The 57,671-nt window shown below is 44.8% G+C and carries 56 protein-coding genes (2 of these 56 cut by a window edge); 47 read left to right on the top strand and 9 right to left on the bottom strand.

What is annotated here, in order from left to right; all coding sequences use genetic code 11:
* The 9 genes in view from purC to purD are tightly spaced (at most 57 nt apart) and all read left to right on the top strand, a layout consistent with a single transcriptional unit that may run on beyond the window.
* A protein-coding gene (gene purC / locus ACFOJ8_RS08630) for a phosphoribosylaminoimidazolesuccinocarboxamide synthase (protein WP_380655296.1) crosses the window boundary here: on the top strand, positions 1-614 show its 3' portion. It extends 91 nt beyond the left edge of the window; the window shows 614 of its 705 coding nt (coding positions 92-705); its start codon lies off the left edge, out of view; its stop codon occupies positions 612-614.
* Complete coding sequence (gene purS, locus ACFOJ8_RS08625) at positions 614-871, top strand: phosphoribosylformylglycinamidine synthase subunit PurS (RefSeq protein ID WP_380655294.1); 258 nt, start codon at positions 614-616, stop codon at positions 869-871. The genes purC and purS overlap by 1 nt, the downstream gene beginning before the upstream one ends.
* Positions 871-1,548 carry a phosphoribosylformylglycinamidine synthase subunit PurQ gene (gene purQ, locus ACFOJ8_RS08620; protein WP_380655291.1) on the top strand — a complete coding sequence of 226 codons (678 nt, stop codon included), beginning with the start codon at positions 871-873 and terminating at the stop codon, positions 1,546-1,548. Before purS ends, purQ begins: the two co-directional genes overlap by 1 nt.
* Complete coding sequence (gene purL, locus ACFOJ8_RS08615) at positions 1,532-3,709, top strand: phosphoribosylformylglycinamidine synthase subunit PurL (RefSeq protein ID WP_380655288.1); 2,178 nt, start codon at positions 1,532-1,534, stop codon at positions 3,707-3,709. The genes purQ and purL overlap by 17 nt, the downstream gene beginning before the upstream one ends.
* Positions 3,688-5,106 (top strand): amidophosphoribosyltransferase, encoded by a 1,419-nt coding sequence (gene purF / locus ACFOJ8_RS08610; protein WP_380655285.1) that lies wholly within the window; start codon positions 3,688-3,690, stop codon positions 5,104-5,106. Before purL ends, purF begins: the two co-directional genes overlap by 22 nt.
* Before the next feature lies 1 nt (position 5,107).
* Entirely contained in the window at positions 5,108-6,130 is a 1,023-nt protein-coding gene (gene purM, locus ACFOJ8_RS08605) for a phosphoribosylformylglycinamidine cyclo-ligase (protein WP_380655282.1), read from the top strand.
* Positions 6,120-6,707, top strand: coding sequence for a phosphoribosylglycinamide formyltransferase (gene purN, locus ACFOJ8_RS08600; RefSeq protein ID WP_380655279.1), 588 nt, complete (start codon positions 6,120-6,122; stop codon positions 6,705-6,707). The genes purM and purN overlap by 11 nt, the downstream gene beginning before the upstream one ends.
* Positions 6,688-8,166 carry a bifunctional phosphoribosylaminoimidazolecarboxamide formyltransferase/IMP cyclohydrolase gene (gene purH / locus ACFOJ8_RS08595; RefSeq protein WP_380655276.1) on the top strand — a complete coding sequence of 493 codons (1,479 nt, stop codon included), beginning with the start codon at positions 6,688-6,690 and terminating at the stop codon, positions 8,164-8,166. The genes purN and purH overlap by 20 nt, the downstream gene beginning before the upstream one ends.
* A 57-nt stretch (positions 8,167-8,223) precedes the next feature.
* Positions 8,224-9,474, top strand: coding sequence for a phosphoribosylamine--glycine ligase (purD, locus tag ACFOJ8_RS08590; RefSeq protein WP_380655273.1), 1,251 nt, complete (start codon positions 8,224-8,226; stop codon positions 9,472-9,474).
* Positions 9,475-9,526: 52 nt separating this feature from the next.
* Here the strand turns inward: purD and ACFOJ8_RS08585 are convergent, their stop codons facing one another.
* The gene (locus tag ACFOJ8_RS08585) at positions 9,527-9,817 is read right to left on the bottom strand and encodes a hypothetical protein (RefSeq protein WP_380655270.1); all 291 of its coding nucleotides are present in this window, start codon (positions 9,815-9,817) and stop codon (positions 9,527-9,529) included.
* 184 nt (positions 9,818-10,001) lie between these two features.
* Here ACFOJ8_RS08585 and auxA point away from each other — a divergent pair, with 184 nt between their 5' ends.
* The 10 genes from auxA (at position 10,002) to ACFOJ8_RS08535 (ending at position 20,636) form a co-directional block, all read left to right on the top strand.
* Positions 10,002-11,222, top strand: coding sequence for a lipoteichoic acid stability factor AuxA (gene auxA, locus ACFOJ8_RS08580; RefSeq protein WP_380655267.1), 1,221 nt, complete (start codon positions 10,002-10,004; stop codon positions 11,220-11,222).
* Positions 11,219-12,124 (top strand): formimidoylglutamase, encoded by a 906-nt coding sequence (hutG, locus tag ACFOJ8_RS08575; protein ID WP_380655264.1) that lies wholly within the window; start codon positions 11,219-11,221, stop codon positions 12,122-12,124. Before auxA ends, hutG begins: the two co-directional genes overlap by 4 nt.
* On the top strand, positions 12,121-13,299 hold the full coding sequence (locus tag ACFOJ8_RS08570) for a class I SAM-dependent rRNA methyltransferase (protein WP_380655261.1): 1,179 nt from the start codon (positions 12,121-12,123) through the stop codon (positions 13,297-13,299). The genes hutG and ACFOJ8_RS08570 overlap by 4 nt, the downstream gene beginning before the upstream one ends.
* A 78-nt stretch (positions 13,300-13,377) precedes the next feature.
* Complete coding sequence (locus tag ACFOJ8_RS08565) at positions 13,378-13,830, top strand: hypothetical protein (RefSeq protein ID WP_380655258.1); 453 nt, start codon at positions 13,378-13,380, stop codon at positions 13,828-13,830.
* A gap of 225 nt (positions 13,831-14,055) precedes the next feature.
* On the top strand, positions 14,056-14,322 hold the full coding sequence (locus tag ACFOJ8_RS08560; RefSeq protein WP_145284977.1) for a phosphocarrier protein HPr: 267 nt from the start codon (positions 14,056-14,058) through the stop codon (positions 14,320-14,322).
* A complete protein-coding gene (ptsP, locus tag ACFOJ8_RS08555) occupies positions 14,322-16,049 on the top strand; it encodes a phosphoenolpyruvate--protein phosphotransferase (protein WP_380655255.1) in 1,728 nt (575 codons plus the stop codon). Before ACFOJ8_RS08560 ends, ptsP begins: the two co-directional genes overlap by 1 nt.
* A gap of 78 nt (positions 16,050-16,127) precedes the next feature.
* Positions 16,128-17,414: an MFS transporter gene (locus ACFOJ8_RS08550; protein WP_380655253.1), complete on the top strand. Its 1,287-nt coding sequence runs from the start codon at positions 16,128-16,130 to the stop codon at positions 17,412-17,414.
* 151 nt (positions 17,415-17,565) lie between these two features.
* Positions 17,566-18,927, top strand: a complete 1,362-nt coding sequence (locus ACFOJ8_RS08545) for a cytochrome ubiquinol oxidase subunit I (RefSeq protein WP_380655250.1) — start codon at positions 17,566-17,568, stop codon at positions 18,925-18,927.
* A complete protein-coding gene (locus ACFOJ8_RS08540) occupies positions 18,924-19,949 on the top strand; it encodes a cytochrome d ubiquinol oxidase subunit II (RefSeq protein ID WP_380655247.1) in 1,026 nt (341 codons plus the stop codon). The genes ACFOJ8_RS08545 and ACFOJ8_RS08540 overlap by 4 nt, the downstream gene beginning before the upstream one ends.
* A 24-nt stretch (positions 19,950-19,973) precedes the next feature.
* Positions 19,974-20,636, top strand: coding sequence for a potassium channel family protein (locus ACFOJ8_RS08535; RefSeq protein ID WP_380655244.1), 663 nt, complete (start codon positions 19,974-19,976; stop codon positions 20,634-20,636).
* Between the two features lie 33 nt (positions 20,637-20,669).
* On the opposite strand, the gene rnjA is transcribed toward ACFOJ8_RS08535, so the two are convergent.
* Complete coding sequence (gene rnjA / locus ACFOJ8_RS08530; protein ID WP_380655240.1) at positions 20,670-22,364, bottom strand: ribonuclease J1; 1,695 nt, start codon at positions 22,362-22,364, stop codon at positions 20,670-20,672.
* On the bottom strand, positions 22,364-22,579 hold the full coding sequence (locus ACFOJ8_RS08525) for a DNA-dependent RNA polymerase subunit epsilon (RefSeq protein ID WP_380655238.1): 216 nt from the start codon (positions 22,577-22,579) through the stop codon (positions 22,364-22,366). Before ACFOJ8_RS08525 ends, rnjA begins: the two co-directional genes overlap by 1 nt.
* Before the next feature lie 281 nt (positions 22,580-22,860).
* Here ACFOJ8_RS08525 and ACFOJ8_RS08520 point away from each other — a divergent pair, with 281 nt between their 5' ends.
* On the top strand, positions 22,861-23,124 hold the full coding sequence (locus ACFOJ8_RS08520; protein WP_380655236.1) for a hypothetical protein: 264 nt from the start codon (positions 22,861-22,863) through the stop codon (positions 23,122-23,124).
* 52 nt (positions 23,125-23,176) lie between these two features.
* Here the strand turns inward: ACFOJ8_RS08520 and def are convergent, their stop codons facing one another.
* On the bottom strand, positions 23,177-23,728 hold the full coding sequence (def, locus tag ACFOJ8_RS08515) for a peptide deformylase (RefSeq protein WP_380655233.1): 552 nt from the start codon (positions 23,726-23,728) through the stop codon (positions 23,177-23,179).
* A gap of 112 nt (positions 23,729-23,840) precedes the next feature.
* Between def and ACFOJ8_RS08510 the strand changes: the two genes are divergently transcribed.
* The 21 genes from ACFOJ8_RS08510 (at position 23,841) to ilvA (ending at position 47,531) form a co-directional block, all read left to right on the top strand.
* On the top strand, positions 23,841-24,467 hold the full coding sequence (locus ACFOJ8_RS08510) for a YkyA family protein (RefSeq protein WP_380655230.1): 627 nt from the start codon (positions 23,841-23,843) through the stop codon (positions 24,465-24,467).
* Between the two features lie 170 nt (positions 24,468-24,637).
* Positions 24,638-25,747: a pyruvate dehydrogenase (acetyl-transferring) E1 component subunit alpha gene (gene pdhA, locus ACFOJ8_RS08505; protein ID WP_380655228.1), complete on the top strand. Its 1,110-nt coding sequence runs from the start codon at positions 24,638-24,640 to the stop codon at positions 25,745-25,747.
* Positions 25,748-25,750: 3 nt separating this feature from the next.
* Entirely contained in the window at positions 25,751-26,728 is a 978-nt protein-coding gene (locus ACFOJ8_RS08500) for an alpha-ketoacid dehydrogenase subunit beta (RefSeq protein WP_380655225.1), read from the top strand.
* A gap of 21 nt (positions 26,729-26,749) precedes the next feature.
* The gene (locus ACFOJ8_RS08495; RefSeq protein ID WP_380655222.1) at positions 26,750-28,063 is read left to right on the top strand and encodes a dihydrolipoamide acetyltransferase family protein; all 1,314 of its coding nucleotides are present in this window, start codon (positions 26,750-26,752) and stop codon (positions 28,061-28,063) included.
* A 4-nt stretch (positions 28,064-28,067) separates the two neighbouring features.
* Entirely contained in the window at positions 28,068-29,474 is a 1,407-nt protein-coding gene (gene lpdA, locus ACFOJ8_RS08490; protein ID WP_380655220.1) for a dihydrolipoyl dehydrogenase, read from the top strand.
* 66 nt (positions 29,475-29,540) lie between these two features.
* On the top strand, positions 29,541-29,813 hold the full coding sequence (locus tag ACFOJ8_RS08485) for a UPF0223 family protein (RefSeq protein ID WP_380655217.1): 273 nt from the start codon (positions 29,541-29,543) through the stop codon (positions 29,811-29,813).
* Positions 29,814-30,050: 237 nt separating this feature from the next.
* The gene (locus tag ACFOJ8_RS08480; RefSeq protein WP_380655215.1) at positions 30,051-31,139 is read left to right on the top strand and encodes an ABC transporter ATP-binding protein; all 1,089 of its coding nucleotides are present in this window, start codon (positions 30,051-30,053) and stop codon (positions 31,137-31,139) included.
* Positions 31,136-31,945: an ABC transporter permease gene (locus ACFOJ8_RS08475; RefSeq protein ID WP_380655213.1), complete on the top strand. Its 810-nt coding sequence runs from the start codon at positions 31,136-31,138 to the stop codon at positions 31,943-31,945. The genes ACFOJ8_RS08480 and ACFOJ8_RS08475 overlap by 4 nt, the downstream gene beginning before the upstream one ends.
* Positions 31,942-32,730 (top strand): ABC transporter permease, encoded by a 789-nt coding sequence (locus ACFOJ8_RS08470; protein ID WP_380655210.1) that lies wholly within the window; start codon positions 31,942-31,944, stop codon positions 32,728-32,730. Before ACFOJ8_RS08475 ends, ACFOJ8_RS08470 begins: the two co-directional genes overlap by 4 nt.
* On the top strand, positions 32,727-33,797 hold the full coding sequence (locus ACFOJ8_RS08465) for an ABC transporter substrate-binding protein (protein ID WP_380655208.1): 1,071 nt from the start codon (positions 32,727-32,729) through the stop codon (positions 33,795-33,797). The genes ACFOJ8_RS08470 and ACFOJ8_RS08465 overlap by 4 nt, the downstream gene beginning before the upstream one ends.
* Before the next feature lie 101 nt (positions 33,798-33,898).
* Positions 33,899-34,942, top strand: a complete 1,044-nt coding sequence (locus ACFOJ8_RS08460) for a DUF4064 domain-containing protein (RefSeq protein ID WP_380655205.1) — start codon at positions 33,899-33,901, stop codon at positions 34,940-34,942.
* 222 nt (positions 34,943-35,164) lie between these two features.
* The gene (locus tag ACFOJ8_RS08455; RefSeq protein WP_380655202.1) at positions 35,165-36,136 is read left to right on the top strand and encodes a bile acid:sodium symporter family protein; all 972 of its coding nucleotides are present in this window, start codon (positions 35,165-35,167) and stop codon (positions 36,134-36,136) included.
* A 28-nt stretch (positions 36,137-36,164) separates the two neighbouring features.
* Positions 36,165-37,868, top strand: a complete 1,704-nt coding sequence (gene ilvD, locus ACFOJ8_RS08450; RefSeq protein ID WP_380655200.1) for a dihydroxy-acid dehydratase — start codon at positions 36,165-36,167, stop codon at positions 37,866-37,868.
* 584 nt (positions 37,869-38,452) lie between these two features.
* Positions 38,453-40,186: a biosynthetic-type acetolactate synthase large subunit gene (gene ilvB, locus ACFOJ8_RS08445; protein WP_380655197.1), complete on the top strand. Its 1,734-nt coding sequence runs from the start codon at positions 38,453-38,455 to the stop codon at positions 40,184-40,186.
* Positions 40,174-40,689 (top strand): acetolactate synthase small subunit, encoded by a 516-nt coding sequence (gene ilvN / locus ACFOJ8_RS08440; RefSeq protein ID WP_380655194.1) that lies wholly within the window; start codon positions 40,174-40,176, stop codon positions 40,687-40,689. The genes ilvB and ilvN overlap by 13 nt, the downstream gene beginning before the upstream one ends.
* 43 nt (positions 40,690-40,732) lie before the next feature.
* Positions 40,733-41,767, top strand: coding sequence for a ketol-acid reductoisomerase (gene ilvC, locus ACFOJ8_RS08435; protein WP_380655191.1), 1,035 nt, complete (start codon positions 40,733-40,735; stop codon positions 41,765-41,767).
* Positions 41,754-43,298: a 2-isopropylmalate synthase gene (locus tag ACFOJ8_RS08430; protein ID WP_380655188.1), complete on the top strand. Its 1,545-nt coding sequence runs from the start codon at positions 41,754-41,756 to the stop codon at positions 43,296-43,298. The genes ilvC and ACFOJ8_RS08430 overlap by 14 nt, the downstream gene beginning before the upstream one ends.
* Before the next feature lie 19 nt (positions 43,299-43,317).
* Entirely contained in the window at positions 43,318-44,424 is a 1,107-nt protein-coding gene (gene leuB, locus ACFOJ8_RS08425; RefSeq protein WP_380655185.1) for a 3-isopropylmalate dehydrogenase, read from the top strand.
* A gap of 18 nt (positions 44,425-44,442) precedes the next feature.
* Complete coding sequence (leuC, locus tag ACFOJ8_RS08420; RefSeq protein WP_380655182.1) at positions 44,443-45,852, top strand: 3-isopropylmalate dehydratase large subunit; 1,410 nt, start codon at positions 44,443-44,445, stop codon at positions 45,850-45,852.
* A gap of 11 nt (positions 45,853-45,863) precedes the next feature.
* The gene (leuD, locus tag ACFOJ8_RS08415) at positions 45,864-46,454 is read left to right on the top strand and encodes a 3-isopropylmalate dehydratase small subunit (RefSeq protein ID WP_380655179.1); all 591 of its coding nucleotides are present in this window, start codon (positions 45,864-45,866) and stop codon (positions 46,452-46,454) included.
* Positions 46,455-46,538: 84 nt separating this feature from the next.
* Positions 46,539-47,531 carry a threonine ammonia-lyase gene (gene ilvA, locus ACFOJ8_RS08410; protein WP_380655176.1) on the top strand — a complete coding sequence of 331 codons (993 nt, stop codon included), beginning with the start codon at positions 46,539-46,541 and terminating at the stop codon, positions 47,529-47,531.
* Between the two features lie 114 nt (positions 47,532-47,645).
* On the opposite strand, the gene ACFOJ8_RS08405 is transcribed toward ilvA, so the two are convergent.
* Positions 47,646-48,254: a YktB family protein gene (locus ACFOJ8_RS08405; RefSeq protein WP_380655173.1), complete on the bottom strand. Its 609-nt coding sequence runs from the start codon at positions 48,252-48,254 to the stop codon at positions 47,646-47,648.
* A gap of 76 nt (positions 48,255-48,330) precedes the next feature.
* Here ACFOJ8_RS08405 and ACFOJ8_RS08400 point away from each other — a divergent pair, with 76 nt between their 5' ends.
* Positions 48,331-49,149, top strand: a complete 819-nt coding sequence (locus ACFOJ8_RS08400) for an inositol monophosphatase family protein (RefSeq protein ID WP_380655170.1) — start codon at positions 48,331-48,333, stop codon at positions 49,147-49,149.
* Here the strand turns inward: ACFOJ8_RS08400 and ACFOJ8_RS08395 are convergent.
* The 3 genes from ACFOJ8_RS08395 to ACFOJ8_RS08385 all read right to left on the bottom strand — a co-directional run bounded on the left by ACFOJ8_RS08395 (position 49,131) and on the right by ACFOJ8_RS08385 (position 50,375).
* Entirely contained in the window at positions 49,131-49,442 is a 312-nt protein-coding gene (locus ACFOJ8_RS08395) for a hypothetical protein (protein ID WP_380655168.1), read from the bottom strand. The genes ACFOJ8_RS08400 and ACFOJ8_RS08395 overlap by 19 nt on opposite strands.
* Positions 49,443-49,456: 14 nt before the next feature.
* On the bottom strand, positions 49,457-50,014 hold the full coding sequence (locus ACFOJ8_RS08390) for a hypothetical protein (RefSeq protein WP_380655165.1): 558 nt from the start codon (positions 50,012-50,014) through the stop codon (positions 49,457-49,459).
* A 169-nt stretch (positions 50,015-50,183) separates the two neighbouring features.
* Complete coding sequence (locus ACFOJ8_RS08385) at positions 50,184-50,375, bottom strand: DUF5325 family protein (protein WP_380655163.1); 192 nt, start codon at positions 50,373-50,375, stop codon at positions 50,184-50,186.
* A 156-nt stretch (positions 50,376-50,531) separates the two neighbouring features.
* On the opposite strand from ACFOJ8_RS08385, the gene typA reads away from it, so the two are divergent.
* Positions 50,532-52,373, top strand: coding sequence for a translational GTPase TypA (gene typA, locus ACFOJ8_RS08380; RefSeq protein WP_380655160.1), 1,842 nt, complete (start codon positions 50,532-50,534; stop codon positions 52,371-52,373).
* A 23-nt stretch (positions 52,374-52,396) separates the two neighbouring features.
* The gene (locus ACFOJ8_RS08375) at positions 52,397-52,726 is read left to right on the top strand and encodes a YlaH-like family protein (RefSeq protein ID WP_380655158.1); all 330 of its coding nucleotides are present in this window, start codon (positions 52,397-52,399) and stop codon (positions 52,724-52,726) included.
* 44 nt (positions 52,727-52,770) lie between these two features.
* Here the strand turns inward: ACFOJ8_RS08375 and ACFOJ8_RS08370 are convergent, their stop codons facing one another.
* Positions 52,771-53,253, bottom strand: coding sequence for a hypothetical protein (locus ACFOJ8_RS08370; RefSeq protein WP_380655155.1), 483 nt, complete (start codon positions 53,251-53,253; stop codon positions 52,771-52,773).
* A 147-nt stretch (positions 53,254-53,400) separates the two neighbouring features.
* Here ACFOJ8_RS08370 and ACFOJ8_RS08365 point away from each other — a divergent pair, with 147 nt between their 5' ends.
* The 3 genes from ACFOJ8_RS08365 to ACFOJ8_RS08355 all read left to right on the top strand — a co-directional run.
* Positions 53,401-53,700, top strand: coding sequence for a DUF1507 family protein (locus ACFOJ8_RS08365; RefSeq protein WP_380655152.1), 300 nt, complete (start codon positions 53,401-53,403; stop codon positions 53,698-53,700).
* 31 nt (positions 53,701-53,731) lie between these two features.
* On the top strand, positions 53,732-54,910 hold the full coding sequence (locus ACFOJ8_RS08360; protein WP_380655149.1) for an FtsW/RodA/SpoVE family cell cycle protein: 1,179 nt from the start codon (positions 53,732-53,734) through the stop codon (positions 54,908-54,910).
* Between the two features lie 150 nt (positions 54,911-55,060).
* Positions 55,061-57,671 carry the 5' portion of a pyruvate carboxylase gene (locus ACFOJ8_RS08355; protein ID WP_380655146.1) on the top strand. The gene runs 827 nt beyond the window's last position, so the window shows 2,611 of its 3,438 coding nt (coding positions 1-2,611); its start codon is at positions 55,061-55,063; the stop codon falls past the right edge of the window.

Here is a 57,671-nt window from a genome sequence, read left to right as displayed (position 1 = left end):
CAGGCAATGGGGAAAAACATGATTTTCTCACTGGTAAAGGGAGACTCAATAATCTGATCTCCTCTGATATTTTCCAGTACATGGCAACCCACGGCATCGATTCGCATTTCATTGAACGCATCAGTGAAACGGAACAGTTGGTGCGTTCAGTCGAAATCATCCCAATCGAAGTGGTCGTTCGCAACTTTGCATCGGGTAGCATCGTCAAACGCCTCGGATTGGAACCCTACCAGCCGATGACGCCGCCACTCGTTGAATTCTACTACAAGCAGGATGCCTTGAACGATCCTATACTAACGGACGCCCACGTCGAGATGCTCGGCCTCGCGACTGCCGAAGAAATCGATGCGTTAAAAACAGCTGCACTGAAAATAAACGCAGTGCTCCGAGAGATGATGGAGAAAATGGAGCTATCGCTCATCGACTTCAAGATCGAGTTTGGCAGGGATAAAGGGGGCACCATTGTCCTCGCGGATGAAATATCACCCGATACATGCCGCATTGTCGATATGAAAACGAAGGAGAACTTCGATAAAGATGTGTACCGCAACAACACCGGTTCGCTGCTTGATACTTACAATGAATTCTATAATAAGATGGAGGCTATAAAATAATGAAAAAAGTAGAGCTGATCGTGACATTGAAACCACAAGTACTGGATACGCAAGGGGAAGCACTGAATCGTGCGGTACATGAACTGGATCATAATGAAATCAACAACATCCGGGTCGGTAAAGTGCTTTATTTCGACATTGATGAAACGGATGACGCTAAAATTGATGAAAGCGTACGTCAGTTATCCGAGAAGCTCTTCACCAACACGGTCATTGAAACATACACATATAAAGTGCTTGAAGAGGTGTCCCAGTAATGAAGTTCGCAGTCATCAGGTTTCCAGGTTCCAACTGTGACAGAGATATGCTAAACGCAATCAAAAAGGCTGGCGGCGAAGCGGAGTATGTCGACTACCGTGAGACATCCCTCTCTAATTTTGATGGGGTACTGATACCGGGGGGATTTTCTTTCGGTGACTACTTAAGAAGCGGTGCAATGGCGAGTGTCGCCCCGATTACTGCTGCGATCAAAGAAGCGGCCTTAGAAAACAAGCCAGTCCTTGGTGTCTGCAACGGTTTCCAGATACTGACGGAGATCGGACTGTTGCCAGGCGCGCTTATCTTCAATGATACACACACTTTCATCTCCCGTGATGAAACACTTACCATCACAAACAATGAAACGGCATTTACGAATGGTTACGAAAATGGTGAAACGGTTGTCTACCCGGTGGCCCATGGCGAAGGCCATTATTACTGTGATGATGAAACCTATGATGCGCTCAATAGAAATAATCAGATCGTCCTGACATACACGGATAATCCGAATGGCTCAAGAAATGACATCGCCGGCATCATCAACGAGAATGGCAATGTCCTCGGCATGATGCCGCATCCAGAACGTGCACTTGAGGCTTTGCTTGGTAGTGACGACGGAATGAAACTTTTCGAAAGAATGACTAAGTGGGAGGCAGAACATGATTACATTCACTGAGCCGAATGAACAGGCCATAAAGGAAAACGGACTATACGCGGATATGGGGCTTTCAGACCAAGAGTACGACAAGGTTGTAGAAATCCTTGGTAGGCAGCCGAACTATACAGAAACCGGCATCTTCTCGGTGATGTGGAGTGAGCACTGCTCCTACAAGCATTCCAAGCCGTTCTTAACACAATTCCCGACGAGTGGCCCACATGTGTTGATGGGACCAGGCGAGGGTGCAGGCGTTGTAGATATTGGCGATAACCAAGCGGTCGTTTTCAAAGTCGAATCCCACAATCATCCGTCCGCTGTTGAACCTTATCAGGGAGCAGCGACTGGTGTTGGTGGTATCATCCGTGACATCGTCTCCATCGGTGCACGTCCGATTGGTCTTTTAAACTCGCTGCGTTTCGGTGAATTGTCTGAACCGAACAATCGTCGCCTGTTGCGGGGCGTTGTGGCGGGTATCGGCGGTTACGGCAACTGCATTGGCATCCCGACTGTGTCAGGAGAAGTTGAATTCGACCGATCCTACGACGGTAATCCACTGGTCAATGCCATGTGTGTCGGTATCATCGATCATGATCAAATACAAAAAGGGACTGCCAAAGGAATCGGCAATAAAGTCATCTACGTTGGATTGAAGACTGGGCGTGATGGCATCCACGGTGCAACGTTCGCATCAGAGGAACTGACCGAGGAATCTGAATCGAAGCGGCCGTCTGTACAGATCGGTGATCCATTCACCGGCAAAAAGCTGATGGAAGCGACCCTTGACGCAATCAGGCAGCCGGAGCTGGTCGGCATTCAGGATATGGGTGCAGCAGGGTTGACATCCTCAAGTGCCGAAATGGCTGCCAAAGGAGAATCCGGTATTGCCCTTTACTTGGATCAGGTCCCAGTGCGTGAAGCGGGCATCACTCCATATGAAATGATGTTGTCTGAAACCCAGGAACGTATGCTACTTGTTGTGGAAGCGGGGACTGAAGATAAATTCCTTTCCATGTTTGAAGACTACGAACTCGACTCTGCAGTCATCGGTGAAGTGACTGATACGGATCGTCTTGAACTTTTCTTCCATGGCGAAAAATACGCGGATATTCCAGTTCAGCCACTGTCCGATGAGGCGCCGGTCTATGTCTTGGAAGGTGCGGCCCCTGTACAGGATGATTCCACTCATCAATACGCGGATCACGATCTCAATGCGGTCTTCGATGCACTAATCGGGCATCCGACACATGGGTCGAAACGTTATATATATGAACAGTACGACAACCAAGTCGGCGCAAACACCGTTCAGAAATCAGGGTTTGGTTCTGGTATCGTCCGTGTCGAAGGAACCAACAAGGCAATAGCGATGGCCATCGACGGCAAAAGCCGCTACGTCTACGCCGATCCATTGAATGGTGGCAAAGAAGCAGTCGCTCAGACGTTCCGCAGCATCATTTCAACCGGTGCACTCCCACTGGCAATGACGGACTGTTTGAACTATGGCAGTCCAGAGAAGCCGGAAATCTATCATCAGCTGGGAGAATCGACCCGCGGTATGGCGGAAGCATGTGCGGCATTATCAACACCGGTCGTGTCCGGTAATGTCAGTCTTTACAACGAATCAAAAGGCACGATTCTGCCGACGCCGGTCATCGGCATGGTCGGACTTATCGAAGATGTCACGTTCATGACAGAACAAAAAATTGAATCCGGTGATGCGCTCTATATCATCGGGGATACTGAGAAGGCATTTGCTGGCAGTCAGATCGAAAAGCTGATCGATAAAGATATCAAAAAGCAAGCGCGTCATATCGATCTTGACTTGGAGTATGCACGCGGTATGGATTTACGCACGCGCCTTATCAATAAGGAAGTAAAGAAAATCGCACCCGTCGGCAGGGGTGGCATTGCCGTCAAACTGGCACAACTCGCAGCATTCCATCAGCTGGGCATCAATGCCACATTGGATCTAGACGGCGAAGATCTCTTCGCAGAAAATGCCTCACGCTACATCGTAATTGCACCTTCCGGGCAAAATATCACGGACGGCAAGGAAATCGGCACACTGACAGATCAAGGGTTCCACATTAATGCACGTAATCTGACAATCGACAGAAGCATCGAAACGATTTCAAGTATCTGGGAAGGGGCAATTCCACAATGTATGACATCCGGGGACTAAATGAAGAATGCGGTGTGTTTGGGATTTTCAATCATCCGCAAGCCAGTGAACTGACCTACATTGCGCTGCACAGCCTCCAGCACAGAGGACAAGAAGGCGCGGGCATTGTCTGTTCGAATGGAGAATTCCTATTCGGAGCACGCGGCATGGGTCTTTTGACAGAAGCGCTCACAAAAGAGCAACTCATGTCACTTGAAACTTTCCCGCATTCAATTGGGCATGTCCGCTATGCGACGACAGGGGGCAGTGAACTATCAAATGTTCAGCCATTCCTTTTCAAAAGCCATAAAGGCGACCTCGGTCTGGCCCATAACGGCAACCTTGTCAATGCATTGAGTATACGCGAAGCACTGGAAGACGATGGCGCGATCTTCCAGACATCTTCCGATTCTGAAGTCCTGGCACACCTGATCCGTAAAAATAAGAGTGCGGATAAAAAACAGCGTATCAAGACGGCACTCCGTCAGTTAAAAGGCGCTTTTGCCTTCGTCATCCTGGATGAGGACTCATTGACCATCGCTCTTGATGATCATGGCGTGCGCCCGCTGATGCTCGGCATGATCGATGATGCCTACTGTGTTGCCAGTGAGACGTGTGCGTTCACAGCGATCGGTGCCGAATACATTCGTGACATTGAACCCGGTGAATTGATTACACTGAATGAACAGGGCATCGAATTCGATCATTATACAGATGTGTCAAAACCGAATCTATGCTCGATGGAGTACATCTATTTTGCCCGCGCAGACTCAGAATTCCGCAACACATCAACGTACACCATCCGCAAATCCCTCGGTCAGCAACTGGCAAGGGAAATGGATGTGGATGCCGATATCGTCATCGGGGTTCCGGATTCCAGCTTAGCAGCGGCAAAAGGGTTTTCTGAAGCTTCCGGCATCCCCCAGGAGCAGGGGCTGATCAAGAACCGCTATGTCGGACGGACCTTCATTTCAAAGGGTCAAGAAGCAAGAGAACGCGCCGTACGTATGAAGCTCTCGCCGGTCCGTGATGTGGTCGAGGGAAAGCGCGTCATCGTCATCGATGATTCCATCGTACGCGGGACAACAAGCCGTTTCATCGTCAAAGCCCTCAAGAAAGCTGGTGCGAAGGAAGTACATATGGGTGTTTCCTCACCACCGCTTAAAAATCCATGCTTCTACGGTATAGATGTATCGACCCACGCAGAAATTATTGCGTCAACCAAGTCGACAGAAGAGATACGGGATGAAATCGGTGCAGATTCACTGAAATACCTATCCGTTGGTGCCATGCATAACGTCTATCATTCGTATGGTTCAAAAGGGCAGTGTGATGCGTGCTTTACAGGTAATTATCCAATTGAAATCATCGATCGCCTCCTCCCGCAGGAGAAAGATCTGAAAACGAAAGGGGTCTGACATGTCAGAACAATATAGAGATGCCGGTGTGGATATAGAAGCCGGATACCAGGCAGTTAATCAGATCAGAACACATGTCAAACGGACTATGCGCAAGGAAGTCATCGGCGGACTCGGTGGTTTCGGCGCTGCTTTCGATCTATCCAAGCTGAATATGAAGGCGCCGGTGCTTGTTTCCGGTACAGATGGCGTGGGGACGAAACTGAAACTGGCTATTGATCACGACCGTCATACGACCATCGGGATTGATGCTGTTGCGATGTGCGTCAACGATATTCTGACGACTGGCGCAGAACCGCTTTATTTCCTGGATTATATCGCAGTCAATAAAGTGGTCCCTAAGCATATCGCAGACATCGTCGAAGGTGTCGCGGCCGGCTGTGAAGCGGCAGGTTGTGCACTAATTGGTGGAGAAACTGCCGAGATGGGCGATATGTATGGTCAGGGTGAATATGATATTGCAGGCTTTAGTGTCGGCGCGGTGGAGAAGACCAAGTACATCGATGGTTCGTATGCCAAACCGGGTGACTGTATTATCGGTTTACCATCAAGTGGTATCCATTCCAATGGCTACAGCCTTGTTAGAAAGTGGCTCGATCAGTATTCCATCGATGTCAATGAAGAGCTGGATGGCACACCGATCATCGACTTGTTGATGGCACCGACACGTATCTATGTAAAAAGTGTCCTTGAAGTCATTAGACGCATCGACGTTAAGGCGATGAGCCATATTACAGGTGGCGGATTCATTGAAAATATTCCACGCGCCTTCCCGGAAGGTGTCGGTATCGACATTGATGTATCAGATATTAAGATCCCTAAAGTTATCGAATGGCTGACATCACTCGGTGAAATGGATATGAAAGAGGCTTACAATGTCTTTAACATGGGTGTTGGATTCATACTGTGCGTCGATGAAGCAGACGTTTCTGAGACGATGGAAATTTTAAAGTCAGCCGGGGAGTCCCCTGAACTCATCGGTACAGTTACCGAAGGAAGCGGTCTGAAAATCCATGGCTACTAGAGTCGCCGTACTCGCCTCAGGCGGCGGCACCAATTTTGAGAATCTGGCGCATCATGCTTCTGATATCGGCATGGAGATTGTGGTACTGATCTCGGACAAGCATGATGCTTTTGCCATTACGCGGGCACAGAAGCTGGGAATTCCGCACCACGTACATAGCCGCAGTGATTTCGACTCGAAAGCATCGCATGAAACGGCGATTCTTGATACACTCGAAGCCTACAGTGTCTCCTACGTGTTACTGGCGGGATTCATGCGCATCCTATCGCCAGACTTTATCGAGCGCTACAACCACCGCATCATCAATCTGCATCCCTCACTCTTGCCGAGCTTCAAAGGCCGTGATGGTATCAGGGACGCTTATGAATATGGGGTGAAGGTGACAGGTGTTACCATCCATTATGTCGATGCCGGCATCGATACTGGTGAAATTATTGCGCAAGTGCCGGTGATGATTGAACCAGGAGATACGCTTGAAGTACTTGAGGATAAAATTCATGGTGTGGAGTATGCACTCTACCCTAAAGCAGTCAAAAAAGTTTTGAAGGAGAGAGATGATGAAGAAAGCACTCATTAGCGTTTCCGATAAAAGAGGATTGGAACCGTTTGTCCGGGGTCTTGTACGCAATGACTTTGAAATCTATTCAACAGGTGGCACGTTGAAAGTCATCGAATCCTTTGGCGTAGAGGTCAAAAATGTCAGTGATCTGACGGGGTTTGAAGAAATATTGGATGGGCGTGTGAAGACGCTACATCCAGCAGTCCATGGGGGTATTTTGGCTGACCGGGACAACAAGGCACATATGCTGGCTCTGGATACACAAGGTATCTCTCCCATTGATCTTGTAGCGGTTAATCTGTATCCATTCAAAGAAACGGTTGCGAAGGAAGATGTTTCTGAATCGGAAGCGGTAGAGAATATTGACATTGGTGGACCAACCATGTTGCGTGCAGCTGCCAAAAACTTTAAGCATGTAACAACTATCGTCTCCCCTGAAGACTACGGCGAAATCATTCAGCGCATCGAATCAAATACGCTGGACGAGACGTATCGGCGTTCACTCATGGTTAAAGTGTTCCGTCATACTAACGACTATGATCAGGCAATCGTCAACCATTTCAGCCAGGCTGAAGAAACGCTGCGTTACGGTGAAAATCCACATCAGGCAGCTCGGCTCGTCCGGACGACTGAGGATCGCAATACAATATTGAATGCAGATGTGCTGCATGGCAAAGCACTATCCTACAACAATATCCGTGATGCAGACGCCGCTTTCCAGTTGGCTAAGAAATTCACGATGCCAGTCGCAGTAGCAGTAAAGCATATGAATCCGTGTGGTGTGGGTACGGGGGAAACCATCTCTGAAGCCTTCAAGAATGCACATGAAGCGGATAGCCAATCCATCTTTGGTGGCATCGTTGCGTTGAACAAAACAGTCGATCGCGAGACGGCTGAAGAACTACATACCATTTTCCTTGAAGTAATCATTGCACCGTCATACGACGAAGCAGCACTCGAGATTTTGACGCAGAAGAAGAATATTCGTCTGCTAGAAGCAGACTATCATGAAGATTCCCATGCAGAAGAATTCGTCAGTGTCTCCGGTGGCTACCTTGTCCAAACACAAGATACGGGTGCACTTGACGAAACGGACATAAAAGTGGTGACGGAAAACAAACCATCACGCGATCAGATGGCCGCGATGGCGTTGGCATGGGAAGTATCAAAACATGTGAAGAGTAACGCGATTGTGCTGGCAAATGAAAAGCAGACGGTAGGGATCGGCGCAGGGCAGATGAACCGAGTCGGTGCCCTTAAAATTGCTATCGATCGTGCACTTGAACTCGGCGATAATGTTGTTATGGCCAGTGACGGCTTCTTCCCGATGCCCGATAGTGTTGAACTTGCGCATGCAAATGGCATCCGTGCAGTCATCCAACCAGGTGGCTCAAAACGCGATCAGGAGTCTATCGACTTCTGTAATCAACATGGGATGTCTATGGTCTTTACAGGCATGAGACACTTCAAGCACTAAAAGGATGGGCCGGAGAGATCCGGCCATTTATTTTTTAAAATGAAGGGAGCAGTAAGGATGAATGTTGCAGTGATTGGTGGCGGGGGCAGGGAACATGCCCTAGTCAGGAAATTTTCGGCGTCGGACCGTGTAGAAACGGTCTATGCGATTCCCGGAAATGACGCCATGTGTGATGTTGCAGAAGTTATATCCAGCATTTCAGAAACTGACTTTGAGGCAATTGCAGAAATATGTACCAACAATCAGGTGGAATGGGTAGTTGTCGGACCGGAAGCGCCACTTAGTGAAGGTATTGCGGACTACTTAGAGGCACGAAACATCAAAGTATTCGGTCCGAGAAAAGAAGAAGCCAAAATTGAATCATCAAAAGCTTTCACCAAAAATATCATGGAAAAGTATGATATACCGACAGCTGCATACCAGACATTTACAGATTACGATGCTGCCTATGCCTACATAGAATCGGTCGGTGCGCCGATTGTTCTCAAAAAGGATGGATTGGCTGCCGGTAAAGGGGTCATTGTAGCGACTGATATGGACGAGGCGCTCAGTGGGCTTGATGAACTGATGCAGGATGCAGATAACCCAATTGTCATTGAAGAATTCCTTGAGGGAGAAGAGTTCTCTCTAATGGTGCTTGTTAACGGTAGCTATACACATGCATTTGAAATTGTAGCGCAAGATCATAAACGCGCATTCGACAACGATGAAGGACCGAACACCGGTGGAATGGGGGCCTATGCACCAGTAGTACATATCCCTGAAAGTATCAGGCAAGAAGCCGTGGAACGTATCATTGAGCCAATGGCCAAAGCGATGGTCGAGGAAGGCCTTGATTACTTTGGAGTGCTGTATTTGGGTGCCATCGTAACTGACAATGGGGTCAAAACTATCGAATTCAATGCGCGGTTCGGTGATCCGGAAGCCCAGGTTCTTCTTTCGCTTATGGAGGATGATCTCGTCGATGTGCTGGAGGATGTAGATAGGAAAGCGCCATTTACACTGACTTTCTCTCAAGGATTCAAAGTGGGTGTCATGCTCGCTAGCTCAGGATACCCAGGTGATTATACTAAAGGGAACCCTGTTGATTTTGATGCTGTGCGTGAAAAAAGCTTTGTCAGCGGTCTTAAGCGAGATGGCGATGAATGGGTCACGAGCGGGGGAAGGGTGCTGCTTGTCACCGGGGAAGGACAGACGATGGAAGCAGCAATTGATTCAGCATATGCACATGTCGAACAAGTGGAATTTGATGAAAAAGTATTATTTCACCGCGGTGACATCGGTCAGCATGCAATTAATAAACAGTAGAATGAAAAAAGCTCTGACGGAAAAATTTCCGCCAGAGCTTTTTAGTTGTACATTATTCAAAAGAATCTTGAACTTCTTCTTCAGTTTTCTTCGAACCGGATTCGTCTCGTTCCAAATCTTTGCCACGGTCGACTTTGCGATCAGCTTCCGTATCCATGTCATCTGCCGGATTTTCTTTGGAGCGCGCTTCCTTAGCAGCATCTTCAATATCTGACTTCTTATCTCCACTACTATTTTCAGAATCTCTATCTGCTTCTGTATCCATGCCTTCTGATGGATTTTCTTTTGTAGGTGCGGTCTGATCGTTAGTTTTTTCTTCTTGTTCTTTATTGTCGAAATTCATTTCTAACCACTCCTGTAGTACTATTTTGATACCATATAATATTATTTCTTATCTGTTAGTAGAGAGATACCCGCATCGTGGATCATTAAACAAAAAAAGGGATATTAATTCCCTTTACAGAGGATTCGGTGCATTCATTTATCAAATCCTCTATAATAAGAGGGAATATTGAGGTGAATTGAAAATGAAATGGTTGAAACAACAAAGTGAAATAATTATAAGCATTCTTCTTGGAGTGTTTTTTGTCATATTGGGATTATTTATCCTGTTCAATACGGGGGGGATCAGAGGAGAGGCGCTCGAGGTTGCTAGGGTTGAGACATTTTTCGATCTGTTCAATGCGTTCTTTGTAGAGGTCATTAATATCCTCGGTATCGTCATCGGTGAGTTCCCAATCATTGCCGGTCTCCTGCTTATCCTATTCGGTGCCGGTATGTTCTGGATTGCACGGCTCATAAGACGGACGACCGAATATGATACCAGTCTTTCGTTCTTTTTTATTAGTCTTTCTTTTGTGCTTTTTCTGGTGACAACATTATTGATGTTCCAGGTGTACAGTTGGTTTGCATTGTTCTTCATGCTCGCGTTTATTGTCCATATGCTTTACAGCGTATTTAATGAACATCTAGATCCGAGGCATCGTAAAGAGCACTACATGGTCATTTTATTCTTTTACGGCATCGCTTACTTCTTTACGCAGAACGCTGTATATTCCAATATCGAAAAAACATTGTCGCCAACAGATGTACTATCAATTGATATGTTCTTTGCGATTATCTGGATACTTTCACTAATGGCATTATGGGTAGGTGTGTTTCTTTCTAAATCAAAAAACCTCTTGAAAAAACCGAAGAAGGGCGATGCAGCGACACTCTCCAGACAGTCCAAACGACGCAGACTGCATCCCGACCAGTACCTCCGTTTTTCAAGGCAGCTCTACAATGTACGAAATGGACTTCTGCAGAAGGTGAAGCAGTTCATGGAAATCGAATTCCCAACATGGCTTAAGCCAAACTATATCGAATTGTTGGTCGGTACACTGGTATTGATTTTCATTTTAATTGAATTCAACAACCGTCAAGGCGTCTTTACAGAAGGCTATTTCAATCTGTCGGATATGCAGTATATATACGAGTGGGTCAATCTCTTTTTGTCTCTGGCACTTGCGGTGGCATATCTATTTACTACTTTCTTCAACATGACACAAAATAGGTATTATCACAGACAGATGATCTTCATCACCGCCCTATGGCTCAAAGTTACGGTCAGTCTGTACGTCACAGTATTTAGAGATGTTGAACTGTCGCTGTTCATATTGCCGTTCAATATCCTTCTCGTCCTGCTAACGACACCACTTCTGATCATCAGCATATTTAAAGAATTCGACAAGGGGAGACGAAAATGAATAAAATAGAACATCACGAATATACGGGCAGGATTGATAATCCTGATGTTAATGAACGGCTACACCAGATCATCCGTCGCTGGCATAGTAAAACCGATGCTGGCGCTCCAGTATTCATCGGATTCAGATCAGAAGAAGGTGTGAAGCGGAACCAAGGACGTCCGGGTGCTTTCGATGGCCCTGTTGTCGTCCGGCAAAAACTCGCGTCGATGCCCTACAAGACGCCCGTATTCGACTACGGGAGCATCATAGGGGATGAAGATCTTGAGACATCGCAGACTGCACTTGGCAAAAGTGTGGCAGAAGTACTTGCAAACAACCAATTTCCGCTTATTATCGGTGGCGGCCACGAAACATTGTATGGACACTATCTTGGAGTGAGACAGACATTTCCTAAAAAAAAGCTTGCCGTCATCAATTTTGATGCCCATTTCGATCTCAGAAACGAGCGGCCTTCTTCAGGAACAATGTTCCATCAGATACTGTCGCAAGACCAGGATGTCGACTATTATGTTTTGGGTATTCAGCCCTCAGGAAATACAGAAAGCCTATTTAAAAGGGCAGAGTACTTTAATGTAAATTATGCATTGATGAACGCAGTGCGGAACACAAATATCTATGCCGAAACACTTGAAAAACTAAAGGGGTATGATGCTGTATTCGCTACACTATGCATGGATTCCGTTCAGCAAAGTGTCGCACCTGGAACGAGTGCGCCTGCACAAAACGGCTATACGGCATGCGAAATTCATGATATGGTAGCACAACTTGCCAAACTTGAGAACCTGACAAGCTTCGACATTAGCGAAGTGGCACCTGCCCTTGATGTCGATAATCGTACAAGTAGTCTGGCAGCAAGCCTGTTCCATAGTTTCATGATAGAGAGGGAGACTTTCCAATGAATACAATACAACTAAAAAAAGGCCATGAACGACCATACGTCAATGGTCAGCTGAATGTCGATAGAGATGATTTGAGCGATGATACATTTTTAAAGGATGGGGAAATTGTTAAAGTTGAGGATCCATTCGGTAAACTGATCGGCATCGCCATGTTGAGCTTCGAGCAAAAGACACGTGGCTGGATACTGACTCATGATCCGCATGAGCCGATCGACGACAAGTTCATCGAAAAACGGATTAAAAACGCTATCGAGAAGCGTACGCCGCTTTATAACCAAGAAGATACGACGGCTTTTCGTCTATTCAATGAAATTGGTGATGGCATCGGTGGGTTTACCGTCGATAATTATGACGATCATTTGCTCATCACGTTCTATTCCCGTGGAATCTACAAGATTCGCGATCTCATTATCAAAACATTGATGGTTGAGCTCAATCCGAACTCGATTACAGAACAGACACGCTTTAGCGACCAGGGTAAACTTGAAGTGAAGAATCGCAGAATTACTGGTAGCGTAGAGTTTCCGATTACAGTACTGGAATCAGGGGTTAAGTACAGTGTCCATCTCGATGAAGGACCTATGACGAGGCTGTTCCTTGATCAACGAGAAACGAGAAAAGCACTCGTCCAAAACGCTTACAACGCTAAGTCATTTTTAAACATGTTTGCGTATAGCGGCACATTTTCTGTTGCTGCTAATGTGGGCGGGATGATGACGACAAGTGTGGATTTAGCGAAACGCAGCCGTGATCTCATCACGGAGAACTTCAATGTCGGCAATCTATCAATGGATGGACAGAACATATATATAATGGAAGCTTTTGAATATCTCAGCTATGTAGCGAGAAAAAAGCATCATTTTGATGCCATATTGATGGATCCGCCAAGCTTTGCCCGTTCTGGTAAGAAGGTATTCAAAGTGGAACGCGATTTTCCGAAGCTTATTAAGGAAGCGCTGAAAGTACTAAAGCCGAACGGGTACCTAATATTAAGTCAAAATTTAGAGAGTATGACACTAACCCAGTTTAAGAAGCAGATTGATCGTACGTTGGCTGAAACGGGCCAGGCCTATACGCTCATCGATGTTAAAGGATTGCCAAAAGACTTCCCAACAGTCAAGGGCTATAAGAATGGTAAGTATCTCAAAGTAGTCACTCTCCAGATTCACAGCTAGGGGTCTTGATTACTATAGAAGCAGAGAGGGTATACTCAAACGACAATACTCAAATTAAAATATAAAGGGGTTTTGACAATGGGTAGTCAACCACTCACTGAAAATGAGATACAAATCAAAGAACAAGAAGCAAGGGAAATGGTCAACAAGAAGGCACTCTACTCCTCAGTTGCTGCGATACTTCCGATTCCATTACTCGATATTGGTACAGACGTAAAGCTCATGAAGGACATTAAGAATGAGGCTGAGGAGATTTTCGAGCTTGATCACAAGCAAGTAAATGAACTCTCTGATGATCTAATGAACAGAGTCCTCGTAATGGGGACGAGCATGGCCAGTGAATTTGTCGGGCGCAATGCTTCGAAAGTTCTATTCAAACGAGCTGCAAAAAACTCCAAGCTGGCTAGATTTGGTGCCGTACCACTGGCCACCAACGCACTCGGAGCAGGCGTCAGCTACATGTTGATGAAGAAGCTCGGTCACGATTATGTAGACAAATGTGCAAAAGCAGCCAGAAACCAAACTGTATAATCGAGTAGTCCCCTCTTAGGAAAGTATCTTCATCTAAAAGGGGATATTTTTTCGATCCCTCCATATCGCAGAGTAAAATGTATCCGAGAGGGATCAGATGGTGAAAAAGTTTACGCTAGGTTTAGTGGTGGTATATTAGAATATCATTGGCATACGTGGTATAATGTTGCTAAACATGTGTGCTATCATGTAATCTTATAACGCATTCTAAAGGAGACCAACGCAATGGAACAAAAATCTTATCTCATTACAGACGAAACAGGAATTCACGCAAGACCAGCAACTATACTCGTACAGACAGCATCAAAATACGACGCTGATATCCAGTTGGAATACAACAGCAAGAAAGTAAACCTGAAGTCTATCATGGGTGTTATGTCCCTTGGTGTAGGCAAGGACTCTGAAGTAACAGTCTACGCTGAAGGCAAAGATGAAACTGAGGCTATCGAAGCGATTACTGAAACACTTTCCAAAGAGGGATTGACTGACTAATGTCGAATATTCTAAAGGGGATTGGTGCGAGTGACGGTGTAGCGATTGCACCCGTCTATTCTCTGGAAGAGCCGGATTTGTCTTTTGACAATAAAACTATCGACGCCGGTCAGGAAGAGGCTGAAGTTGAGCGTTTCAAGGCTGCTTTCAACCAATCCAAAGTGGAAATCACGAAAATCAGAAATCACGCGGAGGAATCCGTAGGTCCTGAGCATGCTGCTATCTTCGATGCACATCTACTTGTGCTTGATGATCCAGAGTTCTTGGGCCCGATTGAGTCCCACATCCGCAATGACCAGAAGAGTGCGCCTCAGGCACTTCTGGAAACGAGAGACCAATTCGTTGCCATTTTTGAAAATATGGACAACGAGTATATGAAAGAACGCGCAGCAGATATCAAGGATGTTTCAAAGCGTGTACTTGCACACATGCTTGGTAAAGAACTGCCTGACCCGAGTAAGATTGATACACCGGTTGTCATAGTGGCAGAAGATCTGACACCTTCAGATACAGCACAGCTTGATAAAAATTTTGTCAAAGGCTTTGTAACGAACGTTGGTGGACGTACTTCACACTCAGCAATCATGTCGCGCTCTCTTGAAATACCGGCAGTTGTTGGTACGAAGGAGATTACGGCGCTGGCAAACGTTGGCGATCATATCATCGTCGACGGTAGCGCGGGCGAAGTTATCGTTAATCCTACAGAAGAGGAAGTTCTCGTCTATAAGGATAAAGAAGCGAAAGTTCAGGAAGAAAAAGCAGAACTTCAGAAGCTTGTGGATGAACCGAGCAAAACAATGGATGGTACAGCTGTCGAGCTTGCTGCCAACATTGGTACACCGGACGATCTCGATGGCGTTAAGTCGAACGGTGCAGAAGGCATCGGACTTTATCGTACAGAATTCCTTTACATGGGTAGAAACGAACTACCTACAGAGGATGAGCAGTACGAGGCCTACAAAAAAGTTCTAAAGGACATGGGTGAAAAACCGGTTGTCGTACGCACAATCGATATCGGTGGCGATAAGGAACTACCTTATCTCGATCTTCCTAAAGAAATGAATCCTTTCCTCGGCTATCGCGCAATCCGTATGGCTTTGGATAATGAGGAGCTTTTCAGAACACAACTACGTGCCTTGCTTCGTGCAGGACAACATGGCAATCTGAAGATCATGTTCCCAATGATTGCGACAATCGACGAATTCAATCGTGCGAAAGCAATGCTCATTGAAGAGAAAGACAATCTTGTTGATGAAGGCGAGAAGGTCAAGGAAGATATTGAAGTTGGTATCATGATTGAAATTCCTTCGGCTGCGATCATTGCAGACCAGTTTGCGAAAGTCGTTGACTTCTTCTCAATCGGCACAAATGATCTAATCCAGTATACAATGGCTGCAGACCGCATGAACGAATCTGTTAGCTATCTCTATCAGCCACACCACCCAGCATTGCTCAGACTCATCAAAATGGTTATAGATGCAGCGCATAAAGAGGGTAAATGGGCTGGCATGTGTGGAGAAATGGCTGGAGATGAGCAAGCAGTACCGTTGCTTGTTGGTCTTGGCCTCGATGAATTCTCCATGAGTGCGTCTTCTATCTTAAAGGCACGCAGACAGATATCTGGACTTAAAAAGACCGATACGGAACGTCTAGCGCAGGCTGCCGTTGAGTGTAGTAGCACTGAAGAAGTCCTCGCACTTGTAGAGGAATATACCCAAAGAGCATAATTTTGAACACGTATGGTACACCACCATACGTGTTTTTCTTGTTATAATGACTGTAAAAAGAGCAGAGAGGAATTATCGATGAATCAGACTACACGCAGACCGATTGAACTTTACCTCACCGTGCCAATTCTTGCTTTTGGACTCTACGATTTTGCGAACACTATTTTTAGTGCCAATATCGTTACATTGTTTTTTCCACAATATATTACAGAAACTGTAGGGACAAATCCAAGACTTGAACAGATTGCTTCGACAATTATTGCGTATGCCAATGCAATGGCTGCTATTTTGCTCGTCGCTTTTGCGCCACTTTATGGTGTGACAATGGATCGGACCGGCAAGCGAAAGAAGTATGTCGTCATCTTTACATTACTGTGTGTCACTGCAGCTATTGGTATGGGCATATTTGGCGGCATGGATAATGCCCAGTGGTTTGGTCTACCGAACGGATTTGTGTTAGCAGTGCTTTTGTTTGTTTTTGCAAAGTTTGCATACAATTCCAGTAATGTTTTTTACGATGCAATGCTTTCTGGACTCGGTAATAAAAGAGAAATCCCACTGATTTCTGGGTATGGCGTGGCACTTGGATATATGGGCACACTTTTTGGCATATTTTCAGTACTACTATTAATTGGAGATCGAGCCGTCCATCATACTTTCTGGTTATCGGGTATTTTTTTCCTTCTCTTCTCACTGCCGCTTTTCTTCATAAATAAGGACAAACCTCAAGAAACAAAGCCTAAACAGCATTTTCTGAAAGGTTATAAAGATATCTACCAAACATTCTTAGAAGCACGGTTACATGCTTCCATTTTCTATTTTATGATTGCATATTTCTTCATCAATGATGCACTAGCAACAGCAATCGCCATGATGCAGCCTTATGCGACAACAGTCGTCGGCTTTGAACCCGGGATTTTTCTGGTTGTCTTTATGGTAGCAACGCTATTTAGCATCATCGGGGCCATAATATTCAGCTTTATAAATAGGAATGTCGGTTCCAAGAAGACATTTACTTTTGTGGCACTGCTCTTGGCAGTGGCTGTTGCGATTGCGGCGCTACCCCTACCAATGTGGACATTCTGGATTGCCGCTGCACTTTTTGGAATCGCAATGGGCTCTACTTGGGTAGTCAGCAGAACGATGATTATAGAATTGGCTCCTGAAGGAAAAGAAGGCCAGTTCTTTGGACTGTTTGCCTTTAGTGCCAAGATGAGTGCTATTGTCGGACCCTTTATTTATGGTTCAATCACCCTAGCTCTTGCCAATTATGGTGTGATCGCTTCCCGCTTGGCAATTACGAGTTTGCTTATCATGATCCTCATCGGTCTTGTCTTTCACCTCAAAGTAAAAGAGCATAAATAGCCGGTTTAATTCTTTGTAATTTAGGGCAAAATAGGTTAGAATGATAGAACGATATGATAATTATTTCACAAATTATCAAAAATACAGATGGATGTAGGCTCCGCAAATAAAAGTTTTTGTGGGGCAGAATTCATTTAGAAGAGGTGATTGAATGGATGATGTGATCATTGGTCGGTTGCTCACTGCATCGACTCTTGGATTTCATATTATCTTTGCAACAATAGGTGTCGGTATGCCACTCGTCTTTATGATCTTAGAGTTTCTAGGTCTGCGTAAGAAAGATGAAAGGTACTTGACTATGGCGCGCAGGATAGCTAAAGGCTATACGGTAACCGTAGCAGTAGGTGTTGTAACCGGTACAATAATCGGTCTACAACTCTCTCTTGTATGGCCGGATTTCATGAGATTCGGAGGACAGATCATAGCTCTGCCACTATTCATGGAAACATTCGCATTTTTCTTTGAAGCAATATTCCTTGGAATCTTTCTATATACGTGGGATCGATTCAAAAACCCTTGGCACCACTGGCTTTTAAACATCCCAATTGTGGTGGGTTCTACGCTATCTGCTGTATTTATCACTACTGTTAACTCCTTTATGAACACACCAGCAGGTTTTGATCTCGTAGAAGATGTCTTCGTGAACGTTGATCCGTTGGCAGCGATGTTTAATCCATCCAGTTACGTTAGGATATTTCACGTAGTCGTAACAGCGTATACGACAGCAGCTTTCATTATTGCGTCAATTGCTGCATACAAGCTGCTTCGTGCGAAGTATAAAGAGGATCGTGAGTATCATAAGAAGGCTCTCAGAGTCATGATGGTGATTGGCTTTATTGCGGCTGCAATGAGTGCTCTCGCTGGTGACCTTTCTGCAAAGTTCCTCCACGAAAACCAACCTGAAAAATTGGCTGCAATGGAGTGGCACTTTGAAACCGAGGATAACGCTGATCTAATACTCTTTGGTATCCTCGATGAAGAAACCCAAGAAGTGAGCTATGCACTAAGAGTACCAAGTGCACTTAGTTTCCTTGCGGGTAACTCTTTTGATACCGAAGTTACTGGATTGAATGATATACCTGAAGATGAACAGCCGCCGCTGATAATACACTACTTCTTTGATACAATGGTGTTTTTCGGTATGTTCGGTCTAAGTGTGGCGGTCATATACCATATAGCGAAGTTCACTAGATTCGACGAACATCATCCTGCACTTCTCTATGTCTATATATTAACAGGTCCGCTCTCAATGGCTGCCATTGAATCTGGCTGGTTCTTAGCAGAGATGGGCCGTCAGCCATGGATATTAAGAGGATATATGCGCGTATCTGAAGCTGTGACGAACGCAGAGGGACTTGGTGTCACTTTGGTCGCATTCGTCCTACTGTATATTGTACTCGGAGCAACATGTATATATGTGCTGCTTAAAATGTTCCAAAACAAGAGTGTACATTCGGATCATGTTGAAATCTATGGAGAGAAGGATAGAGATAGAGGAGGTCTACTACCGTGAACTATGAGCTAATTGGAATCACCGTGTTGTGGACATTCCTTTATGGATATATTATTGTGGCATCGATTGATTTCGGTGCCGGTTTCTTCAATTTCTATTCAAAGATTAGCGGTGACGATAATATAATTAGTCCGATTATACAACGTTATTTGAATCCTGTTTGGGAAGTGACAAATGTCTTCTTTGTTTTCTTCTTTGTTGGCATTATCGGATTTTATCCCGATACAGCTTACTATTACGGGACCGCGCTGCTCATTCCAGCAAGCATTGCTCTTATTCTGCTTGCCATTCGAGGTGCATACTACGCGTTTAACTCGTACAATAAGGTTCCGAAGATTTCTTGGACATTCCTCTACGGAGTAACCGGACTATTGATACCAGCTGCATTATCCATTGCTCTTGTCATCTCAGAAGGTGGCTATATTGTCGATGGAGAAAGCGGCATCCAACTTCAGCTTGAAGCGCTTCTCTTTAGCACTTATGGCTGGTCGGTTGTCTTTCTAGCAATCATTACAGTTCTCTACGTATCTAGTGGCTTCCTGACATTCTACGCCGCTCGTGCAGAGGATAATCAGGCACTTGAACTAGTACGTAAATGGTTCTTGATCTGGACGTTACCGATGCTGGTCATCACGCAGTTTGTTTTCCTAGGTCTTAGGGAACATAATTTTGAACACTTCCAACGTGCCCAAGATTACTGGTACATGTTTGGCTTGAGTCTTTTGAGCATGGGAGTGGCTGTATTTCTGATTTGGCGTAAGCGTTTCTTTGGTCTTGCATTTATCATGATCATGTTGCAGTTTGCCTTCGCCTTCTTCGGCTATGGCATCAGCAAACTTCCATATATTCTATATCCGTATATTGAAGTCAATACTGCTGTTGTAAATGAGAACATGGCTTTCAGTTTGACAATTGTGTTCATTTTAGGTTTACTATTATTGATTCCTAGTCTTGTCCTTCTGATGAGGCTATTCCTATTCGACAAGGAATATGTAAAAGGGAAGAGCAGTAATAAGTACTAACATTGAAGATGGACTGGTGATTATATGAATAAGGATTATGCAGTAATCGGGCTTGGCAGGTTTGGTGGCAGTATTGTTAAAGAGCTTATAGAACTCGAAATGGATGTACTGGCAGTTGATTTAGATGAAAATCGTGTCAACGAATATGTAGATATCGCAACCCAGGCCGTCATTGGCGATACGACTGAGGAAACGGTTTTGAAGGATTTAGGACTCGGTAACTTTGATAACGTCATTGTAGCAATTGGTGACAATATCCAGTCCAGTATACTAACAACGCTGCTACTCAAGGACCTCGGTGTCAAGCAGGTCAGTGTCAAAGCTCAGAATGACTATCACGCGAGGGTTCTTGAGAAGATTGGTGCGGACTATGTGATTCATCCTGAGCGAGATATGGGTCGTCGTATTGCACATAAACTGGCTTCAAGTTCAGTGCTCGACTATCTCGAATTGTCGGATGAACATTCGATTGTTGAGATTATGGCTCAAGAAAAACTGGCCAATAATTCCCTTCTAGACCTTGATATACGTGCAGAGTATGGTGTCAGTGTCATTGCCATCAAGCGAGGCAACGACATCATCGTCAGTCCAGATCCAACAGTTAATATAAAAGAGGATGATATTCTAATTGTTATCGGCAGTGATGATGATTTGACACGTTTTGAGAAATCATTAATAAAGAACTAAAAAACCAGGCCATTGGCCTGGTTTTTTAGTTCTTTATTCTTGTTCTTGTTGGCTTTCGCTATTTACCCTCATTATTGTTGGGAGGATCATCGGTTTTCTGTGTGTCTTGCGGTACAAGTGATTGCTTAGCTCTTCGATGATGAGCTGTTTCACATGGTACCATTCTACATTTTCTTTGCTGTTAAGAAGATTAATGACATCACCTTTGATTTTCTTCTCTGCGCTACGGATAAGTCCATAGGATTCACGCATGTATACGAAACCACGTGAAATGATATCCGGACCACTCAGTAAAGTCTTTGTATTGAAGTCGATGGAAACGACAACAATAGCAAGTCCTTCCTCTGATAGGTCTTTCCTATCTCGCAAAACGATATTGCCGATATCTCCTATGCCGATACCGTCTACAAATACCGTTCCTGCAGGTACACGGTGACTGTGTCGTGCATTATCTTTTTTGAGTGCTAGAACATCGCCAATTTCCATCAGGAAGATATTTTCAGGATCCATGCCCGTATTCACTGCTAGTTCTTTATGAAGATGGAGCATCCTGTATTCGCCGTGTATCGGCATGAAATACTTTGGACGCATCAATCTGAGCATAAGTTTCTGTTCTTCTTGGGATCCATGGCCAGAAGTGTGTATGTTCGACAACTTACCGTGGATAACATCTGCACCGGCCTTGTACAATGCGTTGATTGTACGATTGATGCTGAGAGTATTACCAGGAATCGGTGAAGAACTGAAGACGACTGTGTCATCAGGGATGATGCTGATCTGGCGGTGGGTACCGTTGGCAATTCTTGATAGAGCAGCCATCGGTTCACCTTGTGAACCTGTACAAAGCATCATGACCTTATGTTTCTCGATGCTATTAATCATTCTTGGTTCGATGAAGGTCTCAGGCGGCGCTTTGATATAACCAAGTTCGAGGCCGATCTTGATGTTATTTTCCATGCTACGACCGAAGATGCATATCCTGCGATCAAGTTTGATCGCAGCATCGATGGCCTGCTGGACACGATATATATTGGAAGCAAACGTTGCAAAAATGATTCGTCCAGTACATTTTCTGAAGATATCCTCTACATTCTGACCAACTTCCTTCTCACTAATGGTAAAGTTCGGTACCGTCGCATTAGTGGAATCAGACAGTAGACACAGTACGCCTTCTTCACCAAGACGCGCCATTTTTGCGATATTTGCAGGTTCACCTACAGGAGTAAAATCAAATTTAAAGTCACCTGTGTGAACGATAGTCCCTTCCGGTGTACGGACAATAACGCCGTACGCTTCCGGAATGGAGTGAGTCGTTAGATAGAACTCGATGGACATATGTTTAAACTTGAGCACTGTATCTTCCTGCACCGGATTGAGCTCCGTTGTGCGTAAGAGGTGGTGTTCCTCAAGTTTGTTGCGGATCAGACCGAGCGCGAGTGGGCCGGAGTAGATCGGTACATTGATTTCTTTAAGTAGAAATGGAATGCCGCCGATATGATCCTCGTGCCCGTGCGTGACGATGAGCGCACTGATACGCTCTTTATTTTCTTTCAGGTATGTGTAGTCCGGGATGACATAGTCAATGCCAAGTTGCTCATCATCTGGAAACTTTATACCTGCGTCGATCATGATGATTTCATCTTTATATTCGATACAATAGGTGTTCTTGCCAATCTCTCCAAGTCCCCCAAGGGCAAAGACGCCTACTTCTCCTTTTTCAAGTGTCATTAGGCGTTCTCGACCTTGAAATCTTCGTTGTTTGCTTTTTCGTACTCAAGGTGTGAGGGACTCAGTTCTTGTACGAACTCAATATTGTACGGATCATCATCAAGCATCTTACGGACTTCCGATTCGGACCCCGCTTCATAGTAGCGTGTGAGTGTATCCTCACGAATTATGCGGTTATCCAGGGTTTCCTGGAAAAAAACTTTAAAAACTGCCATTTGTATATTCTCCTTTTTGCTGGTTGTATCCAATTTATTGTGTTGTTATGAAATGTGTGCTGTAAGAAGCAACACGGAAAAGAAGGAGGGTCAGTCCTTCTTCATATACTCGTTATTGAGTAACCCTTTCCTACCGAGAATGCGTCCAAGCCTCTGTTTCAGCTTCTTCCTCAAACGTTTGAGCATTCAAGACCACATCCCTTTATCAGCTTATATTTATTTTACATTATAGACGAAGGACATGCAAAGACTTTATAATGGCCTTTAATGGAGGGATGCAGATGAAAGATAGGCGCATATTGGAAGCTGTACTGCTTGAGCGTGAGCGTCAGGATCGTAGTATGGTTATGTTAGAGTTCAATATTCATTCTGATATGGTTGTCATGAGCTATATTTATGATGACCATGATAATGGTGGCGATGTACATAGGAAGCGGCATGACCGTGATCCGGAAATATTCGATCGCCATACTTTCGAGGCATTAAAGCAGAAGCTTGGAGAACATTGTATTCCTTATAGGGAAAGGCGCGACGCCTTCATTTGAGATGTCCGAGCATAAAAAGAAAGAGCAGATCCAAAGGGGTCCGCTCTTTCTTTTATTCTACAGGTTTCGCTCCAACTTTTGGTTCCATCGGCATGTCTTGATCGATTCTATCATAGAACATGATTCCGTCTAGATGATCCAGTTCGTGCTGGATTACCACGGCAAGCATGCCTTTAGCTTTTACTTCAACAGGTTTGCCGTAAATATCGATGGCAGTAACCTTGATTCTGCTGTGACGATGGACAAGGCCCGGTCGCTCCTCATCAACACTTAGGCAACCCTCGCCACTCGGGAGATATGTCTCTGTAACGGAGTGGCTTTTGACTTTCGGATTGATGAGCATGTAGTCATGGAGTACCTCGCCTTCTTCACCTTCGATATATACAGCAATCATACGTTTGTCGATTCCAACTTGAGGCGCTGCTAGCCCGACACCGGGACGTAATCCATATTTCTCGGCCGTCTCTTCATTCTGCGAGTTGACCAGGTATTCGCGCATTTCTTTGAGTTGCAGGATTGTTTCCTCATCTACTTCTTTTACTTCCGCTGTCCTGATCCTGAGGAATGGATCTGGATCGCGTATTATGTCTTTCATTGTAAGCAAAATAAACCCTCCAGTTTCATCTATATCATTTTTATTATACTATAATACCCAGGAGCAGGTGGAAAGCACAAACACTTTTCCACAGGCAAACCAATAATCGGAGGTATTACTTATGAAGAAGCTATTTGGCAGCCTGCTGATTTTCTCAGTAGCGCTGGCAGGGTGTTCCTCAAGTGAGGATGAACTTAGAGATTTTTATAATGCGTTTCAAGAGACCGTCCAGGTGGAAAAGGGTATTGGGGATGCAACAGCAGAGTTTGAAGAATTGGAGGCTGAAAAAGCAGAGTTGCAAGCCTCTCTTGAAACAGCTACGAGAGAAGAGTTGTCAGAGATTAGTGCAGAACTTGTCGATAATACAGATGAAAGAATGTCACAACTCGATGAAGAAGTGTCAATCATGGCAGAAAGCAGAAGCCGCATGGAAGCAGCAGAGCAGTATATCAGTGAAATTTCCAATGAAACCAGCCAAGAGCAAGCACAATCCCTTGTAAGTGCGATGGAAGAGAGATATAGCGCACATGGTGAGATGATCGGTAGTTACAAGACGGTTCTAAATAGTGAAAACGACATATTCGAGTATCTTGGAGAGGAAGACATCTCCCAAGACGAAGTAGATGAACGTTTGAATAATTTAAACGAAGAGTACCAGCAGGTGCAAGAAGATGCGCAAACTTTCAGCGACCAGACCGAGAATGTTAATGAAATTAAGAGAGAAATCGAAACACGCATCGAAGGTTAGATATTGGAAGCGCTCTATTATATAACAGATATTGCTGTTTTAGTACAGTAAACGTTGATCTAAAGCTATTTTCGATCCGCTGTTATAGTTGTGTTTGTTTTACTATTATAACAGCATGTGATAAAATTATTTGTATTAATACGAAAACTGAAAGGTATGGTGAACTGTTTATGGCACCGAAGAAAAAAAGCTTCGATCCCGTCAAAATGCTCGAAGAGATCGAAAGCAAATTTGAAATGTTTCAGATTTTGGACCAGGAAGGCAAAGTAGTTAATGAAGATGCTCTGCCGGACTTGTCTGATGATGAGCTTGTAGAACTAATGAGACGTATGGTATGGACACGCGTGCTCGATCAGCGTTCCATCTCACTTAACCGTCAAGGACGCCTTGGTTTCTATGCACCAACAGCTGGACAGGAGGCTTCTCAGCTTGCCAGCCAATACGCACTTGATGGCGATGATTATATCCTCCCAGGTTATCGTGACGTGCCACAACTTATTTGGCATGGTCTGCCATTGACTCAGGCATTCCTGTTCTCAAGAGGCCACTTCAAAGGGAACCAATTCCCTGAAGGCGTTAACGCATTGAGCCCGCAAATTATCATCGGTGCGCAGTATGTTCAGACAGCCGGTGTCGCTCTCGGTCTTAAAAAGCGCGGTAAAGATGCTGTTGCCATTACGTATACAGGTGACGGTGGTACTTCCCAAGGTGACTTCTACGAAGGTATCAACTTTGCAAGTGCCTACAAAGCACCAGCAATCTTTGTTATCCAAAATAACAATTATGCCATCTCTACACCTCGTGAACTACAAACAGCAGCAAAGACACTGGCACAAAAAGGGATCGCATCTGGCGTACCAAGCGTACTCGTAGATGGTATGGATCCACTCGCAGTCTACAAAGTAACAAAAGATGCGCGTGATCGTGCGGTTGCAGGAGAAGGTCCTACAGTAATCGAGATGCTTTGCTACCGTTATGGACCACACACTATGGCAGGCGATGATCCGACGCGCTATAGAACTTCCGATGAAGATTCCGACTGGGAGAAAAAAGATCCGCTTGTTCGTTTCCGTTCATATCTCGAAGAGAAAGGTCTCTGGAGTGAAGAAAAGGAAAATGAAGTAATGGAACAGGCGAAAGAAGATGTTAAAAAAGCAATCAAAGAAGCAGATAACACAGAAAAACAAACCGTAACTCAGCTTATGGATATTATGTATGACGAAATGCCAAGCAACCTTAAAGAGCAGTATGACGTCTACAAAGAAAAGGAGTCGAAATAATCAATGGCACAGATGACAATGATTCAGGCAATCACTGATGCGATGGCTACCGAACTTAGAAATGATGAGAATGTCCTCGTTTTTGGTGAAGATGTCGGCGTAAACGGCGGTGTATTCCGTGCGACTGAAGGCCTGCAGAAAGAATTTGGCGATGAGCGTGTGTTTGATACACCCCTCGCTGAAAGTGGACTAGCTTCTATGGGTCTTGGACTTGCAGTTGCAGGCTTCCGTCCTGTTGTCGAAATCCAGTTCTTCGGCTTCGTATTTGAAGCGATGGATGGTATCGCAGGTCAGATTGCCCGTCACAGATATCGTTCTGGTGGTTCCAAGGAAATGCCAATTGTAATCCGTGCACCATTTGGTGGCGGTGTCCACACTCCAGAACTTCACGCAGATTCACTGGAAGGGCTAATGGCACAGACTCCAGGTCTTAGAGTCGTTATTCCTTCAAATCCAGTAGATGCGAAAGGTTTGCTAATCGAAGCAATCCGTTCAAATGATCCTGTTGTATTCCTTGAGCACATGAAACTCTATCGTTCATTCCGTGAGGATGTGCCGGAAGAAGAATACACAGTTGAAATCGGTAAAGCTAACGTTAAACGCGAGGGCGATGACATTACTCTGATTGCTTATGGCGCAATGGTACAAGAAGCAATTAAAGCAGCAGATGCACTTGCAGAGGACAATATTTCTGCAGAGGTTATCGATTTGAGAACTGTTTCCCCGATCGACTACGACACACTGATTAAGTCCGTTGAAAAGACGAATCGTGCAGTTGTCATTCAGGAAGCGCAGCGTCAAGCAGGGGTAGCTGCTAATGTAGCGGCTGAACTCTCAGAGCGCGCAATCCTCAGCCTCGAAGCACCGATTATGCGTGTTGCAGCACCAGATACAGTCTATTCGTTCACGCAAGCAGAAAGCGTGTGGCTTCCGAACAAGGACGATATTATAGAGCGTGCAAAACAGGTAATGGACTTTTAATTAGCAAAAGGAGGAAATACTGTGGCATTTGAATTTAAACTGCCGGATATCGGTGAAGGTATCCACGAAGGTGAAATCGTCAAGTGGTTCATAGCTGAAGGTGACGAAATTAAAGAAGACGATGTACTTGCAGAAGTACAGAACGATAAAGCAGTAGTAGAAATTCCATCTCCAGTTGATGGAACCGTTGAAAAACTTCACGTTGAAGAGGGTACAGTGACGACTGTCGGCGAAACAATCGTTACGATTGATGATGGCTCCGGGGATTCAGGCGATTCAGAACCTGCAAAAGAACCTAAGAAAGAATCTGAAAGTGAAGCGGCTTCAACTGCACAAAAAGAACAGCGTGATGTCGGTGAAGACGCACCTGAGTCCAAAGAAGAATCCAAGGATTCCAATTCTGGCGAGCGCGTTATTGCAATGCCTTCTGTGCGCAAGTTTGCACGCGATAATGACATCGATATTCACGAAGTTGATGGCAGCGGCAAAAATGGTCGTGTTGTCAAAGCAGACGTTGAGGCATTCATGAACGGAGAACAAGCTTCTGGCGAAAGTGAATCTGCTGAAGCAACAGAAGCAGAAACAAATGAAGCACAGTCTAGTGCGCCAGCACAAAAAGCGCCTGAAGGCGACTTCCCTGAAACACGCGAGAAGATGAGCGGCATGAGAAAAGCGATCGCAAAAGCGATGGTGAACTCCAAGCAAACGTCTCCTCACGTTACGCACCTTGACGAAGTTGAAGTGCAAGCACTTTGGGACCACAGAAAGAAATTCAAGAGTATTGCAGAAGAGCAAGGCGTTAAGCTGACATTCCTTCCATATGTCGTTAAAGCACTTGTCTCCATGCTCAAGAAATATCCTCAGTTCAACACTTCAATTGACAATGAAACATTTGAAGTTATCCAAAAACATTATTATAATATTGGTATTGCTGCGGATACAGAACGCGGACTTGTCGTGCCTGTTGTAAAACATGCTGATAAAAAATCCATGTTCGAAGTTTCCGATGAAATCAACACACTTGCTGTAAAAGCGAGAGACGGTAAGCTATCTGGTGACGAAATGAAAGGCGGATCCATGACCATTTCAAACCTTGGTTCTGCGGGTGGACAATGGTTCACACCTGTCATCAATCAGCCGGAAGTTGCGATCATTGGTATCGGCCGCATTGAACAAAAAGCAATCGTCAGAGATGGAGAAGTCGTTGCAGCACCTGTACTTGCGCTCTCACTCAGCTACGACCACAGACAAATTGACGGTGCGACGGCACAGAACGCTCTGAACCACGTTAAGCGACTGCTTAACAACCCAGAATTACTATTAATGGAGGGATAATTACATGGTAGTTGGAGATTTTCCTATTGAAACTGATACAGTTGTAGTTGGCGCTGGCCCAGGCGGCTACGTTGCAGCAATCCGTGCAGCGCAGCTTGGCCAGAAGGTCACAATCGTCGAAAAAGGAGACCTTGGCGGTGTATGTCTGAATGTCGGATGTATTCCTTCCAAAGCAATGATCTCCTCATCCCACCGTTTCCATCAGGCACAGCACTCTGAAGACATGGGTGTTGTAACTGAGGGTGTTAAACTTGATTTCTCAAAAGTGCAATCTTTCAAAGACGGCGTAGTTAAGAAACTTACAGGCGGCGTAGAGAGTCTGCTCAAAGGGAACAAAGTAGAAATCGTCAGAGGCGAAGCGTATTTCGTTGAAGCTAATAAAATGAAAGTCATGGACGACAAGCAGTCCCAGACTTATGAATTTAAAAATGCGATCATCGCTACAGGTTCTCGTCCGATTGAAATTCTTGGATTTAAGTTTGGTAAACGTGTACTGGATTCCACAGGTGCGCTCTCACTTGATGAGAAGCCTGAAAAGCTCGTTGTAATCGGTGGCGGCTATATCGGTACTGAACTCGGTACCGCTTATGCCAACTTCGGTACTGAAGTGACGATTTTAGAAGGTGCTAAAGACATCCTTGGTGGTTTCGAGAAGCAAATGACTCAAGTTGTCAAAAAGAACCTTAAGAGCAAAGGCGTTGAAATTGAGACTGAAGCGATGGCTAAATCTGCTGAGGAATCTGATAACGGCGTAAAAGTAACTTACGAAGTTAAAGGTGAAACAAAAGAAATAGAAGCGGACTATGTACTCGTTACAGTGGGACGCAAGCCGAACACAGAAGAACTCGGTCTTGAGGAACTCGGAATCAAAATGACTGATCGCGGACTTGTAGAAGTCGACAAACAGTCTAGAACTTCTGTTGACAATATCTTCGCTATTGGTGATATTGTTCCAGGTCTTCCACTTGCTCATAAGGCAAGCTATGAAGGTAAAGTTGCGGCTGAAGCGATTGCTGGAGAAAAATCTGAAGTGGACTACCTCGCAATGCCTGCTGTATGCTTCTCTGAGCCTGAATTGGCGACAGTTGGCTACAATGAGGCAGATGCTAAGGATGCAGGATTTGAAGTGAAAACAGGTAAGTTCCCATTCGCTGCGAATGGACGTGCACTCGGACTTAATGAAACTGACGGTTTCGTTAAACTGGTTTCACGCAAGGATGACGGTCTTCTCATCGGTGCACAGGTTGCGGGTACCGGCGCATCAGATATCATCGCTGAACTTGGCCTTGCTATTGAGACTGGTATGACAGCTGAAGATATTTCACTCACTATCCACGCGCACCCGACATTAGCTGAAATTCCGATGGAAGCAGCTGAAGTAGTACTTGGTACACCAATCCACACAATGTAGTTGCAATCTTTATGGCGCCCTAGCTAGGGCGCCATTATTTATTTCATTTGAGAAGGGGGACTTTAAATGGAAGAATACAGCTATCCGATTGATATAGACTGGTCGACAGAGGAAATCATTGATGTCATTAGCTTCTTTGAAGCTGTTGAAATGGCATATGATGAAGGTATCACAGCATCTGAACTCGATGAGAAATATCAAAAGTTTAAAAGGATTGTTCCAGGCAAAGCTCAGGAAAAGACGATATTCAAGGAGTTTAAAGAAAATAGTGGCATTGAGTCTTACTCTGCAGTCAAGCAGCTGAAGGATGCCAAAAATGATGATATTATTACAGTGTAGATCTGTAGACCCACATCAGAACCGCCTGTTCCAGACTGGAGCAGGCGGTTCTATGAAGTCTATTGATTTTAGATAAAAATTCATCTAGCTCCAGGATATACAGTTTGGACCTTCGTATCCGTGATGATGTCTCCTGATCACGTAGACTGAGAATATTTTTATTGTCTTTGATAGTCACGAGGAATATAATGAATAAGGCTGTTTTTACACCCAGAATGTCTTAAAAAGGAGATGGCAATGACTAATATCAATCTACAGAATGTGAACTACAAATACGGTGATACCGTAATACTTAAAAATATAAACCATACATTTGATGCGGGACGTTTCTATACCATTCTGGGTCCGTCAGGATGTGGAAAGACCACCATCCTCAAAATATTGGGAGGGTTCATACATCCGACAAGTGGCACGGTCTTGTTTAACGACAAGACAATGAATGGTATTGACGCGAATCGGCGTAAAGTCAATACAGTGTTCCAAGATTACGCATTGTTTCCACATCTGAACGTATTTGAAAATATTGCTTTTGGGTTAAAGGTGCGCAGAATATCCAAAACGGAAATCGACACTAAAGTCGACGAAGCATTGCGTTTTGTAAACCTTTCGGATTATAAGCATCGACCGATTGAGGCATTGTCAGGTGGTCAGCGCCAGAGAGTAGCAATTGCGCGGGCTATCGTCAATGAACCCGACGTTCTGTTGCTGGATGAACCACTCAGTGCACTCGATCAGAACTTACGAGTGGATATGCAGTATGAGTTAAAAGAGATTCAAAAGCGCCTTGGTATCACTTTTATTTTTGTTACACATGATCAGGAAGAAGCGCTGGCACTGTCGGACGAAATTCTTGTCATGAATAATGGTGTAGTAGTCCAAGCCGGTCCGCCGAAAGATATTTACGATGAACCACTTAATCGCTATGTAGCTGAATTTATCGGAGATTCAAATATTGTTCGCGGCGTCATGGTTGAAGATAATCTTGTTAGTATCTATGGACGGAACTACGCCTGTGTGGATGGCGGTCTTAGACCGAATACACCCGTCGATGTCATGATACGTCCTGAAGATCTGCTGATAACTGAACATGATAAAGGCAAAATGAACGTCACTATCGATTCTTCGTTGTTCAGAGGGGTACACTACGAAATCGGCTGCATCGACCAGGATGGATATGAATGGATTGTCCACTCTACTAAAAACGCAGAGCTTGGTCATAAAGCTGCTTTGGACTTCGAGCGGGTCAATATTCACGTTATGGTACCAGGTGAAGATGAGGATGCCTTCAATGAACGCTTGGAGTCCTATCAGGAGGATGAGGTATGATGAGGAGGCTTCTTTTCATACCCTACCTCATCTGGATCGTACTGTTTGTTGTTGCTCCTTTGGGGCTTATGGTCGGCTATTCGTTCTTTGATATATCCGGTAACCCGACACTCGAAAATTATGGTGCCTTCTTTAGTAGCGAATACTTCAATATGACAATGTCGTCCTTTTGGTATGCTTTTCTGATTACGTTCTTCTCACTTTTGATTAGCTATCCACTGGCTTTGGTGATTCGCCAGACGGAACGGAAAATGTTCTGGCTATTGCTAATTATCCTGCCAACGTGGATTAACCTTCTGCTGAAAACTTATGCCTTCATTGGGATGTTCGGCAAAGAAGGGCTTGTCAACGCAGTGGCCACTGCATTTGGTCTTGCTGAGCAGCAACTATTGTTCAGTGACATCGCTTTTGTCATAGTAAGTGTGTATATTTTTATACCATTTATGCTACTGCCGATTTTCAATGCAGTCGATGGTATAGAAAACAATCTGCTTTCGGCTGCACGTGATCTCGGCGCATCCAAGTGGGATATATTGAGGCGTGTATTGCTTCCACTCTCAATGCCAGGCATTAAGACCGGTATACAGGTCGTCTTCATCCCAAGTCTCAGTTTGTTTATGATTACCCGTCTGATTACAGGCAATAAGGTGATTACACTCGGGACGGCGATTGAGCAACAGTTCCTGACGACCGAGAATTGGGGTATGGGTTCGACGATTGGTGTGTTCCTAATCCTTGCTATGATGCTTGTCATGACTGTAACGTCAGGCAAGAATAAAGAAGCTGGAAGGGTGGGGCGTCTATGAAGACACTTGGTCGGTCTTATATGTTGGTCGTGTTCATGTGTTTATATCTTCCGATTGCTTATTTGATTTTTTATTCTTTTAATAGTGGCGGAACAATGACGAGTTTTGACGGTTTCACACTTGAACATTACCAAAGTGTGTTCACAGACCGCAGGTTGATTGTAATTTTACTCAATACAGTTGCGGTTGCGTTGATTTCGTCCGGATTGGCTACGCTTATCGGTATCGGTGGAGCTATCGGACTCTACAATATTCGTATGAAGCGACTGAGGCAGTCTTTGCTTAATTTAAACAATGTCATGATCGTCTCGCCAGATGTCATCATCGGTGCATCGCTACTCATACTTTTTACTGTAATGGGTATCAGCTTAGGTGCGTTTTCAGTCATTCTGGCGCACATCGCATTTTCTGTTCCGATTGTCGTTTTGATGATCCTTCCAAAACTATACGAGATGAATACCTCTTATCTGGATGCTGCCCGTGATCTCGGTGCAAGTTCGTTTGATGTACTATGGCGTGTCATCATTCCCCACATCAAACCAGGGATACTTGCCGGATTCTTTATGGCTTTGACGTATTCGCTTGATGACTTTGCTGTGACATTTTTCGTCACCGGTGGTGGTTTCTCAGTACTTTCGGTGGAGATATACGCTATGGCGCGACGGGGCATCTCGCTTGAAATCAATGCCATTTCCGCACTGGTCTTCCTAGTCGTTCTGATGATCGCACTCGGCTACTACTTCATCACTTCGCGCGCATCGGTCAAAAGAGGAGGGATCACATGAAAAGTGTTACTTCAATGATTATTGCTGCTGTTGGCATTGGCGTACTGATACTGTTCGGCGCTAGATTTGTAAACCCTGTACCAAATGAAGAAGGTAACGTACTTCATGTTTACAACTGGGGAGAGTATATCGATCCTGAACTGCTACAGCAGTTTGAGGATGAGACGGGTATTCGTGTCGTCTATGAGACCTTTGATTCGAACGAAGCAATGCGTGTCAAAGTCAATCAGGGCGGGACCAATTACGATGTCGTCTTTCCGAGTGAATATATGGTTGAGAAAATGGTGGATGATGATCTGCTACTGCCCATTGACCATGAAAAAGTTCCCAATATAGACAATATCGGCGAAAATTTCCTTGATCAGCCGTTTGATCCAGGCAACACATACTCTCTTCCTTATTTTTGGGGGACAGTCGGTGTGCTTTATCATCCCGATACAACAGAGGGGTTGGATTTCTCCGACTGGGATACGTTATGGGACGAACAACTTAGGAACGATATACTGATGGTCGATGGTGCTCGCGAGGTTATGGGATTTGGCCTGAATTCAATGGGGTACTCCTTGAACGAAACGAACAAAGAAGTACTGAGTGAAGCAGAAGAAAAGCTTGAGGCCCTTGGCCCGAACGTCCGAGGCATTGTTGGTGATGAGATTGCTGCAATGATGGAAGTAAACGAAGCACGGGCTGCAGTCGTTTGGAGTGGCATGGCGCAGGACATTATGTGGGAGAATGAAGCGCTCGATTTCGTTGTGCCAGATGGCGGCTCGAATTTGTGGTTCGATACGATGGTTATTCCTAAGACAGCACAGAATGTGGAAGGTGCACACCAATTCATGAATTTCCTGTTGGATTCAGAAAATGGCGCTCAGAATACCGAGTGGGTCGGATATGCAACACCGAATGAAGCCGCTTATCAACTGCTTGATAAAGAGATACAAGAGGACGAGAGGTTCTACCCCGACCAAGAACAGCAAGAAACCCTCGAAGTCTACAGAGATCTAGGTCCGGAAATGATTTCCCTTTACAACGAACTGTTTCTGAAGTTTAAAATGTCACTGGAATAACAGTAAATCTAAAATCATCCTCTGTTATTGTTTCAGGTTGATTAATTTATTGCCCGTAGGGTATTATTCAAAATGAAGACATATTATTACGGGAGGTTAACATGGCTAGAAAACAATACACACAAACGGTAGAACCTGTCAGCCGAATCGCTGAGAAGATTTTCGGGTGGCTCGCCTGGATCGCTCTGCTTGCAATTACAGGAGTGGTTTTATTCTTCTCACTGGTCACTATGAATGATGCAGGAACTGTAGAAGATATACGCCAGGAGATGATTACACAATTCCAGCAGATGGCACAGCAGGGGCAGGATCTTGGCGCAGCGCCGACGGAAATTGCAGACCTTGTGGTCGGCTGGTTGAATAATGCTTGGATAATTGCATTATACTTGATGATTCCTGTTATACTTGGTCTTTTCGGACTACTGACAATGCGTCGTAGAATTCTTGCGGGCTTCTTGCTCTTACTTGCAGGCATATTTTCAGCGCCACTAATTCTGGCATTTGTAGTTCCTGGCATAATTGCGTTGTTCTTTGTCATTGCGGCAATTCTATTGTTTGTCAGAAAGGACCGTGTCGTCAAAAATGATGACATGGAACCACTGGATAGAAGAAACGCTGGTGCCCAAGATCACAAAGATCGCTACGATGATAGAAGAGGTGCAACAGACGATGCCGCTTATAATCGCCGTCGGGACATGGAGCAAGATCTAGATAATAACCAGAGACATCAACAAGATGATTCCGTTAGACGGTATGAGCAGGATCGTACAAATCAGCGTCGTGCAGATGAAATGGATGAAAGAAGGCGTGGAGAAAGATCGAATGATTTAGAAGAGACAAGAACCTTCCGCAGTCTCGATGATCACGATGTGAATTCACGCTCAAGCGCTGTCAACTACAATGACGAGACGCGTACCAGCGACAATGACCGTTTCGTAGACCACAATATCGATTCTTCGGAAGCGACCGGGCCTGTGAGTGAACAAGAATACACGCGTCGGGGTGGCACTGCAGGCGGCAAGGAAATAGAAGATGATACAACACTAAACGACACTGCTGAAAAGCAGCGTGGCGCAAACTATGATTATGAAGCGACTAAAGAACGTAGAGATAACGTTAGCCGTCGCAATAACGATACGCTTTAATCGAATGATTTTAAAAGTCCAGCTTAAACAGCTGGACTTTTTTTATGTCATCAGAATATTGTAACCGTTATCATGCTAATGATTCCTTTAAATCTTTTTGAAATTAGCACTTTTTACATTTTTAATTATTCTAAAAATTTGATAAAATGCCTAGGCGTTTTGTGTTTTATCTGTTAAGATTCTCTCTATAGTTTTAAGCATTGATAGAAAGGAGCGGAATTAATGAATGCTTTGGCAAGACTCAGTAAGTTCTTAGGTAGTACTTTCGGCATATGGGTGATTATTTTTGCGATCTTATCATTCCTCGCTCCAAGTGGTTTTACGTGGATAGCGCCCTACATAAGCCTGCTACTCGGTATCATCATGTTCGGAATGGGACTAACACTCAAACCTGCAGACTTCAAAAGGGTTGTAAAGGCACCGAAACTTGTTTTGATTATCGTACTCGCACAGTACACAATCATGCCGCTTCTGGCACTTGGACTGGTTGTACTTTTTCAGTTGCCACCTGAACTTGCAGTCGGTGTTATTCTTGTCGGATGTACACCAGGTGGGACTTCATCAAACGTCATGACGTTTTTGGCAAAAGGCAACACAGCGTTATCGGTGACAGCGACTGCCGTATCCACGGTGCTCGCACCGGTTCTGACGCCTGCTCTCACACTGCTCTTGGCAAGTACTTGGTTGCCTGTCTCTTTTATGGATCTGTTTGTTTCCATCATTCAGATTGTACTTGTACCCATTGCTTTAGGACTTATTGTGAGGACACTCCTTGGCGACCGTGTTGAAAAAGGGATTACCATACTGCCAATCATCTCTGTAGTCGGTATCGTCGGGGTGGTTGCTGCTGTTGTATCTAACAATACCGAAGCGATCGTGCAGTCTGGACTGCTGATTTTTGCTGTCGTGATGCTGCATAATGTTCTTGGTTATACGATTGGCTTTTTGCTAGCCAAAATCCTACGTTTCGATCTTGCTGATCAAAAAGCTGCATCAATTGAAGTGGGCATGCAGAATTCAGGCCTCGCTGCAGCATTGGCTGCTGCGCATTTCTCACCGCTCTCTGCGGTACCTGCTGCGCTATTTAGTGTATGGCACAACATATCAGGCTCGGTTGTAGCAACTTGGATGAGTAAGCGCCGCGAAGAAAAAGAAAAGATAGACAGACACTACGGCAGTAAAGTGCATACTTAGGTATTTAAATTTGAAAGGATGATTATGAATGTCAACAGAAGATACAAACAAGAAAGATTTGCGCATCAAGAGTAAAGTCTACACGGAGAGTGATATTAAGGCACCGAACAGAGCGATGTTGCGGGCTGTCGGTTTTACAGACGAAAGCTTTACAAAACCCCAAATCGGTATCGCAAGTACATGGGCTGAAGTCACGCCATGTAACATCCACTTGAACGATCTAGCACTTGAAGCAAAGGCTGGCGCCAAAGAGGCAGGGGGAGTGCCACTCCAATTCAATACGATCACGGTTTCTGATGGTATCTCCATGGGAACTCAAGGTATGCGCTATTCCCTGCCATCACGCGATTTGATTGCTGACTCCATCGAGACGGTTGTCGGTGCTGAAAATCTAGATGCACTGGTTGCTATTGGTGCATGTGATAAAAATATTCCGGGGTGCGCCATTGCGATCGCCAATGCCGAAGTGCCAGCTGTTTTTGTGTACGGTGGCACAATCGCTCCAGGTCAGCACCGGGGCAAAGACATCGATTTGGTTAGTGTGTTTGAAGGCGTGGGGAAACTGAACGCTGGCGAAATTGATGATAAAGAATTAAACAGAATCGAGTGCAACGCCTGTCCAGGGGCAGGGGCGTGCGGCGGTATGTACACTGCAAACACAATGGCTTCCGCAATGGAAGCGCTTGGTCTCAGTCTGCCGGGTAGTGCTTCAAACCCTGCCGAATCTGAAGCCAAGGTCAAAGATGTCAAAGCGGCTGGAGAAGCGGTATACAAGTTGCTCGAAGCAGGCATCTATCCGAAAGACATCATGACTAAAGAGGCATTTGAAAATGCTATCACTGTCGTTATGGCACTTGGTGGCTCGACCAATGCCATACTTCATATTCTCGCGATTGCACACGCTGCAGAAGTGGATCTCACAATCGACGATTTCAATCGTCTTCAGGAAAAAGTGCCGCATCTGGCGGATCTCAAACCAAGTGGTCGTTATGTCATGCAAGATCTCTACAAAGTGGGTGGCGTCCAAGGCGTCATGAAGATGTTGCTTAAAGAGGGATATCTCCACGGTGACTGCATCACGGTGACAGGCAAGACGATTGCCGAGAATCTTGAAGATGTCGCAGATCTCACAGAAGGTCAGGATGTCATCATGCCGTTCGATAATCCAAAACGTGCCGATGGGCCGCTCATCGTTTTGAAGGGCAATCTGTCTCCTGTCGGTTCTGTAGCTAAAGTATCCGGTGTTAAGGTCTCCCGCCACGTGGGGCCGGCTCGGGTGTTTGATAACGAGAAGGACGCCTCAGATGCAGTTCTTGAAAACAAGATCAATGAAGGGGATGTACTTGTTATTCGCTACGTTGGACCAAAGGGTGGCCCAGGCATGCCAGAAATGCTTTCCATTTCAAGTCTCCTTGTCGGTAAAGGACTAGGAGAGAAGGTGGCTCTGCTTACAGACGGCCGCTTCTCAGGGGGGACACATGGTCTTGTCGTCGGTCACATTGCACCGGAAGCACAAAGTGGGGGACCTATTGCCTTACTGCGGGAAGGGGACACAGTCACAATAGACTCCACCCTCAAAGAGATCTCCTGTGATGTTTCTGAAGAGGAATTCGAAAACCGCCGTAGCGAGTGGCAAGCGCCACCACTATATAAAAAAGGCGTACTTGGAAAATATGCGCATAACGTGACATGCGCTTCTGAAGGTGCGGTCACGGACTACCTAAAAAAATAGTATCGAATGCACGGCATTATGCCGTGCATTTTTCTATTTCCAAATATAATAGCTTAAAAAACTATAAAAAAATTGTTTTTTTTAAAACCTGATAACGGCGGTATTGTAAACGGTTACATTATCAGAAATATTAGATAATTAAGAATAAATTTAAAATCGGCGGTTGATTTATCTATTCATTCGTTATAAGATTACTTTCAATATCACGTATCAGAAATGTCTGATAACTAAAACGAAGATGGGAACATAGAGGGATATCAAGCGATTCACAGAGACCCGGAGTAGCTGGAAACCGGGATCGCATTTCCTTTCTATCTCGACCCAGAGTGCCGGATTGAAAGAACTACGAGTAGGTTCGGCCGGGTGTTATGCACCCGTTACCAAAGCGGACTTTGTATAAAAGTCTATAAGGTGTGCTTTGTAAGAAGCATACAAAACTGGGTGGTACCGTGAAACAGCTCTTTTCGCCCCATGATATGCCCGCAGTCTGAACTGCGGTCGATCTGTGGGAGAAAAGAGCTGTTTTTTTATTTCTATAACCGAAACGATGAATTACTTAAGGATCTACAAGGAGGTAAGTGGTAATGAAGACACAAACTGAAACACACACACAACCGGTTGAGCAGGAACTGAGAACAGGCGCTGATATTTTCATCCAGTCACTTGTTGAAGAAGAAGTCGATACTGTCTTTGGTTATCCGGGTGGTGCAGTGCTCCCAATCTATGATGCCCTTTACCGGGCTGAAGCACCGTTTCAGCATATTCTATGCAGACATGAACAGGGCCTTATCCATGCTGCAGAAGGATACGCCAGGGTGACAGGCAGACCTGGTGTGGTCATTGCCACTTCAGGACCCGGTGCTACCAACCTGATTACAGGCATTACGGATGCCATGATGGATTCACTGCCTGTCGTGATATTCACCGGACAAGTATCAACAGCAGTCATCGGCTCGGATGCTTTTCAGGAAGCAGATGTTATTGGTCTAACAACACCGATAACAAAGCATAACTATCAGGTGACTGGTATCAAGGATCTGCCAAGCATCGTCAAGGCAGCTTTCCACATCGCAACAACTGGCCGTCCTGGCCCGGTAGTTGTGGATATTCCGAAAAACATCGCACAGGAGATTACAGATCGAACTTTCGACACGTCATTCAACCTACCAGGTTACCAGCCGACCGTAAAACCGAATCCGCTCCAGATCAGAAGGCTTGCAGAAGCACTGAGTAAAGCTGAGCGGCCCGTACTACTTGCTGGTGCAGGCGTTCATTTCGCAGATGCATCAGAGGAACTGTTGATATTTGCTGAAAAATACGAGCTACCGGTGGTTATGACACTACATGGTCTCGGTACTTTCCCTGGTGGACATGCACAGGCACTTGGTATGGGCGGCATGCATGGCTCCTATAGCGCGAATATGGCAATCTACGAAGCAGACCTGCTCATCAACATCGGTGCACGTTTTGATGATCGTCTGACGGGTGCCATTCAGCATTTCGCCCCGAATGCCACTGTGGCCCACATCGATATTGATCCTGCTGAAATCGGTAAGAATATCGATACGAAGATTCCAGTTGTTGCAGATGCGAAAGAAGCATTGACCGGACTGCTTGAAATAGACGTCGATTCAATTGATCACTCAGACTGGACCGAACAGGCAATGTACAACAAGACGCACTATCCGTTTTGGTTCGAACGCTCTGACGATCTTATCTCACCCCAGTGGCTGATCGAATCGATATATCGTGAAACAGACGGCGAGGCAATCGTAACGACCGACGTCGGCCAGCATCAAATGTGGGCTGCGCAATTCTACCAATTCAATAAACCGCGCAAATGGGTGACATCCGGCGGACTTGGCACAATGGGATTCGGTTTGCCAGCAGCCATTGGTGCACAACTCGGGTGTCCTCAGGAAACGGTGGTCGCTATTGTCGGAGACGGTGGTTTCCAGATGACGATGCAGGAGATGGCAGTGCTTAAACAGTACAACCTGCCAGTCAAAGTCATTGTAGTCAATAACGAAGCACTCGGTATGGTCAGACAATGGCAGGAAAAGTTCTATGAAGAACGTTACTCCTCCTCTCTGATGACTGAGAATCCTGACTTCATCAAGCTTGCTGAAGGATTTGGTGTTAAGGGCATTCGCGTCTCAAAAGAAACAGATGTGCCACGTGTAATCAAGGAAGTCTTCCAGCATGATGGACCAGTATTGATCGACGCAAGAGTACAGAAACTGGATAAAGTATTTCCTATGGTTGCCCCGGGCAAAGGGAATCACGAAATGATAGGAGTGAAACGATGCGAAGAATAATCACAGCTACCGTCCAAAACTCCAGCGGCGTATTGAACAGAATTACCGGTATGCTGTCAAAACGGGCATTCAATATAGAAAGTATTACGGTCGGTACTACTGAGATAGAAGGTATCTCCAAAATGACTTTCGTTGTTGAAATTTCTGATACGAATAAGATTGAACAGCTCACCAAGCAACTGAACAAGCAGATTGATGTACTGAAGGTGAATGACATTACTGAGAAGGCCATTGTACAAAGAGAACTGGCATTGATAAAAGTGGCCAGCACAAGTGCATCACGGGCTGAAATACAAGGTGTCATCGAACCCTTTAGAGCACGCGTTCTAGATGTTTCAAGAGATAGTCTAGTAATTGAAGTGACAGGCAAACCGGATAAAATCGAAGCGCTGATCGACCTGCTTCATCCATACGGAATCAAAGATATGACACGGACAGGGGTGACGGCTTTCCCTCGAGGGAAGCAACCCAAGCAGGTCCAGGAATTCACAATGAGCATTTAGTAAAAAATATAAATTAAACCATACACATGAGAGGAAGATCATAATGACTAAAGTATTCTATGACAAAGACATCAATAAAGAGGCGCTACAAGGAAAGAAAATCGCAATCATTGGTTACGGTTCACAAGGACATGCACATGCACAGAACTTAAGAGACAGTGGTCATGACGTCGTTGTTGGACTAAGAGCAGGTAAGTCGCACGATAAGGCCAAAGAAGATGGTTTCGACACAAGACCCGTAGCTGAAGCAGTCGCAGAAGCAGACGTCACGATGGTCCTCCTGCCCGATGAGAACCAACCGAAAGTGTATGAAGAGAGCATCAGAGACAATATGAAATCTGGTAGTGCCCTTGCTTTCGCGCACGGCTTCAATATTCACTTTAGTCAAGTTGTTCCAAGAGAAGATGTAGACGTCTTCCTCGTTGCGCCTAAAGGACCGGGACACCTGGTTAGAAGGACTTTTGAAGAAGAAGCAGGGGTACCGGCACTATACGGCATCTTCCAAGATGTATCGGGCAAGGCGACAGACGTTGCGATGGCCTACGCTGCAGGTATCGGTTCTGCAAGAGCAGGCGTACTGGAAACGTCGTTCCAAGAAGAGACGGAAACGGATCTATTCGGTGAACAAGCAGTGCTTTGTGGCGGACTGACAAGTCTTGTAAAAGCAGGTTTTGAAACATTGACCGAGGCTGGTTACCAGCCTGAAGTCGCATATTTCGAGTGTCTACATGAAATGAAACTCATCGTGGATCTAATGTACGAAGGTGGCATGGAAAACATGAGATACTCCATCTCCGATACAGCACAGTGGGGTGACTTCGTCTCTGGTCCGCGTGTGGTCAATGAAGAGACGAAGGCACGCATGAAGGATGTACTAACAGAGATCCAGAATGGTCAGTTCGCCAAAGGATGGATTCTTGAAAATCAGGCAGGTCGTCCACAGTTTAACGCCATCAATAATAATGAGTACAACCATCCAATTACAAAAGTCGGACAGGATCTGCGTGACCTGATGCCATTCGTCAAGCAACCTGTTAACGACAAAAAGAAAGAAGGGAAGGCCCATGTCACGAATTAGAATTTTCGATACGACACTGCGGGATGGAGAACAGTCCCCGGGTGTAAACCTTAACAGGATGGAAAAACTTGAAATTGCGAAGCAGCTTGAACGGTTGGGTGTAGACGTTATGGAGGCAGGCTTTCCGGCAGCATCTGAAGGCGATTTTCAAGCAGTCAAGCTGATTGCCGATACAATCAAAAATGTATCCGTTACGGCATTGGCACGGACGCGTAAGGAAGATATCGATCGTGCGTATGAAGCACTTAAGAATACCCCGAATCCGAGAATCCATGTTTTTTTGGCCACTTCTCCCATCCATATGACATATAAACTTAAAATGACACCCGAGCAGGTGATGGAGCAATCGGTAAAGATGGTGAAATACGCCAAGGAACGTTTTCCGGAAGTCGAGTGGTCAGCTGAAGATGCAACACGTTCTGAATGGCCATTCCTTGCCGAGCTGATCGAGCAGGTCATCGAAGCGGGTGCGACAGTCATCAATCTGCCAGACACGGTAGGCTACACAACACCTGAAGAATATGGGAAGATGTTCAAGTATATGAAGGAGAATGTACCGAATATCGACCGTGCTGATCTCTCTTGCCACTGTCATAATGACCTCGGTATGGCAGCAGCCAACACGATGGCTGCGATAGAGAATGGTGCGACCCAGGTCGAAGGCACAATTAACGGTATCGGCGAACGCGCCGGCAATGTGGCACTTGAGGAAGTGGCGGTGGCGTTGAAGATCCGGGGTGACCGCTACGGTTTCGAAACAGGACTGAAGCTTGATGAAATCAAAAGATCCAGTGATCTCGTCGCGAAATTGACCGGCATGTATGTTCAGGCTAATAAGGCCATCGTTGGCCGTAATGCATATGCCCATGAATCGGGCATTCATCAGGATGGTGTGCTAAAGAATGCTGAAACCTATGAAATCATCACGCCGGAATTGGTCGGCGTATCTTCAAACACATTGTTCATGGGTAAGCACTCAGGTCGCCATGCTTTTAAAGATAAGGTCAATGCATTCGGTGTTGAAATGAGTGAAGAAGAAATTAAATCAGCTTTCAAAAACTTTAAGACACTAACAGATCATAAACGCGAAGTGACCGACGATGACATATATACGCTGATTATGGAAGTCAAAACGGAACAGTCGGCAATTGAGAAGTACACGCTTCAGACTTTCCAAGTCAACTATGGGACGCAAAACATCACGACGGCAACTGTATCCTTGAACACACCGGAAGGTGAAACCATTCAGACTGCTGCAACAGGAAACGGCAGTGTCGAAGCGCTATACCGGACTATTGCCGAACTAATCAGCTACGATCAGAAACTGCTTGATTATCAAATCAACTCTGTTGGCGGTGGCAAGGATGCGCTTGCAGAATCTCATGTACAGCTATCGGTAGAAGGCCAGGCAGTCAACGGACGGGGCACAGCACAAGATGTTCTTGAAGCCTCTGCCAATGCCTATATCAATGCGGTCAATCGCTATCTTTTAAAAACACAGGCAACGAAAGAAGAAGTAGTTAACGGATAAGGAAGAGGAGGCGTCGGAGATGAGAAAAGAAGTCGTTCTACTACCAGGAGATGGTGTTGGGAAGGAGATCATGAGAGGTGCCAAAGCGGTACTTGAAACAATAGCGAGTGAGTATCATCACGAATTTGTACTGCATGAACATGCGATTGGCGGAGATGCCATTGACCAACATGGCATTCCGTTGCCGGATGATACTGTAAAGGCTTGTGAAAACGCAGATGCAATACTACTCGGTGCCGTCGGCGGACCAAAATGGGACGCGCTACCAGCTGAGAAACGCCCTGAAAAAGGATTGCTCGGCATTCGCAAGGCACTCGGACTATTCGCTAATTTACGTCCGGTTCAAGGATTCAGTCCCCTCGTTCATGCATCTCCGCTCAAAACTGAGCTGGTTGATGGATGCGATATCCTCATTGTTCGTGAGCTCACCGGCGGCCTTTATTTCGGAGAACCGAGCGGTCGTAGCGAAGATGGCCAGTCGGTAGTGGATACGCTCTCCTATACACGTAAAGAGATTGAACGCATTGTGGACAAAGGTTTTCAGGCTGCACGTCTCAGAGGCGGACACCTAACTTCAGTGGATAAGGCGAACGTACTCGAATCCAGCCGAATGTGGCGCGAAGTGGTTAATGAAAAAGCCGAACTCTATCCTGATGTAACAGTTGAGCACCAGTTGGTCGATTCTGCAGCGATGAAGCTCATCACCAATCCAAAACATTTTGATGTCATTGTAACTGAAAATCTATTCGGTGATATTCTAAGTGACGAAGCATCTGTACTCACTGGCTCCCTTGGTATGCTACCTTCAGCAAGCGTTCGTACTGATGGTGTCGGCCTTTACGAACCCGTGCATGGATCTGCACCGGATATCGCGGGGAAGGGCATTGTCAATCCGCTCGGTATGATTCTATCCGCCGCGATGATGCTTAGACATTCATTCGGAATGGAAAAGGAAGCGGAACAGATAGAACGTGCGGTCAGTCAAAGCTTGTCCGATGGATATCATACACGTGATCTCAATGTGCAAAGTGGAAAGGTTGTCGATACAGAGGGCATGATTAGCAAAGTGATTGAGCATCTTTCCACGGAAAGCATTTCAAATTCAATCTGCAGTTCTTATATGTAAGGAAAAGGTGTGTAGAAAATGGGACAAGGAAAAACGATAATTGAAAAGATATGGGAAACACACGTTGTGCATAGTGAGCCTGAAAAACCGGATCTCATCTATATAGATCAGCATCTCGTCCATGAAGTAACATCCCCACAGGCATTCGAAGGACTTAGGCTGAACAATCGGAAAGTACGTCGGCCGGATCTAACGTATGCGACCATGGATCATAATGTACCGACGGCCAATCGGGAAGTAATCAAGGACGAAATCTCCAAGACACAAATGGAAACATTGAGGAGAAACTGTGATGAGTTCGGTATAAAACTCGCCGATATGCATCATCCGGATCAAGGCATCGTACACGTCATTGGACCGCAACTTGGACTGACGCAGCCAGGCAGAACCATTGTATGTGGTGACAGCCATACGTCGACACATGGTGCTTTCGGAGCTTTAGCATTTGGTATTGGTACAAGTGAGGTGGAACATGTACTTGCGACTCAGACGCTTATGCAGAGCCGTCCCAAAACCATGAATGTAAAAGTAAATGGTGATCTGCCCGTTGGTGTCACTGCCAAAGATCTGATACTAGCCATCATTGCCAAGTTCGGTGTTAAATTTGGTACTGGACACGTCATTGAGTACACGGGAGAAGCGGTACGAAATCTATCGATGGAAGGTCGAATGACAGTATGTAATATGTCAATCGAAGGTGGTGCTCGTGCTGGATTGATCAGTCCAGACGAAACAACAGTAGAGTTTCTGCGAGGCAGGGAGTATGTTCCAAAGGGCGATGCATTCGAACGTAAAGCACTCGAATGGCTTTCTCTAGCATCAGATGCAGATGCATCGTATGACATGACACTTGAAATAGATGCTAGTGAAGTTGAACCTCAAGTATCTTGGGGGACAAATCCGAGTATGGTTGTTCCAGTCAGTGGATATACCCCTGTAATCGACGACGTTGACAACAAAGATGAAGTCGAGCGTGCCTTGGAATATATGGGGCTGGAAGAAAACCAGCCGATCACTTCAATTGAAGTAGATCATGTCTTCATCGGTTCCTGTACGAATTCAAGACTGCCGGATCTAGTCAGTGCAGCGGAGATAGTCAAAGGCCATAAGGCGAAGCAGGGCGTTCGTGCCATCGTCGTACCAGGTTCGTTCAGCGTTAAATTGCAAGCTGAAGAAATTGGTATTGACCAAGTATTCAAAGATGCCGGGTTCGAATGGCGCGAGTCTGGATGCAGTATGTGCTTGGCGATGAATGATGATGTCGTACCGGTCGGTGGTCGCTGTGCATCCACGTCCAACCGCAATTTCGAAGGACGTCAGGGGAGTGGGGCACGTACACACCTTGTTAGTCCTGAAATGGCAGCGGTGGCAGCAATTGAAGGTAAATTCATGGATGTTAGAAAATTTCAAGCTGGTGTGCTGAGCTAGGAGGAATAGAGATGGAAGCGATCAAGGAACATACGGGCAAAGTATTCCCACTTAACCGCAGCAATGTGGATACGGACCAGATCATACCGAAACAATTTTTGAAACGTGTAGAACGAACAGGTTTTGGCCAGTTCGTCTTCTATAACTGGCGCTTTGATGATAATGGAAATGCAAAGTCCAGTTTTGAGCTGGATAGTGATAGATATAAAGATGCGTCCATATTGGTTGCAGGCGAGAACTTTGGATGTGGGTCTTCGAGAGAGCACGCACCCTGGGCATTGCTCGATTTCGGATTCAAAGTCATTATTGCTCCAAGCTTTGCCGATATATTCTATAACAATGCATTCAAGAACGGCATCATTTTAATCAAAGCTGATGAGAAACAGATAGAAGGATGGATGGAGCAAGCCAAAGATGGTACTTTCCACCCGCATATAGATCTAGCAGCTCAGATCATTTCAGATGGAGAAAAACAGGTGTCGTTCGACATCCCTCTATACCATAAAGAAAAGCTTCTTAATGGCTGGGATGATATCGCATTGACCCTACTGCACGATGATAAGATTAAAGAATACGAAGAGAAACGAGCTGTAGAGGTTTGATATTTTCACCAATTATGGGATAGCTTACAACAATAGATGGTATCCAACTAAAATTATCGAGGAGTGTGACCGCATGGGGATTTCTTGACTGGTGGATTAGTCCATGATGCCTGGGGGCGTCTGGATCACATTGTCCATCACACGACGATACGTACATCAGCGACGACGAATAAGCGTACACAGAAGAATATTTACTTCAAAATGGAGAACCAGCAGAAGACCGGAGCTTTCAAGTTCAGGGGTGCTAGCTATAAACTGATGCGCTTGACCGATGAAGAGCTTGCCTGTGGTGTTATTACTGCTTCTGCCGGCAATCATGCACAAGGTCTTGCTCTGGCAGCCTATAAGCTTGGAGTAAAAGCAAAAATCTATATGGCAGAATCCACACCTGTCGCAAAAGTAGAAGCGACAAGGGGTTATGGTGCTGATGTCATCCTTATGGGGGAAAGTTTCCAGGAAGCCTACGATGCATCGATTGAACATCAGAAAAAGTGTGGAGCAACCTACGTTCATCCTTTTGACGATTACGACATCATGGCCGGTCAGGGGACAATTGCACTCGAGCTTTTGGAACAGGAAAGTAGAATAGATACCATCATGGTGCCGATTGGTGGTGGTGGGCTAATTAGCGGTATTGCGGTAGCCGCTAAATCTGTCAATCCGAACATTAAAGTGATTGGTGTGCAAGCGGCATCTGCCGCAGCGACATATGAAGCTTATCATAAAGGTATTTTGAGAAAACTTGATAAAGTCTCTACAATTGCCGAAGGCATCGCTGTAAAGCAGCCGGGAGAAAAAACACTGCCGATCATCAAGCATTATGTAGATGATATTATTACAGTCAGTGAGGCAGAGATTGCCCATTCCATCATCTATATGCTTGAACGCGGTAAGACACTGGTAGAAGGTGCCGGTGCAGCTGGGTTGGCAGGATTGTTGTTTCATAATGATAAAATCGATTCTAAGCATTGTGGCGTAATCGTTAGTGGCGGCAACTTAGACATCTCCAAGCTGCCACACATCCAGGCATTGGCTAGACAGCTTCCCGTAGCGTCGGATAAAACCTTTGTAAGATAGAGTACGGTTAATTGAAACGATAAATAGAAATATCCCGCCATCATTAGATGGCGGGATATTTCTATAGTAACACGAGGTGTTCGTTGCATTTTTAGTATGAGGCGAAAATAAATTCTAATATAGTCGAACGAGTTCCTGCAGCACAGTTTCCAGTTCATAGATGAAAACAGTGTCATTATCTAATATGCTGTTTGACGGTAGGTAGCTTTTTCCGATAAGGAGTTCCGCATTCTTATGACTTTTCAACTTAACAAGTGCCGCTGTCAAATCGTCTTCGCTGAGGTTTTTAAGAGGAGTTTTCTTTGGCTTCATATGATCCATGGAGAAAACGTAATTATCAGGCATTGACTGAATCTGATCGATCCGATCGAGCCATTTATCAGCAACTGCCGTCTTGTCTGCTGTTTCGTATATTACGCCATACATACAGAAGGCGTGATCTCCGAACAATCCAATCTGAAAATGCGGCATCATTTTATAGCCACGGGGATTAGTACTAAAGCTCACCCAAGTATCATCGGGCGGGTTGACTGTGCGTCTTGCATGCTGTGCCACGTGCGCGTAATGCTGATCACCGGTTATTTCTGTCAAATAGTCGCTAAAGTGCTCACCGATCTTTTCGAGCTTGGGGCGAATACTCTTTTTTAACTCCGTCATCCTTGGTTCCAGGCCGTCAATGTCAAATACTTTAAAATCATGGTTGGTAAAATGGTATGTAGGCATTTTACTACTCCTTTCAGGTCATTACTTATATGATAGAATAAGTAGTGGTGTCAATCAATTATTTGGGGTGGATGTAATGGAAATATATGATTTTGGACAACGTTTGATCAGGGAAGCTGGAGAATTTGTTCGACTGCGTATGCAGCAGGACTTCAGTGTGGATTCCAAAATGAATCCGAATGATCTCGTTACAGATGTAGATCGTGAAACAGAAACCTTTATATACGACCGGATACATGAGATGTATCCGGATCACCACATCGTTGGTGAAGAAGGCCATGGGACGGACATTGACGATGTATCAGGTGTTCTTTGGATAGTGGATCCAATTGATGGGACTTTAAATTTCGTGCATCAGATGCAAAACTTCGCGATTTCCATTGGCGTCTTTATCGATGGAAAACCTAAATGCGGTCTGATTCTCGATGTGATGAATGACACGTTGTATCGTGCTGAAGCTGGGCGAGGTGCGTACAAGGAAGATGTAAGGTTGGATCCGATTGACGATACTGAACTCGCCACATCACTTATCAGTCTGAACCCGAACTGGGTCATCAAAGATAAAATCGGGCCTGCGTTCGGTAAAATTGTTAAAGATGCACGTAGCACCCGTTCGTACGGTTCTGCAGCACTCGATATGGCCTACACTGCAACAGGCGTTGTCAGTGCCACCTTATTCTTCCGATTGCATCCATGGGACTATGCTGCTGGAATGATTATTATAGATGAAGTCGGTGGCAAAACAACTAACCTGCTTGGAGAAGAGATAAACATACTCTACAAAGACAGTGTGTTGTCAGCAAATCAAGCACTGCACAGTGAACTGGTAGAATACTTTTCAGATGATGCAGCTTTCATAGAGGCGCATCGGCATGTTCACGGTGAAAAGAAGTAGACTCTTTGTCGTTGGTCGAGCTTTTTGAAGTTGGATTGTATAATTTTTTGCAGAGTATATTCCGAAATGGATAACTTCAGATGTTCCATGATATCACGTCTTTTATATGTATCTGCAGGATAGAGTAGATTGAGATTTGTAAAATAATCTTTAACAACCAGCTGTATGGCGTCGACCTGACCGCATCGACTGCATTTGCCGATGCTCCCCCCAATAGCCTGGAAACCGAACGCATGGCAGCGTCCGCACTTTATACCGCGGCGGATGTTACGCGTAATGACAGGTAAGTGCACCCGCGCCCTGAGAATTATGTCGAGGCGGGGTGATGGTTCTTTTTTCTGATCACCGCAGAATGTTCAATGGCTTTTAGATAGTAGGGGAGATCGTTTGACTCAAGAAAAAGATCAGAACGTTTTCCTTTTAATTTAAAGCCTTTATTCATCATGACATATTTAAGTATGATGGGTCGCTGATATTTACCTTCATCTATGAGCTGTTCTTTGAAAAGTTCGAACAACTGTCTACTGCGGTTTAGATCAAGCACTGCCTCGTGGGACATTGTGCACAGTATATTGAAGGGATTGATATAATGCTCACCCTCCAGCTCGTGTAATACAAACAAGTAATAGCAGTAGTCGGTCACGATGAGCACGTTGACAATCTCAAGTCTTTTATCAACTAGAATTTCAGCATGCCAGTGAACCAACATGTTGCTGGTCTTTATTTTCATCAGGCATTGTTCAAACTGGTCTTCTAGCTTCTCCATGCGTTTCATTGCTTCATATTCGATAACTTCATTTTCTGAAAAGGGCAGTCTGTCGTAAAGGAATTCGTATACTCTAAGTCGATCGGGTTTATCTCTCATGGCATTGCCTCCTATGTTCTGGTAGTGCAATTGTTGAATAAGGAACAATTTTGGTCAAAGTACGGAATTTTAAAAAATGTTATAAAAAAAACAGGACAAATGAGGAAACTGAACGGTGTCCAGTCATTTGTCCCGTTTAATAGATACGGCTATTCGAAAAATGCAGAAATTACAACCATCCATTTTCACGATATTTTTTCTTCAGAGTGAAGCCGGCGCCAAAAATAGCGATGAAGACAATAACTGACAAAATGGCCATAAATGGCATTGCTTCGGCAATGAAAACAGAGAAGGCAATCATCGTCAGTACAGCGATTACGGCGAGGAGAGCAAAAATGGCTTTGGATTTCTTTTGTTCCATAAGGGATCTTCCTTTCGATGGATACTGCAGTCATTATACCATAGACGACAAGGCATTACAGTCGTCTGCGGTAATACATAGTGGAAAAACACACAGGTTCCATGCTATAATAATCTAGTTGTGAAGTAACGAATCTAAACATGAAGGGAAAGACCTATGAATTTAAGAGATGATATACGCAATATTGCAATCATAGCGCACGTTGACCACGGAAAAACGACATTGGTGGACGAACTGCTCAAGCAATCCGGTATTTTTAGAGAAAATGAGCATGTAGAAGAACGTGCAATGGATTCCAATGATATCGAACGTGAGCGTGGTATCACGATCCTCGCAAAAAATACTGCGATTGACTACAAAGACAAAAGAATAAACATCCTTGATACACCTGGACACGCCGACTTCGGTGGTGAAGTTGAACGTATTATGAAACTTGTAGATGGAGTTATCCTTGTTGTGGATGCTTATGAGGGTACAATGCCACAGACTCGTTTCGTATTGAAGAAAGCACTCGAACAGAATCTGAAACCACTTGTCGTTGTCAACAAGATCGACAAAGATACAGCGCGTCCCGAGCAGGTCATCGATGAAGTACTCGAACTGTTCATCGAATTAGACGCCAATGACGAACAGCTGGAGTTCCCGGTTGCATATGCTTCTGCCATCAATGGTACAGCAAGTCTTGAAATGCACGAGCAAGACGACAACATGCAGTCTATCTTCGATATGATTGTTGAGCATGTGCCAGCACCTGTAGATAACAGTGACGAGCCTCTCCAGTTCCAGATTGCACTGCTCGACTACAACGACTATGTAGGTAGAATTGGTATCGGACGTGTGTTCAGAGGAGAAATGAAAGTTGGACAGCAAGTTTCTCTGATTAAAACAGACGGCACAGTGAAAAACTTCAGAGTAACCAAAATGCTTGGTTTCTTCGGTTTGAAGCGTCTCGAAATCGAATCAGCCAAAGCGGGTGATTTGATTGCGGTAAGTGGTATGGAAGATATCAACGTTGGTGAGACAGTGACACCAATCGATACACCGGAGGCACTTCCAATCCTACGTATAGACGAGCCGACACTACAAATGACATTCTCTGTCAATAATTCTCCTTTTGCGGGTAAAGAAGGAAAATACGTTACGGCGCGTAAAATTGAAGAGAGACTTGACCAGCAGCTTGAGACTGACGTTTCATTGAGAGTTGATCCAACAGACCAGCCGGACGCATGGAAAGTATCAGGTAGAGGGGAACTGCACTTGTCAATCCTGATCGAAAACATGAGACGTGAAGGCTACGAACTTCAAGTCTCCAAGCCGGAAGTCATTGTCAAAGAAGTCGACGGTGTCAAATGTGAGCCATATGAACGCGTTCAAATCGATGTGCCTGAAGAAAATACCGGCAGTGTTATCGAGTCACTTGGTCAACGTAAAGGCGAGATGGTAGATATGGTCAATACTGGCAATGGTCAGACGCGACTCATTTTCTATGTTCCTGCGCGAGGACTTATCGGCTATCGTACTGAGTTCATGTCCATGACACGTGGATATGGTATATTGAACCATACTTTTGAAGATTACAGACCACTATTCAAAGGACGTATTGGTGGTAGACGCAATGGCGTGCTCGTGTCTATTGATAAAGGCGCAGCATCCACTTACTCTATTCTTCAACTGGAAGATCGTGGTGTCAACTTCATGGAACCGGGAACGGAAGTATATGAAGGCATGGTCGTTGGAGAAAACTCCAGAGATAACGACCTTACCGTCAATATCACTAAAATGAAGGCTGCCAACAATATCCGTTCTGCAACGAAGGAACAGACGACGACAATGAAAAAACCAAGAGCAATGACGCTTGAGGAAGCACTCGAGTTCATCAACGACGATGAGCTTGTCGAAGTAACTCCTGAATCTGTTCGTATCAGGAAGAAGATTCTTGATAAGAGTGAAAGAGAAAGATCGCAGAAGAAAGAAAAGTTTAAACTTGAAGCGGAGTGATCTAATTGTTTCTCCCTGAACTGATGAATGTAAATGTGGCAGAACGCCTGACTTTTTTCGGGCGGATCTTTGGTCTCGATACGAATCCACAAGCAGGTATGTGGTACTTATTCATCACCATATATGTGCTATCGATTCTAGTATACATCCTTGGGTTTGCGCGTAAAATCAAGGTGTGGCAAAATGTTGTCATCTACATCGTCATGTTTTTCGGCTGCATAATATTGACCTTCTTTGGTGCTTTTTTGCCGGTCGCAGAAAGCTTGGTGGTTGCTGCCATCATTTTGGGGCTCTACCGTTTTAGACTGCATCAAGAGCGTAAGGCAGGAAACATTAAAACTTCCGGAAAATAGGAAAAAGGCTGTCCATCGAAAGATGGACAGCCTTTTTTATAAAGCTAGTCGAAGCTTATGCCGCTAACATGTTCAAGGCGGACATCGACTACACCGTCACTGATGACAAGAAGATCGATAAGACCGTCTTCGTACAACTGCTTACCGTCCTGGCTGAAATGCGCGTAAAGCGTGTGCCGTCTGTTATATGGCAGGATTGTTGTTTGTTCCCCATGTGTAAAGGTGATCATGGCATCTTCTCCACGATGTGGCTCCGTATATTCAAGAAAAGGCTTCAAGCAGATGGCAAAAGTACCATCGAGTAGCTGCTGCTTCTTGAACTTCTTCTCGGACTTCAAAGTAGGTGGCTTTGTTGTACCTTCTATGATCTGGCGGTTCCATTCTTTCGAATCGGTAAAATTGATCTGCTCTTCTTCGGTATCGTTGCCAAGCAGCTTATCAAGCTCTTCTTTACGGTCATCGAAGATCCAGGTCGATGGATCCAGAGTGATTTGAAAACGTACATTGCCCTTAATCTGTATTATCATATTTATTCGCTCCTTATACTGTAATTATAACAGAATTGCGTAGCGCATATAAATACTCGCAACTGCTTTCATATGCTTGTCTTTGCTTGCTTTTTTACGTATGGTGATATAATATTTTATAGAGAGTTTATAGAAAGGGGTTATTTCGTGTCCACATTAGATGAATTAAGTAAACAAGCTTATGACCAGCTGGAAAAAGACGCAGAGAAGATTGTTCAGCTGATCGAAGTGCAGATGGACAATCTGACAATGCCCCAATGCCCTGTCTATGAAGAAGTATTGGACACCCAGATGTTCGGGCTATCTAAAGAAGTTCATTTTGCTGCGAGGCTTGGTCTGATTGACCCTAAAGATGGCCGTGCGCTACTTGAGAAGCTAGAAAAAGAAGTTTCCAAAGTCCACGAAGCATATATGGAAGATGAAAAATTCGAGTCTAAAGGGATATGATCTTTAGACTTTTTTTAAATGAGGCGATACCTTGGCATTTATAAAAGATTTTTTTAACTACGTTAGAATATATTCGAAATATGTTGATTTTACTATTATTATTTCATATGTCCTACTTAGTCTGATCGGCCTTGTCATGATCTACAGTGCAAGTATGGTGGTCGCTTTCAGGACTTATGATAATCCTGAGCAATTCTACATAAGACAACTGGCGTCAATTATTCTTGGGTTTGTTATTGTTTTTATTATGGCGTATTTCATGTCTGGTGAATTTCTTAAAAACAAGTATTTTCAGATGCTGACGACAGCCGGAATATTCATATTACTTATCATTACCATCTTCTTTGGAACTGAAGTAAATGGTGAAAAGAACTGGCTACGATTCGGTAGTTTCAACTTCCAGACATCTGAGTTCCTGAAGATTGTTACAATCATCTACCTAGCCTATATCTATGATCGAAAAAAAGATCGCCTCAAGCAGTTGGAAGGCGGGCATTTGATACCCCTTGCATTTATCGGATTCTGTTCGATGATTGTACTTTATAACGACTTCGGGACGGGTCTTATTATTTTTGGCATCATTGCAGGGATCTTTCTCTACTCTGGAATACCAATTCGCTTTCTGTTTAAAGTAGGTGGGGCGTTAATGCTAGCAGCCGGTGCTGTCGGTATTATCATCTATCTTGTCACAGGGAGTATCCTGTCACCCCATCAGCAGGCAAGAATTGATACATTTTTGCATCCATTTAATGACCCTACGGGGACTGGGTACCAGTTGACCAATGCACTTGTTTCTATTTCTCACGGTGGTATTTTCGGCAACGGTCTTGGCAATAGTGTAATGAAACTTGGATACCTGCCTGAGCCCCATACAGATTTTATATTTGCGATTGTTGCTGAAGAGTTGGGGTTGATTGGTGTGATATTCATATTATGCTTGTATCTGATTATTGTTCTTAAGGCGTTAAGGTATGCAGCAATCTCAAAGGATATGTTTTATCGCCTTGTGTGCATAGGTGTAGCGATCTATCTATCGTTCCAACTGTTCATCAACCTTGGAGGTATTTCCAAACTGATTCCACTGACAGGTGTACCTCTGCCACTTCTGAGCTACGGTGGATCATCATTCCTAAGTATTTCAATTGCTATTGGTCTATTGGTCATTGCTGCAAAACACGTAAAAAAATCAAAAGAAATGGATCGAGCGTAAACCGGGTAGAGTAAATACCCGGTTTTTTAGTATGATATTGAAAGGGCTTACATTAATATTTCATAAAACGTATTTACATTTTGTAATTGTTCCGTTGTATATTTTTTGAATATTTAATATAATTGGTAGGTATAGCAAAGGAGGAAGACTATGAATAGAATCAATAAGTTGCTTGTCGCCAATAGAGGAGAAATCGCAATTCGTATTTTCCGGGCATGTACAGAATTGGATATTACGACTGTGGCAATCTACAGCAACGAAGATAAAGGCGCGCTACATAGGTATAAGGCGGATGAAGCCTATCTCGTCGGAGAGAATCTGTCACCGACCGAGAGTTATCTTAATATAGAAGCGATCATTAAAGTAGCCAAGAAAGCTGGAGTCGATGCGATTCACCCAGGCTATGGTTTTCTAAGCGAAAACATGCAATTTGCTAAACGATGCCAAGAAGAAGGTATTGTGTTTGTTGGTCCAGAGCTGCGACATCTCGATATGTTTGGGGATAAAGTTAAAGCACGTGAGACTGCATTAGCTACGGGCTTGCCTGTTATTCCGGGTACTGACGGTGCGGTTCAATCTTTTGAAGAAGTGGAAGCGTTTATTGAAGCCCATGGCTACCCAATCATCATCAAGGCGATCTCAGGGGGCGGCGGAAAAGGCATGCGTATTGTCGATAACGCTGACGATCTAAGAGATAGCTACGACCGTGCCAAAAGTGAGGCTTCAAAGTCTTTTGGTAACAGCGAAGTATACCTTGAGAAGTATATTGATAGGCCGAAGCATATTGAAGTCCAGATTATTGGTGATACCGAAGGAAATATGCTTCATCTGTATGAAAGAGATTGCTCTGTCCAAAGGCGCCACCAGAAGGTGGTAGAAGTTGCTCCGTCCGTTGGTTTGAATGAAGCACTTCGTCTTGAGATCTGTGAAGCTGCGAAGAACATGGGCGAGCAGGTGGGTTACGTCAATGCAGGTACGGTGGAGTTCCTTGTAGCGGATGACAAGTTTTACTTCATTGAAGTCAACCCTCGCGTACAAGTTGAACATACAATTACTGAGATGGTCACAGGCATTGATATCGTAAAGACCCAGATTCAAATTGCCGACGGCAATACGCTGTTCGGCGAGGTGATTAATTTGCCGCAGCAGGAAAACATTCCATTGATGGGGTACGCAGTACAGTGCCGTATTACTACAGAAGATCCACTGAATGACTTCATGCCGGATACTGGTGAAATCATGGCGTACCGCTCGAGTGGTGGTTTCGGTGTACGTCTTGACGCCGGAGATGGTTTCCAAGGCGCTGTAATTTCTCCTTATTATGATTCATTGCTCGTTAAACTATCTACGCATGGTCTTACTTATAAAGACGCGAACGAGAAAATGACACGTAGTTTGAAGGAAATGCGCATTCGAGGAATCAAAACGAATCTTCAGTTCCTCATCAATGTCATTGGTGACAAAAGCTTTCAAAAGGGAGACTACTCCACGAAGTTCATTGATACGACGCCATCTCTCTTCGAGTTCGAAAAACCAAAGGACCGGGGAACTAAAACACTGGAATATATCTCGACTATCACCATAAATGGTTTCCCAGGTGTTACGAAGCGAGAAAAACCGCATTTTGATCCCCCTGTATTGCCTGATTATGAGCCGAAGATTAAAGAAGGAACAAAACAAATATTGGATCGCGAAGGTCCACAAGGTCTGGCAAAGTGGCTCAAAGATCAGAAAGATACACTGATTACAGATACAACGATGCGTGACGCCCACCAGTCACTCCTGACAACCCGTGTTCGGACTTATGACATGAAGAAGATTGCGCCGTACACCGCACACGATTTAAGTGATGCATTTTCTCTTGAAATGTGGGGAGGTGCAACATTTGATGTCGCCTATAATTTCCTGAAGGAAGACCCATGGCGACGTCTTGAAATACTACGTAAGGAAATCCCGAATGTGCTATTCCAGATGTTGCTGCGTGCTTCCAATGCGGTTGGCTACAAGAACTACCCCGATAATGTAGTGGAGAAGTTCGTGCAGGAAAGTGCCGATGCTGGAATAGATGTATTTAGAATATTTGATTCCTTGAACTGGATGGAGGCAATGAAACAGCCGATTGAAGCAGTGCTCAAAACGGGCAAGGTAGCAGAGGGGGCCATCTGCTACACTGGAGATTTCCTAAACCCAGACCGCTCCAACGTCTATACGCTCGACTATTATAGAAATATGGCCAAAGAGCTCGAATCTGAAGGTGTTCACATACTTGCAATTAAAGATATGGCTGGGCTACTCAAGCCGCAAGCTGCCTATGAACTCATTGGTGAATTGAAGGCGACTGTAGATATCCCAATCCATCTGCATACCCATGATACGAGTGGCAATGGTGTATTGATGTATCATAAGGCAATTGAAGCGGGTGTAGATGTGGTCGATACCGCTCTCGGTGCAATGAGTGGTCTCACATCACAACCAAGCGCCAACAGTCTTTATTATGCGCAGAGCAGTCAGGAAAGACAGATCCGTGCAGATATAGATGGCCTTGAGAGGCTTAGTCAGTACTGGGAAAGTGTTAGAAGGTACTACACTGACTTTGAAAGTGATATAAAGAGTCCAAACACTGAAATCTATAAGCATGAGATGCCAGGAGGACAGTACTCCAATCTGTTTAGCCAGGCCAAATCACTTGGTCTCGGCGAGCGTTACGGTGAAGTGAAGAAAATGTATCAGAAGGTTAATATGCTGTTTGGAGATATTATCA

Source organism: Salinicoccus sesuvii (genome assembly GCF_042648145.1).
In the GTDB taxonomy this organism is placed as follows: domain Bacteria; phylum Bacillota; class Bacilli; order Staphylococcales; family Salinicoccaceae; genus Salinicoccus; species Salinicoccus sesuvii.
This window is presented reverse-complemented; position numbering and strand designations above follow the sequence as displayed.

Excerpts from the sequence above, each read along its gene's own strand:
- ilvC (WP_380655191.1), top strand. The coding sequence starts at position 40,733 with ATGACTAAAGTATTCTATGACAAAGACATCAATAAAGAGGCGCTACAA.
- ACFOJ8_RS08400 (WP_380655170.1), top strand. The coding sequence starts at position 48,331 with ATGGAAATATATGATTTTGGACAACGTTTGATCAGGGAAGCTGGAGAA.
- ACFOJ8_RS08480 (WP_380655215.1), top strand. The coding sequence starts at position 30,051 with ATGACTAATATCAATCTACAGAATGTGAACTACAAATACGGTGATACC.
- leuC (WP_380655182.1), top strand. The coding sequence starts at position 44,443 with ATGGGACAAGGAAAAACGATAATTGAAAAGATATGGGAAACACACGTT.
- leuB (WP_380655185.1), top strand. The coding sequence starts at position 43,318 with ATGAGAAAAGAAGTCGTTCTACTACCAGGAGATGGTGTTGGGAAGGAG.
- ACFOJ8_RS08390 (WP_380655165.1), bottom strand. The coding sequence starts at position 50,014 with ATGAGAGATAAACCCGATCGACTTAGAGTATACGAATTCCTTTACGAC.
- leuD (WP_380655179.1), top strand. The coding sequence starts at position 45,864 with ATGGAAGCGATCAAGGAACATACGGGCAAAGTATTCCCACTTAACCGC.
- purM (WP_380655282.1), top strand. The coding sequence starts at position 5,108 with ATGTCAGAACAATATAGAGATGCCGGTGTGGATATAGAAGCCGGATAC.
- rnjA (WP_380655240.1), bottom strand. The coding sequence starts at position 22,364 with ATGACACTTGAAAAAGGAGAAGTAGGCGTCTTTGCCCTTGGGGGACTT.
- purH (WP_380655276.1), top strand. The coding sequence starts at position 6,688 with ATGAAGAAAGCACTCATTAGCGTTTCCGATAAAAGAGGATTGGAACCG.
- ACFOJ8_RS08510 (WP_380655230.1), top strand. The coding sequence starts at position 23,841 with ATGAAGAAGCTATTTGGCAGCCTGCTGATTTTCTCAGTAGCGCTGGCA.
- ACFOJ8_RS08385 (WP_380655163.1), bottom strand. The coding sequence starts at position 50,375 with ATGGAACAAAAGAAATCCAAAGCCATTTTTGCTCTCCTCGCCGTAATC.
- ACFOJ8_RS08475 (WP_380655213.1), top strand. The coding sequence starts at position 31,136 with ATGATGAGGAGGCTTCTTTTCATACCCTACCTCATCTGGATCGTACTG.
- ACFOJ8_RS08455 (WP_380655202.1), top strand. The coding sequence starts at position 35,165 with ATGAATGCTTTGGCAAGACTCAGTAAGTTCTTAGGTAGTACTTTCGGC.
- ACFOJ8_RS08465 (WP_380655208.1), top strand. The coding sequence starts at position 32,727 with ATGAAAAGTGTTACTTCAATGATTATTGCTGCTGTTGGCATTGGCGTA.
- ilvB (WP_380655197.1), top strand. The coding sequence starts at position 38,453 with ATGAAGACACAAACTGAAACACACACACAACCGGTTGAGCAGGAACTG.
- ACFOJ8_RS08565 (WP_380655258.1), top strand. The coding sequence starts at position 13,378 with ATGGGTAGTCAACCACTCACTGAAAATGAGATACAAATCAAAGAACAA.
- ACFOJ8_RS08500 (WP_380655225.1), top strand. The coding sequence starts at position 25,751 with ATGGCACAGATGACAATGATTCAGGCAATCACTGATGCGATGGCTACC.
- ACFOJ8_RS08485 (WP_380655217.1), top strand. The coding sequence starts at position 29,541 with ATGGAAGAATACAGCTATCCGATTGATATAGACTGGTCGACAGAGGAA.
- ACFOJ8_RS08430 (WP_380655188.1), top strand. The coding sequence starts at position 41,754 with ATGTCACGAATTAGAATTTTCGATACGACACTGCGGGATGGAGAACAG.
- ACFOJ8_RS08550 (WP_380655253.1), top strand. The coding sequence starts at position 16,128 with ATGAATCAGACTACACGCAGACCGATTGAACTTTACCTCACCGTGCCA.
- purF (WP_380655285.1), top strand. The coding sequence starts at position 3,688 with ATGTATGACATCCGGGGACTAAATGAAGAATGCGGTGTGTTTGGGATT.
- purN (WP_380655279.1), top strand. The coding sequence starts at position 6,120 with ATGGCTACTAGAGTCGCCGTACTCGCCTCAGGCGGCGGCACCAATTTT.
- pdhA (WP_380655228.1), top strand. The coding sequence starts at position 24,638 with ATGGCACCGAAGAAAAAAAGCTTCGATCCCGTCAAAATGCTCGAAGAG.
- typA (WP_380655160.1), top strand. The coding sequence starts at position 50,532 with ATGAATTTAAGAGATGATATACGCAATATTGCAATCATAGCGCACGTT.
- ACFOJ8_RS08520 (WP_380655236.1), top strand. The coding sequence starts at position 22,861 with ATGAAAGATAGGCGCATATTGGAAGCTGTACTGCTTGAGCGTGAGCGT.
- ACFOJ8_RS08560 (WP_145284977.1), top strand. The coding sequence starts at position 14,056 with ATGGAACAAAAATCTTATCTCATTACAGACGAAACAGGAATTCACGCA.
- ACFOJ8_RS08525 (WP_380655238.1), bottom strand. The coding sequence starts at position 22,579 with ATGGCAGTTTTTAAAGTTTTTTTCCAGGAAACCCTGGATAACCGCATA.
- ACFOJ8_RS08470 (WP_380655210.1), top strand. The coding sequence starts at position 31,942 with ATGAAGACACTTGGTCGGTCTTATATGTTGGTCGTGTTCATGTGTTTA.
- ACFOJ8_RS08370 (WP_380655155.1), bottom strand. The coding sequence starts at position 53,253 with ATGATAATACAGATTAAGGGCAATGTACGTTTTCAAATCACTCTGGAT.
- ACFOJ8_RS08460 (WP_380655205.1), top strand. The coding sequence starts at position 33,899 with ATGGCTAGAAAACAATACACACAAACGGTAGAACCTGTCAGCCGAATC.
- ACFOJ8_RS08545 (WP_380655250.1), top strand. The coding sequence starts at position 17,566 with ATGGATGATGTGATCATTGGTCGGTTGCTCACTGCATCGACTCTTGGA.
- ptsP (WP_380655255.1), top strand. The coding sequence starts at position 14,322 with ATGTCGAATATTCTAAAGGGGATTGGTGCGAGTGACGGTGTAGCGATT.
- auxA (WP_380655267.1), top strand. The coding sequence starts at position 10,002 with ATGAAATGGTTGAAACAACAAAGTGAAATAATTATAAGCATTCTTCTT.
- ilvD (WP_380655200.1), top strand. The coding sequence starts at position 36,165 with ATGTCAACAGAAGATACAAACAAGAAAGATTTGCGCATCAAGAGTAAA.
- purQ (WP_380655291.1), top strand. The coding sequence starts at position 871 with ATGAAGTTCGCAGTCATCAGGTTTCCAGGTTCCAACTGTGACAGAGAT.
- ACFOJ8_RS08375 (WP_380655158.1), top strand. The coding sequence starts at position 52,397 with ATGAATGTAAATGTGGCAGAACGCCTGACTTTTTTCGGGCGGATCTTT.
- lpdA (WP_380655220.1), top strand. The coding sequence starts at position 28,068 with ATGGTAGTTGGAGATTTTCCTATTGAAACTGATACAGTTGTAGTTGGC.
- purS (WP_380655294.1), top strand. The coding sequence starts at position 614 with ATGAAAAAAGTAGAGCTGATCGTGACATTGAAACCACAAGTACTGGAT.
- ACFOJ8_RS08405 (WP_380655173.1), bottom strand. The coding sequence starts at position 48,254 with ATGCCTACATACCATTTTACCAACCATGATTTTAAAGTATTTGACATT.
- ACFOJ8_RS08570 (WP_380655261.1), top strand. The coding sequence starts at position 12,121 with ATGAATACAATACAACTAAAAAAAGGCCATGAACGACCATACGTCAAT.
- purL (WP_380655288.1), top strand. The coding sequence starts at position 1,532 with ATGATTACATTCACTGAGCCGAATGAACAGGCCATAAAGGAAAACGGA.
- ACFOJ8_RS08535 (WP_380655244.1), top strand. The coding sequence starts at position 19,974 with ATGAATAAGGATTATGCAGTAATCGGGCTTGGCAGGTTTGGTGGCAGT.
- ACFOJ8_RS08585 (WP_380655270.1), bottom strand. The coding sequence starts at position 9,817 with ATGAATTTCGACAATAAAGAACAAGAAGAAAAAACTAACGATCAGACC.
- hutG (WP_380655264.1), top strand. The coding sequence starts at position 11,219 with ATGAATAAAATAGAACATCACGAATATACGGGCAGGATTGATAATCCT.
- ilvN (WP_380655194.1), top strand. The coding sequence starts at position 40,174 with ATGCGAAGAATAATCACAGCTACCGTCCAAAACTCCAGCGGCGTATTG.
- purD (WP_380655273.1), top strand. The coding sequence starts at position 8,224 with ATGAATGTTGCAGTGATTGGTGGCGGGGGCAGGGAACATGCCCTAGTC.